Below are 56,774 nucleotides of genomic sequence, written 5' to 3'. Positions count from 1 at the left end.
GAAGTGGAAATCCGTGGCAAGTGGTACCCGGTCCGAGTGGTCAAACCGACCTTCGTACGCCATGGCAAAACCTTGATCTAACCTTTTCCGGCGGACTTTGACCGCTAACAAAATCTTGAGGACACAGAACATGAGCGATATTCCTGCCGACCTGCGTTTTGCCGAAAGTCACGAATGGGCACGTCTGGAAGCCGATGGCACCGTCACCGTGGGCATCAGCGATCACGCGCAGGAAGCGCTGGGTGATGTGGTGTTCGTTGAGCTGACTGAAGTGGGCAAAGTGTTTGCCGCTGAAGATCAGGCCGGTGTCGTTGAATCGGTCAAGGCCGCTTCCGACATCTACGCCCCGATTGCCGGTGAAGTGATTGCGATCAACGAAGAGGTGGGCGAAAACCCGGAGCTTCTGAACACTGATCCGTACGGCGCGTGGATCTTCAAACTCAAGCCAAGCAATACGGCTGACCTGGACAAGCTGCTCGATGCAGAGGCTTACAAGGCCGCCATCGGCGAGTAAGCCTTCAAGCGTGATCCTCAAAGCCCCGACTCGTCGGGGCTTTGTTATTTGCGCTGAAGATCCCTTGTGGGAGCAGGCTCGCTCCCACAAGGGGAAGTGTGCATCGGCTGCTATGCTGGTTTGACCGTGTTGCATCGACGCTGAGCGCCAGTCAAGAGAGAGCCCGTCATGTCCCAGTTGCCGTCCCTGAGCCAGTTACGCGACCCCAATGCCTTTCTCCGCCGTCACCTAGGGCCGGATGCCGCCGAGCAACAGGCGATGCTCGACAGCCTCGGTCTTGGCAGCCGGGTCGAACTGATCGAACAGACCGTGCCGCCGGGAATTCGCCTGAACCAGCCGCTCGATCTGCCACCGGCACTGGACGAAGAAGCGGCACTGGCCAAGCTGCGCGGCTATGCCGAGCAGAATCAGGTCTGGACCAGCCTGATCGGCATGGGCTATCACGGCACGCTCACGCCGCCCGTCATCCTGCGCAACGTGCTGGAAAATCCCGGCTGGTACACCGCTTACACGCCTTATCAACCGGAGATCGCCCAGGGTCGGCTCGAAGCGTTATTGAATTTCCAGCAATTGACCATCGACCTCACGGGGCTGGAGCTGGCCAACGCCTCACTGCTGGACGAAGCGACCGCCGCGGCGGAAGCGATGGCCCTGGCCAAGCGCGTTGCCAAATCGAAAAGCAATCTGTTCTTCGTCGATGAAAACTGCCATCCACAAACCATTTCCGTGGTGCAGACTCGCGCCGAAGGCTTCGGCTTCGAGTTGATCATCGATGCTGTGGATAACTTGAAACAGCACCAGGTGTTCGGTGCGCTGCTGCAGTATCCCGACACCCATGGCGAGATCCGCGACCTGCGTCCGTTGATCGATCACCTGCATGCCCAACACGCGCTGGCTTGTGTCGCCACGGATTTGCTGAGCCTGCTGTTGTTGACCCCGCCGGGCGAGTTGGGAGCGGACGTGGTGTTCGGTTCATCCCAGCGGTTCGGCGTGCCGATGGGTTACGGCGGGCCGCACGCGGCGTTTTTTGCCAGCCGCGACGAATACAAGCGGGCGATTCCCGGGCGGATCATCGGCGTGTCGAAAGATGCCCGAGGTAACGTCGCCTTGCGCATGGCCCTGCAAACCCGCGAACAACATATCCGTCGTGAGAAGGCCAACTCCAACATCTGCACGGCCCAGGTGCTGCTGGCCAACATCGCCAGTTTCTACGCGGTCTACCACGGGCCGGAAGGGCTCAAGCGCATTGCCCAGCGTGTGCACCGGCTGACCTGCATCCTCGCCGAGGGGCTTGAGCGCAAGGGCATCAAGCGCCTGAACCAGCAGTTCTTCGACACCCTGACGCTGGAAGTCGGGGGCACCCAGACCGCGATCATTGAAAGTGCGGTGGCTGCGCAGATCAATCTGCGCATCCTGGGGCGTGGACGATTGGGCTTGAGCCTCGACGAAAGCTGTAACGAATCCACTGTGGCAAAACTGTTCGATGTGTTCCTGGGTGCCGATCATGGGCTCAACGTCGACGAACTGGACGGGCAAACGCTGGCCTGCGGCATTCCCGCCGGTCTGGCACGCACCACGCCCTATCTGCGTCATCCGGTGTTCAGCGCCCATCACAGCGAAACTGAAATGTTGCGCTACCTCAAACAACTGGAAAACAAGGATCTGGCACTCAATCAATCGATGATCCCGCTGGGCTCGTGCACCATGAAGCTCAACGCTACCAGCGAGATGATCCCGATCACCTGGCCGCAGTTCGCCAATCTGCACCCGTTTGCGCCGAAGGATCAGGCCGTCGGCTATTCATTGATGATCGAAGAGCTGGAGCGCTGGCTCTGCGCGATCACCGGTTTCGATGCGATCTGCATGCAACCCAACTCCGGTGCCCAGGGCGAATACGCCGGGTTGCTGGCGATCCGCAAATACCACGAGAGCCGCCAGCAGGGTGGGCGGGATATCTGCCTGATCCCGTCATCGGCCCATGGCACCAACCCGGCGTCAGCGCAGATGGCCGGGATGCGCGTGGTGATCGTTGAGTGCGATGAGGCCGGTAACGTCGATCTGGATGACTTGAAGGAAAAGGCTGCGCAGGCAGGGGAAAAACTGGCCTGCCTGATGGCGACTTATCCTTCGACCCATGGCGTTTACGAGGAAGGCATTAGCGAGATTTGCGAAGTTATCCACAGCCACGGTGGGCAGGTTTACATGGACGGCGCCAACCTCAATGCCCAGGTCGGACTGGCGCGACCGGCGGACATCGGCGCCGACGTGTCCCACATGAACCTGCACAAAACCTTCTGCATTCCCCACGGTGGCGGCGGGCCGGGCATGGGGCCGATTGGCGTGCGTGCGCATCTGGCGCCGTTCGTGGCCAACCACCCGGTGGTGCCCATCGACGGGCCATTGGCGCAGAACGGCGCGGTCAGCGCGGCGCCCTGGGGCAGCGCCAGTATCCTGCCGATCAGCTGGATGTACATCGCCATGATGGGGCCGCAACTGGCGGACGCCAGCGAAGTGGCGATCCTGGCGGCCAATTACCTGGCACAACATTTGTCCGGCGCGTTCCCGGTCCTCTACACCGGGCGTAACGAGCGGGTGGCCCATGAGTGCATTCTTGATCTTCGGCCATTGAAAGCGCTGACCGGGATCACCGAAGAGGATGTGGCCAAGCGCCTGATGGACTATGGCTTCCATGCTCCGACCATGTCGTTCCCGGTGCCGGGGACGTTGATGGTCGAGCCTACGGAAAGTGAATCGAAGGCGGAACTGGACCGGTTCATCGGGGCCATGCTGAGCATCCGCGCAGAGATTACCGAAGTGCAAAATGGCAACTGGCCGGCCGAGGACAATCCCTTGAAACGTGCGCCGCATACACTGGCTGATATCACCGGGATCTGGGAGCGTCCCTACAGCATCGAGCAAGCGGTGACACCGGATGCGCACACCAAGGCCCACAAGTATTGGCCGGTGGTGAACCGCGTGGATAACGTCTACGGGGACCGGAATCTGTTTTGTGCGTGTGTGCCGCTGGATGAGTACCGCTGAAAAAAGACACGCCCCTGTAGGAGCAGGCTTGCCGGCGATGAGGCCGGCACATCCAACATCTCCGGTGACGGGTACGCCGCCATCGCTGGCAAGCCAGCTCCTACAAGGGGTTTTGTACGGTGCAAAAAAATGCCGCTCAGATGAGCGGCATTTCTGTTCAGCAACCGGGCTTATTCGGCAGCCACGGCATTCTTCGCCAGAATCGCGTTCGCCAGTTCCATATCCGTAGCCTGCAGGCCCGGATTGTCGGCGCGGACTTTCTGCATGGCCGCTTCCAGATATGGGCCGCGGATGCCTCCGTCGCTGGCAACGAAGCTGCCGGCGTCGTCCTGGGCCGCAACGATCAGTTTGTGATCCTTGAAGGTCAGGTAGGTCGAACCGGTGGTCGCACCGGACGAAATGACGTTACGCCAAAAGGTGTCAGCCATCGCCGAACCGACTGGCAGGGACAACAAGGCCATGGTGGCGACAGCAAGTTTGAAACGCATAGGGGTGACTCCACAGGGTTTTTTAACTACGGCGTTGGATTGCCATTTCCCCAATCGAGTTCCGTCACCGCCCAGCTACTTCTGCTCGCTCTGCGGCGTCACGCGCAGGACTTCTTCGACGGTGGTCAAACCGGCGGCCACTTTTTGCGCCCCGGACAATCGCAAGCTGCGCATCCCTTCCTTGAACGCCTGGCGCCGCACCGCCAGCAAGTCGGTGTCCGGGTTGATCAGGGTTTTGATGCCGTCGGTGAGCTGCATGATTTCGTAGACGCCCGCCCGTCCGTGATAACCGGTGTCGCGGCATTCCAGACAACCGATGGCGCGTTGCGCGTTGGTCGGCAGCGGCGCTTGCCAGGGCCGGGTCAGGGTTTGCCAGTCCTCTTCATTCAAGGCTTGCGGCGCCTTGCAGTGCGGGCACAAGGTGCGCACCAGGCGTTGGGCCATGACGCCGAGTACCGTGGCTTTGATCAGGTAATGTGGCACGCCGAGTTCCAGCAGGCGACTGATGGCGCTGGGCGCATCGTTGGTGTGCAGCGTCGACAGCACCAGGTGTCCGGTGAGGGCGGCCTGGATTGCCATCTCGGCGGTTTCCAGGTCGCGGATCTCGCCGATCATGATGATGTCCGGGTCTTGCCGCATCAATGCGCGCACGCCGGCGGCGAACGTCAGGTCGATGTTGTGCTGGACCTGCATTTGGTTGAACGCCGGCTCGACCATTTCGATCGGGTCTTCGATGGTGCAGAGGTTGACCTCCGGCGTCGCCAGCTTCTTCAGCGTGGTGTAGAGCGTGGTGGTCTTGCCCGAACCGGTCGGGCCGGTGACCAGAATGATGCCGTTGGGCTGGCGGGTCATGTCCTGCCAGCGTCGCAGGTCGTCGGCGGAGAATCCCAGTTGGTCGAAGTCCTTGAGCAGCACCTCGGGGTCGAAGATCCGCATGACCATTTTTTCGCCAAAGGCCGTTGGCAGCGTCGATAGCCGCAGTTCGACTTCACCGCCATCCGGGGTCTTGGTTTTCACCCGGCCGTCCTGGGGTTTACGCTTCTCCGCGACGTTCATCCGGCCCAGGCTTTTCAAGCGGCTGACGATGGCCATGGTTACTTGCGGCGGGAATTGGTAGACGTTGTGCAACACGCCATCGATGCGGAAACGCACCGTGCCCTGCTCGCGCCGGGGCTCGATGTGGATATCGCTGGCGCGCTGCTGGAAGGCGTACTGGAACAGCCAGTCGACGATGTTGACGATGTGCGCGTCGTTGGCGTCCGGCTCCTGATCGCTGGCGCCGAGGTTGAGCAACTGTTCGAAGTTGCCCAGGGTGTTGACCTGCTGGTCGGCGTTGTTCGCTCCGGTAACCGACTTGGCCAGGCGAAAGAACTCCACGCTGAAGCGCTGGATATCCACGGGGTTGGCGACCACGCGTTTGATCGGCAGCTTCAGTACGTGGGTCAGGTCGGCTTCCCAGCCGTTGACGTAAGGCTGGGCGCTGGCGACAGTCACGGCGTCGCGGTCGATGGACACCGCGAGGATCTTGTGGCGCTGGGCGAAGGCGTAAGACATCAGCGGTGTCACGGCCGCGACGTTGATCTTCAGCGGGTCGATACGCAGGTAAGGCTGGCCGGCCTGCTGGGACAGCCACAGGGTCAGGTTTTCCAGGTCGAGGTGTTTGCCCGGCCGGCTGAGGTCGTCCAGCTGCTGGCTGGCGATGAACTCCAACGGGTGCATCTGACCCTGGGCAGCATGCCGGCGTCGGGCGTTGAGCGCCTGCTCAGCTGCGTCCTGGTTGATAAACCCTTGGGCGACCAGCTCACGCAGCACATCATTGAGATCCAGCCAGCGGTCCTGAATGGCGAATTGAACGGACATGCGGGCTCCTTTTGAACAACAGTCCGCAAAGGATAGCCGCCACCCCACGGACCGTTGGGCCACTACCCGACGAAGCCGTATCCAGTCTTTTCAACCCGCCGCCTGAGCCGCTTCAACCCAGGCCGAATCGGCGGTTTGCAGCTCGACCGAGCACACGCTGATCAGGTTACGAAGTTTTTCCGCAATCACCTGGGCTCGGTGCCAGCTCAATCCGTCCATGACGATCTCGATAGCCAGCAGGTCGTCCTGGCGCTGCACGTTTACCTGGTCCGGCGTGAGAAATTGCAGGGCGAACAGGTTGAGCGCGCGGCACAGCACGTCCGGCTCGGCTTCGGCCAGCAATTGGTATTGCACACGGCAGTGGGCATTGCCGGCATTCCAGACGTCGGCGCGGGTGGGCGAGGTGTTTACGGCTTGCAGCTGCGGCATGATCGGTCTCCAGACTGAGTGGAGAAATTTTTACATTCGGTGCGGGGTATTTCTTATCTATGATTGGGCGTATTCGAGGTTTAATGGATCATGTAATCCAAAAATCTATCAGTTAAAGGTTTTTTTATGCACAGCGAGCTGGACAGCTACGACCGTAAAATTCTCGCGTTGCTGCAGGAAGACGCTTCGCTCTCCAGTGCGCAGATCGCCGAACAGGTCGGGCTATCGCAGTCGCCGTGCTGGCGGCGGATTCAGCGAATGAAGGAGGAGGGGATCATTCGCGGGCAGGTGACGTTGCTCGACCGCAAGAAAATCGGCCTCAACACGCAGATATTCGCCCAAGTGAAACTCAATGCCCACGGGCGTTCGAACTTCACCGAATTTACCGAAGCGATTCGCGGGTTTCCCGAGGTGCTGGAGTGTTATGTGCTGATGGGGGCGGTGGACTTCATGCTGCGGATCGTCGCGGCGGACATCGAGGCCTATGAGCGCTTCTTTTTCGAGAAGCTGTCGCTGGTGCCGGGGATTCAGGAGGTGAATTCGGTTGTGGCGTTGTCGGAGATCAAGTCGACTACCAGTTTGCCGGTGGTGCGGTAATTGCCTTTGTGGCGAGGGAGCTTGCTCCCGTTGGGTTGCGAAGCGACCCCAAAACCGGCGTTTGTCGGAATTGGGAGTCCTTCGGCCTCCAGCGGGAGCAAGCTCCCTCGCCACAGGGTTACATGCGCAGAAGCATCTTCCAGGCACGGTTCTGATAGACCGCAATCGCCTGCTGCTTACGCGCATCAAGCAGTTCGTCAGTGATCGTCGGTTCGTTGGCCAGTTGCGCCAGTTTGTTCAGCTCACCGTACAGGCGATCCATTTCCGGGACTTCCAGCACGTTGCGCGCATGGTGCAGCCAGACCTGGATGCGCTCGATGCGCGGCAACTGTTCCGCCAGATCTTCCGGTTGTTGCTGATAACGCTGCAATTGCAGCGAAGTGGCTTCTTCGCCCAGCAAACGTGGCAACCAGCTACCCAATTGCGCAGCGCCCTGGCGATTGCCACGGGTGTTGCGCTCGGCGGTCCAGGTGCGGGCCAGCAACCAGCGTGAGGTGGTCAGGGAGAACAGGCCCCAACGCGGGTCTTCCAGTTCCTCGAGGAATTGCTCCGGCGCGGCTTTGCGCACGTCTTCATCGTCAAGGCCGGCTTGCACCAGCGGACGCCAGTCTTCCAGCAAGGCATCGAGCGCAACGCGCAGGTCGTGGGTCGACTGACGCGGTGCGGCTTGACCGAGGCTGCTGATCAGCGCGCGCAATTCCGCCAGGCTTTCGACCCAGTCCTGCAGCAGGCGCCAGTGGCCATTGAAGCGATACTGCTCGGCCAGCCGCTGGCTGCTGCCCAGCAAGTGCCAGCTCAGCGCGGCGAACGCGTCGTCCAGCGGCGTTTCGGCGGTGATCTGCGGCGCCGGCAGGCTCAACGAATAGCTGTGGGCGTCGTACAGGCGATAACCGCGCTCGGCCTTGCTGATATCGCAGGGCATCAGCGCCAGTTTTTCCGCCAGCTCGGCGGCCAGTTCCAGCAGCGCGGCCGGCTCGCCTTCGCGCAGTTCCAGTTCCAGCTCGCAGATTTCTTCTTTCTGCTTGCCGACCACGACGTGGCCCAGGTCCAGAGCGGCTTCGATGACCACTTTGGTCTTGCCGCGGCCCCAGGCGATTTCCGCGCGTTCGCGGACGAAATCGGTGGTGAAGATCGGCTTCAAGGTTTTCTTGTCCAGTTCGGCCAGTTCTTCGGGCCAGCATTCGCCGTCGAGTTTCTTCAGGTCGAGCTTGGCTTTGGGCAGGTTCCAGTCGTATTCGTTACGCACCGACAGACCGGCGACGCTCTGCCCGCGGGTCTTGAGGGTCTGGATCACTTCTTCGCCATCCTTGCGCAGGCGCAGGGCAACTTTGGCCTGGGCCAGATCGCGCTCTGGGGTGTCAAAGTATTGATTCATCAACTCACGGCGTTCCCAGCCACTTTTGTTGCGTTTTTTAAGAAGAGGGTGCTCGCGCAGGGCGGCGAGGGTTTCGCGGCTGACGCGGAGTTTGATTTCGGTTTCTTTCTGCATGGCCGGAAAATCCAGGATCGGGAGCGCAGCCGGGGGAATAGGTGGCTGCCAAGGTCGTGCAGTGTACAGGACTCGACCTTGCTCCGCCGCGCGACGGTTTATTCCTGTCGCCGGATGGTTCTATGATGGTCTTCAATTCGGGAGTTGGAGTCAGCGATGCCTTTGCCGTCCATGAAAGATCAATTCGCTGCGCTGATTGCTGCACCGTCCGTCAGCTGCACCCAGGCAAGCCTCGATCAGTCCAATCGCCCGGTGATCGATCTGCTGGCAGCGTGGCTCGGTGACCTGGGTTTCGCCTGCGATATCCAGCAGGTCAGCCCGGGCAAATTCAATCTGCTGGCCAGTTTTGGTTCCGGTCCTGGCGGGCTGGTGCTGGCCGGTCACAGCGACACCGTGCCGTTCGATGGCGCGTTGTGGCAGACCGATCCACTGAAGTTGACCGAGGTCGATGGGCGTTGGATCGGGTTGGGCAGTTGCGACATGAAGGGTTTTTTCGCCCTGGCCATCGAAGCGGTCAAACCGCTGCTCGATCAACCGTTCAAGCAACCGCTGCTGATCCTTGCTACGTGTGATGAAGAAAGCTCGATGTCCGGTGCCCGGGCGCTGGCTGCAGCGGGGCGACCGCTGGGGCGTGCCGCCGTGATCGGCGAGCCGACCGGGCTCAAGCCGATCCGCATGCACAAAGGCATCATGATGGAGCGCATCGACATTCTCGGGCAAAGCGGCCATTCCTCCGACCCGCGCCTGGGCCATAGCGCGCTCGAAGCCATGCACGATGCCATGGGTGAACTGCGCGGCCTGCGCCTGTTGTGGCAGCGTGAATTCCGCAATCCACAGTTCAGCGTGCCGACGCCGACCCTGAATTTCGGCTGCATTCATGGCGGCGACAATCCCAATCGCATCTGTGGGCAGTGTTCGCTGGAGTTCGACTTGCGACCGTTGCCAGGTATGGACCCCAAATTCCTGCGGGCCGAGATCCAGCGCAAGCTCAATCCGATTGCCGAGCGGCATCAGGTCAAGATCGATTACGCGCCGCTATTCCCCGAAGTGCCGCCCTTCGAGCAGGCTGAAGATGCCGAGTTGGTGCGCATTGCCGAAAAGCTGACCGGCCATGGTGCCGAAGCAGTGGCGTTCGCCACAGAAGCGTCTTATCTTCAGCACCTTGGCTGCGAGACACTGGTGCTCGGCCCGGGCGATATCGCCTGCGCCCACCAGCCGGGGGAATACCTTGAAATGTCACGTTTGCAGCCTACGGTGCATCTATTACGACAGTTGATTGAACATTACTGCCTGACACCGGCCCAAACCCGACACGACGTGTAGGAGCCGGCTTGCTGGCGATGAAGGATGACGCGGTTCATCTGACAGACCGCAGCGCTTGCATCGCCAGCAAGCCGGCTCCTGCAGGTTTCATGTATAAATTGCCGATGTTCAAACCCGTATTCATGAGGAGAGCGCGCGTGTCGCCAAGCCTGTTCCGACGATAACCATCAGCCCGCTGTGCGTTTTCTGTTCCGCCCTTTTATCGGCTGCTATTTATTACAGGCCCAGGTTCATGCCCGAATACGTTAATTGGCTTCGTCACGCTTCGCCTTACATCAACGCTCACCGCGATTGCACCTTTGTCGTCATGCTGCCCGGCGACGGCGTTGAACACCCGAACTTCGGCAATATCGTCCACGACCTGGTGCTGTTGCACAGCCTGGGCGTGCGACTGGTGCTGGTGCACGGGTCCCGTCCGCAAATTGAAACGCGCCTCGCCGCTCGCGGCCTGACCCCGCATTATCACCACGGCATGCGCATCACCGATGCTGCAACGCTGGAGTGCGTGATCGATGCGGTGGGCCAGTTGCGCATCGCCATTGAAGCGCGGCTGTCCATGGACATGGCGTCCTCGCCGATGCAGGGCTCGCGCCTGCGGGTGGCCAGCGGCAATCTGGTGACCGCACGGCCGATCGGCGTGCTCGAGGGCGTCGACTATCACCACACCGGCGAAGTGCGCCGGGTTGACCGCAAAGGCATCAACCGCTTGCTGGACGAGCGTTCCATCGTGCTGCTGTCGCCGCTGGGTTACTCGCCGACCGGTGAAATTTTCAACCTCGCCTGTGAAGACGTTGCCACCCGCGCGGCCATCGACCTGGGCGCAGACAAGTTGCTGCTGTTCGGCGCCGATCTGGGTTTGATCGACGAAAACGGCCGTCTGGTGCGCGAACTGCGTCCGCAGCAGGTGCCGGCGCATTTGCAGCGCCTGGGCAGTAACTATCAGGCGGAGCTGCTGGATGCCGCCGCTGAAGCCTGCCGTGGCGGCGTGGCCCGCAGCCATATCGTCAGTTATGCCGAAGACGGCGCGCTGCTGACTGAGCTGTTCACCCGCGACGGTGGCGGTACGCTGGTCGCGCAAGAGCAGTTCGAAGTGGTGCGCGAAGCGGCCATCGAGGACGTCGGCGGTTTGCTGGATTTGATCAGCCCGCTGGAAGAGCAGGGCATCCTGGTGCGCCGTTCCCGCGAGGTGCTGGAGCGCGAGATCGAGCAGTTCAGCGTGGTCGAGCGCGAAGGCATGATCATCGCGTGTGCGGCGCTCTATCAGATTGCCGATTCGGATGCCGGAGAGCTGGCGTGCCTGGCGGTAAACCCGGAGTACCGTCACGGCGGTCGCGGCGATGAGCTGTTGGAGCGCATTGAAACCCGCGCCCGCGCCCAAGGCTTGAAGACGCTGTTCGTGCTCACCACCCGCACCGCGCACTGGTTCCGTGAGCGTGGTTTCGTGCCGAGCAGCGTCGACCGCCTGCCATCGGCACGGGCGTCGCTGTACAACTATCAGCGTAATTCGAAGATCTTCGAAAAAGCGCTGTAAATCGCGGTGCTTTTGTGGCGAGGGAGCAAGCTCCCTCGCCACAGGGGCTGCATACGCCTGCACAATTTTCGCGCTGACAGATGGCGAATAGTCCGGCAGCACTGTTTCGACCCTCCCCTGTCCCTTCAAACACTTCGCCTCGCGCCCGTACCCGCCGTCCTGGCCGCCACGGTGCATCCGGGCGTAAACCCCACGCGCGGTAAAAGAAATTCACAGCGATACACAAACTGTAATAAATGGTTTGGATAGTGCGCGCTTGGTCGTGATGGCGGGGGCTTGTTCGACCGGTTTTGTTTCGGATTTATGACCCAAGCTGGTCGATCTGAAAAACAACCTTTCAATACCCTTTAGGAATTAGCTTAAGAGCCATCCGCTCTAGTCCGGGGGGACGATTGGAGTGAGCTAAATTCCTAAACGGTATGAGAAAAGAATCCATCCATTCTTTTCAGGTTCATGACGAACTCATGGACCTGCATGGACCAAAAAACCGGGGATTAGACCATGGTCGTAGACACACATAGTTACGATTGACTTGTGGGTCACGGTACGGCGCTAATCGCGCATCTTAGGATTTCGGGCAATGACCCGAGACCAGGAATACAAGAATTAGAATCGAGAGGAGCTTCACAATGAACAAGTCCACCCTGGCTTTGGCCGTGGCCGTAGGGGTATTGGCGCAGCAGGCAGGCGCCGCCGGTTTTATCGAAGATAGCAAGGCTTCGGTTAGTTCGCGCACCATGTATTACAACGACGATAACCGTGACTCAGGCGGCTCGGATCAGCGTGAGACCGCAGAAGGTCTTAAGTTTGATTACCTGTCGGGGTTCACCCAAGGCACTGTAGGCTTCGGTATAGATGCCCAGGCACTGGTTGGCATCCATTTGGACGGTGGCAAAGGTCATCATCCAGCCAACAACAATACATTCTTCCCTAGCGACACCGACGGTTCTGCCGTAGACCAGTGGAGTCGTGCGGCGGCCAACGTCAAAGCCCGCTTCTCTAAGACTGAGGCTCACTTGGGCGGCGCTTTGCAGCCAAACATGCCGATTCTGGTAGCGAACGACAGCCGTCTGTTACCACAGACCTTTGACGGTGGGACTATCACCTCGAAGGAAATCGACAATGTGACCCTCAACGTAGGCCAGCTGGAACACTCGGCTGGTCGCGCCTCGTCTAACTCCACTGGACTGGCAGTTGCTGGCGGTACTCAAGACAGTAATCAGTTCCGGTATGCCGGTGCGGACTGGAAAGTCACTAAAGACTTGATGCTGCAGTACTATCACTCGAATCTGAAGGATTACTACAAACAGGATTTCCTCGGTCTTGTGCACGTTTTCCAGATTGCTCCGAACCAGTCCTTCAAGAGTGATCTGCGTTATTTTGACAGCAGCTCTGACGGCAAGAACGGTGACGCCGGTTATCGTTTCAACAACAACGGTGGTTTCGCCAAGACCCCGGGTGAGGTCGATAACAAGACCTGGAGCGCCATGTTCACCTACACCCTGGGTGGCAACGCTTTCCTCCTCGGTCATCAGCGTGTCAATGATGATGGTGGTTTCGTTTACCTGAACCAAGGCAACGTAGTTGACGGCAACGGTCGTCCAGAAGCTAATGGTGGCGCCAGTTTCTACCTCTTCACTGACGCCATGATCAACGGCTTCGTTCGTGCCGGTGAGAACACTACCTTTGGTCAATACTCGTACGACTTTGCTGCTGCGGGTGTGCCTGGTCTGAAAGCGTCCGTGGCTTACTTGAAAGGTGAAAATATCAAGTCCGCAACAGGCGGCAGCGATGCCTCCGAGTGGGAGCGTGATATGCGCGTGGACTACACCATTCAGCAGGGTACGCTCAAAGGTTTGGGCGCAACTGTGCGGCATGGCGTTTACCGCGGCGATGCAGCCGGCATTGCAGACAAAGACCAGACCCGTCTGATCTTCAACTACACCTACAGCTTCATGTAATAGCGGTTCCCATCAAAAAACCTCACCTCTTGGTGAGGTTTTTTTTAGCTGCAGTTCAATATTCCATAATGTTTGCTGATAATCATTTTTTATTCTTTTTAGCTTTTTTCTCCAGCGCTTACAGTAAGCCCATCCGACACGCACCGTAAGCTTCGGATCGAGCTGAAAATCCCTTCGCGATAAAACAATTCAGGAATCGGCGTTCGTGCCGATACCCAGAATCTGTGTTGTCGTGGCTTATATCTCAATGCGATTAAAAAATCATCATCAATTCTTTTAAGGATTATGAAGAGGTATCCTGCGCGCCCGAAAAAAGAGGCGCGAATGACGCGTCTGCGGATCCAGGGCATTCGACCCAGGACCGGCAACACAAGAATTGAAAACGATAGGAGCGAAACAATGAACAAGTCCACCTTGGCCCTGGCAGTGGCCGTAGGGGTTTTGGCGCAGCAAGCAAGCGCCGCCGGTTTCATCGAGGACAGCAAGGCAACATTGGGGCTGCGCAACTTCTACATCAACCAGGACTTCCGTGACGGGAGTGCCGAACCGAACAAGAACGAAGAATGGGGCCAAGGCTTCGATCTGCGTTTCATCTCCGGTTACACCCAGGGCACCGTCGGTTTCGGTGTTGATGCGATCGGCCTGCTGGGCGTGCGCCTGGATTCGGGTGGCGGTACCAACGGCGCCACGTCGACTTCTTACGGCGGAACTGTTTTCCCAAGCAAATCCAACGGCGAAGCGGTTGATAACTTTTCCAGCCTGGGCCTGACCGCCAAGGCCAAGGTTTCCCAGACCGAGCTGAAGCTGGGCACCCTGCAGCCGAAGCTGCCGGTTATCGTTACCAACGACGGTCGTCTGTTGCCACAGACCTGGCAGGGTGGCCAGATCACTTCCGGCGAGATCAAGGACCTGACGCTGACAGGCGGCCAGATCGAACACGTCAAGGGTCGTAACTCCAGCAACAATGAACAGTTGTCGATTGGTGGCGCAAATGCGCGTGTCGCCAACAGCAACAAATTCATCTATGCCGGTGGTGACTACAAAATCACCAAAGACCTCTTGGCCCAGTACTACTACGGCAATCTGGAAGACTTCTACAAGCAGCACTTCCTGGGTCTGGTGCACAACTGGGCTATTGGCCCGGGCGTACTGAAGTCGGATTTCCGTTACTTCAACAGCTCTGATGATGGTGCCAACAGCAATACATCGGCGTACTTCAGCAGCGGCAACTACAGCGGTGTGCAAAGCGGCAGAGGTCAGGTCGACAACAACCTGTACAGCGCCCTGTTCCTGTATACCGTTGCCGGCCATACCTTTGGCGGCGGTTACCAGGTCAGCAACGGCAGCAGCGACTTCCCATGGCTGAACCAGGGCGACGGTTCGTCGAACTACACCATCACCGACGCACAAATCCAGAAGTTCGGTCGTGCCGGCGAGAAAACCTGGCAAGCACGCTACTCCTATGACTTCGCCAAGGTCGGCGTACCTGGCCTGACGGCGGGTGTGGTTTACCTGCACGGCGACGACATCGACACGGTGAACTCTTCCGGTCGTCAACTCGCAAACGGCGCTTCCGAGTGGGAACGCGACCTGACCGTGGGTTACGTTGTACAGTCCGGCGCGTTGAAGAACCTCGGCCTGATGTGGAAAAACGCCATGTGGCGCACCGACCTGCCGAACACTCGTTCCCAGGACGAAAACCGCCTGATCGTCAGCTACTCGATCCCGCTGTTGTAACAGCGTCCGCAGGTGACAAAAAAAGCCCCGCCCGGCATTACGCCGGGCGGGGCTTTTGCGTTTCAAGGCGGGGTCACCCCCGTAATCCCGCCTTGAAATTCCCTCTTTTTGCAGCAACTCAAGGCCTTCTCGAACCTTGTGGTCGATGTTCGGCGGGTTGCGCTCGCGCGTCCAGTGAATAGATCTTTAATATTCCCATAGTGAATAAACAAATGAATAAATATGATTTATGGATATATAAATCACCTGTTAAGGTCATTCCATCAAAGCGAGATCGCAAACCGCGAATCGTCTGTAACCATCAAGGAATTGTCTGAATGCTGGTCGTCTCACTCGGTGGCAGTCCCAGTCAACGCTCCCGATCCGGGGTCCTGCTGGATCGCTCGCAACGTTGGCTGCAAGAGCAGGGCGTGGAAGTGGTGAGTTACCAGATACGGGACTTTCCGGCCGAAGACTTGCTGCACGCACGTTTCGACAGCCCCAAGGTGGTCGACCTGCTGCAACAGATTGAAAACGCCGATGGCCTGCTGATTGCGACGCCGGTGTACAAGGCTTCGTTTTCCGGTGCACTGAAAACCGTGCTGGACCTGCTGCCCGAGCGTGCACTGGCGCACAAAGTGGTTTTGCCCATGGCCACTGGCGGCAGCATCGCTCACATGCTGGCGGTGGATTACGCGCTCAAGCCAGTGTTGTCGGCGTTGAAAGCCCAGGAACTGCTGCAGGGGATTTTCGCGGTCGACAGCCAGATAGCCTACGGCGAAGGCAGTGCCCTGGCGCAGCTGGCACCCGAACTGGAACAACGACTGAATGAATCACTGGCGCTGTTTTTCAGCGCCATGGCGCGACGGCCCAAACCGCTCGATCCGAACCTGTTGAATGAACGTTTGTTGAGTGCTCGCTGGAGCATTTAAACGCCTACCCGGCATTGATGTACTGGCCTTACTCGCCCGCTAACGGGCAAGCAGGTGCAGCCAAAAACCCAACTGCAAAAAGGAGAGCGCCATGCGCCCTGTCATTTTGCGTCGTGGTCTGGTCGCTCTGTTTGCAGCGGCTGTAGCCTTCGGCGCCATTACTCAAGCTCAAGCCGAAACATTGCGAATCGGCTATCAGAAATACGGCACTCTGGTGCTGCTCAAAGCCAAAGGCACTCTGGAAAAACGCCTCGCCGCCCAAGGTGTGGACGTGCAATGGACTGAATTTCCCGGCGGCCCGCAATTGCTTGAAGGCCTGAACGTCGGCTCCATCGACTTCGGTGTGACCGGCGAAACCCCTCCGGTGTTTGCCCAGGCGGCGGGCGCTGATCTGCTCTACGTCGCCTACGAACCACCAGCGCCTCATAGCGAAGCGATCCTGGTGCCGAAGGACTCGCCGATCAAATCGGTGGCCGAACTCAAGGGCAAGAAAGTCGTCCTCAACAAAGGCTCCAACGTGCACTACCTGCTGGTGCGTGCGCTGGAAGATGCCGGCCTCAAATACACCGACATCCAGACCGTATTCCTGCCGCCGGCCGATGCCCGCGCCGCGTTCGAACGTGGCAGCGTCGATGCCTGGGTGATCTGGGACCCGTACCAGGCGGCCGCCGAACAGCAACTGCAAGCACGCACCCTGCGTGATGGCAAAGGCATCGTCGACAACCATCAGTTCTATCTGGCGACCAAGCCTTATGCGCAGAAAAATCCTGAGGTGATCAAAACCCTGGTGGAAGAAGTGCGCGCCGTCGGCGAGTGGTCCAAGGCCAATCCACAAGAGGTGACCCAACAAGTGTCGCCACTGCTCGGCCTGCCAGCGGACATCACGTTGACCTCGGTGAAACGTCAGGGCTACGGCGCCTTGTTCCTGACCCCGGAGGTGGTCGCCGCGCAACAGAAAATCGCCGACAGCTTCTACCAGCTCAAGCTGATTCCCAAGCCACTGAGCATCAAAGACGTGATCTGGACGCCACCGGCCGCTGTTGCCAAAGCTCAGTAACCAACGCTCAGAAACTCAAGCCGATTCCCCAAGGAGACCACTCCATGAGCCTCAACATCTTCTGGTTCCTGCCTACCCACGGCGACGGCCATTACCTTGGCACCGCCGAAGGCGCTCGCGCCGTCGACCACGGTTACTTGCAACAAGTCGCACAAGCGGCGGATCGCCTGGGCTTCGGCGGCGTGCTGATTCCTACCGGCCGTTCCTGCGAAGACTCGTGGCTGGTGGCGGCGTCGCTGATTCCGGTGACCCAGCGTTTGAAGTTTCTTGTCGCCCTGCGCCCCGGGATCATTTCCCCGACGGTGGCGGCGCGTCAGGCGGCCACGCTGGATCGTTTGTCCGGCGGACGTGCGCTGTTCAACCTGGTCACCGGTGGTGATCCGGAAGAACTGGCCGGTGACGGTCTGTTCCTCAGCCACGAAGAACGCTATCAGGCTTCGGTGGAGTTCACACGCATCTGGCGCCGCGTGCTGGAAGGCGAGACCGTCGATTACGACGGCCAGCACATCAGCGTGAAGGGCGCCAAATTGCTCTATCCACCGATCCAGCAACCGCGTCCGCCGCTGTACTTCGGTGGCTCGTCGGAAGCGGCGCAGGACCTTGCGGCAGAACAGGTCGAAATGGTATTGACCTGGGGCGAACCACCGGCCGCGGTGGCCGAGAAGATCGAGCAGGTTCGGGCCAAGGCGGCGAAGCTCGGCCGTACCGTGCGCTTCGGAATTCGCCTGCATGTCATCGTGCGTGAAACCAGTGCCGAAGCCTGGCAAGCGGCGGACCGTCTGATCTCCCACCTGGACGACGAGACCATTGCCCGTGCCCAGGCGTCCCTGGCGCGTTTCGATTCCGTCGGCCAGCAACGCATGGCCGCGCTGCACGGTGGCAGCCGCGACAATCTGGAAGTCAGCCCTGACCTTTGGGCTGGTGTCGGCCTGGTGCGCGGCGGTGCCGGTACGGCGCTGGTGGGCGATGGACCGACCGTGGCGGCACGCGTGAAGGAGTACGCGGACCTGGGAATCGACACCTTTATCTTCTCCGGTTATCCACACCTGGAAGAGTCGTATCGGGTGGCCGAGCTGCTGTTCCCGCACCTCGATATCGAACGTCCCGAGTTGCCGAAAAGCGCCGGCTACGTCAGCCCGTTCGGCGAGATGGTCGCCAACGACATTCTTCCCAAAGCCGCGTCGCAGAGCTGAGGCGCGCCATGAAGAAAATCATCCACAGTCTCGCGCCTTGGGCGTTGCCGGTGTTGTTGCTGGCGGTGTGGCAGTTGTCGGTATCGGCGGGCTGGTTGTCGACACGGATTCTGCCGGCACCGATCGCGGTGATCGAAGCCGGGGTGAGCCTGGTACGAAGTGGCGAAATCTGGACACACCTGGCGATCAGCGGCTGGCGTGCCGCGCTGGGCTTCGCCATCGGTGGCGGCATCGGCCTGGCCCTGGGCTTCATCACCGGTCTGTCGAAATGGGGCGAACGCCTGCTCGACAGCTCGGTGCAGATGATCCGCAACGTGCCGCACCTGGCGCTGATTCCACTGGTGATCCTGTGGTTCGGCATCGACGAATCAGCAAAGATTTTCCTGGTGGCGTTGGGCACGTTGTTCCCGATCTACCTCAACACCTACCACGGCATCCGCAACGTCGATCCGGCGTTGGTGGAGATGTCGCGCAGTTATGGATTGTCCGGTTTCAGCCTGTTCCGTCAGGTGATTTTGCCGGGGGCGCTGCCTTCGATTCTGGTGGGTGTGCGCTTCGCCCTGGGCTTCATGTGGCTGACGTTGATCGTCGCGGAAACCATTTCCGCCAGCGCCGGCATTGGTTACCTGGCGATGAATGCCCGGGAATTCTTGCAGACCGACGTGGTGGTGCTGGCGATTCTGTTGTACGCGGTGCTCGGCAAACTGGCCGACCTCGCCGCCCGTGGACTTGAACGGGTGTGGCTGCGCTGGCACCCGGCTTATCAGGTTGTCAAAGGAGGTGCAGCATGACCGCTCAACAACCTCCACGCCTGCTGCGCGGCATTCCGCTGGCGGTGCGCAACCTGCAAAAAACCTTCGGCACGCGGCAGGTGCTGCGCGGGATCGATCTGCATATTCCGGCGGGGCAATTCGTCGCCGTGGTCGGTCGCAGCGGCTGTGGCAAAAGTACCTTGCTGCGTTTGCTGGCCGGTCTTGATCAGCCTACCGGCGGTGAGCTGCTGGCCGGTTCGGCGGCGCTGAACGAAGCACGTGAGGACACTCGCCTGATGTTCCAGGAAGCGCGTTTGCTGCCGTGGAAAAAGATCATCGACAACGTCGGTCTGGGTCTCAAGGGCAATTGGCGTCCCAAGGCCCTGGAAGCGCTCGAAGCGGTCGGTCTGGCGGATCGCGCCAATGACTGGCCGGCCGCGTTGTCCGGTGGACAGAAGCAACGCGTGGCCCTGGCCCGCGCGCTGATTCATCAACCGCGCCTGCTGTTGCTTGATGAGCCGTTGGGCGCGCTGGATGCCCTGACCCGAATCGAGATGCAACAACTGATCGAACGACTCTGGCAGCAGCACGGCTTTACCGTGTTGCTGGTAACCCACGACGTCAGCGAAGCGGTGGCGATTGCCGACCGGGTGATTCTCATCGAAGACGGCGAAGTCGGTCTCGACCTGCCTGTGGAGCTGCCGCGCCCTCGGGTTCGCGGCTCTCATCGGCTGGCGGCGCTGGAGACCGAAGTCCTCAATCGCGTGCTGTCACTGCCCGGTCAACCGCCGGAGCCGGAACCCGTTTCACCCTTGCCTACGCAGTTGCGTTGGGCTCAATAACTCAAGCCTCATCCATCGACAGGAATCAACATCATGACTATCAAGGCCATCAACGTTCGCAACCAGTTCAAAGGCTCCATCAAGGAAATCGTCCTGGGAGACGTGCTTTCGGAAATCGACGTGCAAACCGCTTCCGGCATCGTTACTTCGGTAATCACTACACGTTCGGTGAAAGAGCTGGAGCTGGCCGTAGGCAGTGAAGTGATCGCGTTCGTGAAATCCACCGAGGTGTCGATCGCCAAGTTGTAAGGGCGTGGACAGTCAGTGAGATCGGCGGTGCGGCCAGTGAGGCGGATAAAGATCAGCCAGGTACAGCGCGCTTGGGCAAGTAAGGCGGCAAATACAACCCCAGGTAAGCATCAAACACCCGCATCCCTTCCTCGGCCATGCGCGGCGTGATCTGCCCGTGCTGCTGCACCGAGCGCGCGTAAACCCGGTCACCGAGTTCCATCGCCAACGCAAACACATCGACATCATTGGGCAGCGTCGGCAGTTCGAAATGGTGGTCGAACAGTTTGTGCATCAGGTCGCCCAGTTCGATGTCGTGCTGGCGGTCGGCCTGGGTGACTTCGGTCAGGCCGTGCTGTGCCAGGATCAATTGGCGCGCGGCGGCATCCTCGCCGTAGATGTCGAGCATGCGTTGTTCCACCAGACGCGACAGGTCACGCCAGCCGCTGAGCGCGGTGTGGTCGATGGGCGCTTGCAGGCAGGCGCGGAAGGCGGCGTGGACGTCGGCCGTCAATGCTTCGAGCAGGGCCGGTACGCTGGCGAAAAAGTGGTAGACGGAGGAGGGCGGGATCTCGGCGCGTTCGGCAACGCTGTAGATCGACAGGCTGGCCACGCCCTCGGCGGCCAGCAAAGTGCGAGCGGCATCGAGGATCGAATCGATTCGCGCCTGGCTGCGGGCGCGGGGTTTGCGGGGAGTGGCTACGCGTGTCATTGAAGTCTCCTGCGGGGCAGCGGGCATTGTACGAGCAGGGTTGTGTGTTGTCTGCCTGGACGCCATCGCTAGCAGGCTAGCTCCCACAGGTTATGTGTCGCCCACAAGATCTGTATTCGCTAAATATCCACTGTGGGAGCTGGCTTGCCAGCGATCCGCCGCAGGCGGCCATAAAAAAACGCCGCAGGCTGTGAGGCCGGCGGCGTTTTTTCTACTGCAACCGCTTACACGGTATGCAGATACCAGTTGTACTCAAGGTCGGAGATGGAGTGTTCGAACTCCTCCAGCTCGCTCTCTTTGCACGCGACGAAGATATCGATGTATTTCGGATCGATGTACTTGGCCATGACTTCGCTGTCGTCCAGCTCGCGCAGGGCATCACGCAGGTTGTTCGGCAGGCTTTGCTCGTTCTGCTCGTAGCTGTTGCCTTCCACGGGTGCGTTCGGCTCGATCTTGTTGACCAGGCCGTGGTGCACGCCTGCCAGGACCGAAGCCATCAGCAGGTACGGGTTGGCGTCGGCACCGGCAACACGATGCTCGATGCGCACGGCGTCGGAAGAACCGGTCGGCACGCGAATCGCGACGGTACGGTTGTCCAGGCCCCAGCACGGCGAGTTCGGCACGTAGAACTGTGCGCCGAAACGACGGTACGAGTTGACGTTCGGGCAGAGGAAAGCCATCTGCGCCGGTAGGGTCTCGAGCACACCGCCGATCGCGTGACGCAGTGCGGCGTTCTGCTCGGGATCCTCACTGGCAAAAATATTCTTGCCATCTTTGTCGAGAATCGAAATGTGCACGTGCAACCCGTTGCCTGCCTGGCCCGGGTAAGGCTTGGCCATGAAGGTGGTGTCCATCTCATGGTCGTAGGCAATGTTCTTGATCAGGCGCTTGAGCAGTACCGCGTAGTCGCAGGCCTTGATCGGGTCGGCCACGTGGTGCAGGTTCACTTCGAACTGCGCCGGGGCACTTTCCTTGACGATGGCGTCGGCCGGGATGCCTTGCTCTTTGGCACCTTCCAGAATGTCCTGGAGGCAGTCGACGTATTCGTCGAGGTCGTCGATCAGGTAGACCTGTGTCGAGTGCGGGCGCTTACCGGAGATCGGCGAGCGAGGCGGTTGTGGGCGACCGTTCACGTTCTCCTGGTCGATCAGGTAGAACTCCAGTTCGAACGCGGCGCAGATAGTCAGGCCCAGCTCATCGAACTTGGTAACAACTTGTCGTAGAACTTCGCGCGGGTCGGCGAAGAAAGGATCACCTTCGAGTTCGTGCATGGTCATCAGCAGTTGCGCGGTCGGGCGCTTTTGCCATGGCTCGTTGCACAGGGTATCGGGGATTGGATAGCAGATTCGGTCAGCATCACCGATGTCCAGGCCCAGACCGGTGCTTTCCACCGTAGAGCCATTGATATCCAGAGCAAATAGAGAGGCCGGCAGGTTGATGCCTTTCTCGTAAACCTTGTGGAGGCTGGTGCGTTCGATGCGCTTGCCGCGCACCACACCATTCATATCCGCAATCAGAAGGTCAACGTACAGAACCTCAGGATGTTCCTTAAGGAACGCGTTCGCTTCGTTAAGCTGAACGGCACGCGGGGGTACCGACATGATGCAACACCTTTGTTGTTAAAAATATCAATCATTGATCTTTTCGGTTTCCAGTCAACCCGAACGGCATGCCGAAGTCAAGCGAGGCCTTTTTTGCCCTAAAAAAGCGCTCGCATGGCTTTTTTGAGGCACTTTGGGGCGTTTTTTTGCCCTTGGCCCTGATGCCGCCCGCAGGCTTGAGCGGGCCGTGTTGTATTTTTTACGGGGGTGTTGTGTAAAAAAATGAACAAGGCTAAGCTCGAATCAAACCCATAACAGCAATAATACCGGGGTGCTTCATGTCTCGCCTGCCGATAATCGGCGTCACCGACTGCTCAAGACAGATCGGTTTGCATGCTTATCACATGAGTGGCGACACTTGCGTGCGCACCGCGGTCCGGGCAGCTTCGGCGCTGCCGGCGAGTCTCACGTCGATGACGGTTGCGCTGTTGCCGTCCGATATTCTGGACGGCCTCGATGGCACCCCCATTACGGTTACTCCATTCAATATAGAACCGATTCACAATAGCGGCACAGCCATCGCTCTGGGCACCGCTCGCGATTCTGCACGCCTGGCATTTGCCTTGCGGAGCGCGAAGAACACGATAGCCTGTCGCAAACCCGTATTTCAACGCGACGCCGATGCGTCAAATATCGCCTGACTCCCAAGAGTCAGGAAACTCAAAGCCTAGAGGCATTTATGAGTAACAACCTCGACCAGCTCACCGATTGGTTGAAAGACCACAAGATCACAGAAGTCGAATGCATGATCGCCGACTTGACCGGGATCACCCGGGGCAAGATCTCGCCGACCAATAAATTCATCGCCGAAAAAGGCATGCGCCTGCCAGAGAGTGTGCTGTTGCAGACCGTGACCGGCGATTACGTCGAAGACGACATCTATTACGAGCTGCTCGACCCGGCCGACATCGACATGATCTGCCGTCCCGACCAGAGCGCGGTATACGTGGTGCCATGGGCCATCGAGCCCACCGCCATCGTCATCCACGACACCTACGACAAACAAGGCAACCCGATTGAGCTGTCACCGCGCAACGTGCTCAAGAAGGTCCTGAAACTCTATGCCGAAAAGGGCTGGCAGCCGATCGTGGCGCCGGAAATGGAGTTTTACCTGACCAAGCGCAGTGACGACCCGGACTATCCGTTGCAGCCGCCGATCGGCCGCTCCGGTCGCCCGGAAACCGGTCGTCAGTCGTTCTCCATCGAAGCGGCGAACGAATTCGATCCGCTGTTCGAAGACGTCTACGACTGGTGCGAATTGCAGGAGCTGGATCTCGACACGCTGATCCACGAGGACGGCACGGCGCAGATGGAAATCAACTTCCGTCACGGCGATGCCCTGTCCCTGGCCGATCAGATCCTGGTGTTCAAGCGCACCATGCGCGAAGCCGCACTCAAGCACGACGTGGCCGCGACCTTCATGGCCAAACCGATGACGGGAGAGCCGGGCAGTGCCATGCACTTGCACCAGAGCATCATCGACATCGAGACCGGCAAGAACATCTTCTCCAATGAAGACGGGACCATGAGCTCGTTGTTCCTGCACCACATCGGTGGCTTGCAGAAACTGATTCCCGAGTTATTGCCGCTGTTCGCACCCAACGTCAACTCGTTCCGCCGCTTCCTGCCGGACACTTCGGCGCCGGTGAACGTGGAGTGGGGCGAAGAGAACCGCACCGTGGGCCTGCGCGTTCCGGACGCCGGGCCGCAAAGCCGTCGGGTGGAAAACCGCCTGCCGGGCGCCGATGCCAACCCGTACCTGGCGATTGCCGCGAGCCTGCTCTGCGGCTACATCGGCATGGTCGAAGGCATGAACCCGAGTGCACCGGTGGTGGGCCGTGGTTATGAACGCCGCAACCTGCGTTTGCCGCTGACCATCGAAGACGCGCTGGAACGCATGGAAAACAGCAAGACCGTCGAGAAGTACCTGGGCAAGAATTTCATCACTGGCTACGTAGCGGTCAAGCGGGCCGAGCATGAAAACTTCAAGCGCGTGATCAGTTCGTGGGAACGGGAATTCCTGCTTTTTGCCGTCTGATGCGCAGGGCGCCGCCGCTGCACAGCGGCGCGCCTTCACCTGGATTTTTTAGGAGAGTCACATGACCAGCAACAACCCGCAAACCCGCGAATGGCAAACCCTGAGCAATGATCACCACCTGGCCCCGTTCAGCGATTACAAGCAGCTGAAAGAGAAAGGCCCGCGGATCATCACCAACGCCAAGGGCGTGTACCTGTGGGATAGCGAAGGCAACCAGATCCTCGACGGCATGGCCGGCCTGTGGTGCGTGGCGATCGGTTACGGTCGTGATGAACTGGCGGACGCCGCCAGCAAACAAATGCGCGAACTGCCTTACTACAACCTGTTCTTCCAGACCGCGCACCCACCGGTACTGGAGCTGGCCAAGGCCATCGCCGACATCGCGCCGCAAGGCATGAACCACGTGTTCTTCACCGGTTCCGGCTCCGAAGGCAACGACACCATGCTGCGCATGGTTCGCCACTACTGGGCGATCAAGGGCCAGCCGAACAAGAAAGTCATCATCAGCCGCAAGAACGGCTATCACGGTTCGACCGTGGCCGGCGCCAGCCTGGGCGGCATGACCTACATGCACGAACAGGGCGACTTGCCGATCCCGGGCATCGTCCACATTGCGCAGCCGTACTGGTTCACCGAAGGCGGTGACATGACCCCGGAAGCGTTCGGGATCTGGGCCGCCAATCAGCTGGAAGAGAAGATTCTGGAAGTTGGCGTCGACAACGTCGGTGCCTTTATTGCCGAGCCGATCCAGGGTGCCGGCGGCGTGATCATTCCGCCAGACAGCTACTGGCCGCGCATCAAGGAAATCCTTGCCAAGTACGACATTCTGTTCGTGGCCGATGAAGTGATTTGTGGTTTCGGCCGCACCGGTGAGTGGTTCGGTTCCGATTTCTACGACCTCAAGCCCGACATGATGACCATCGCCAAGGGCCTGACCTCCGGCTACATCCCGATGGGTGGCCTCATCGTGCGTGACGAAGTGGTGGCGGTCCTCAACGAGGGCGGCGATTTCAACCACGGGTTCACCTATTCCGGTCACCCGGTGGCTGCCGCAGTGGCGCTGGAAAACATCCGCATCATGCGCGACGAAAAAATTGTCGAGCGGGTGAAGACAGAAACGGCACCGTATTTGCAGAAACGTCTGCGGGAACTGAACGATCATCCACTGGTGGGTGAAGTTCGCGGAGTGGGTCTGTTGGGGGCCATCGAACTGGTTCAGGACAAGGCCACGCGCAAGCGCTACGAAGGCAAGGGTGTGGGCATGATCTGCCGGCAGTTCTGCTTCGATAATGGCCTGATCATGCGTGCAGTCGGGGACACCATGATCATCGCACCGCCGTTGGTGATTACACCGGCGGAAATCGATGAGCTGGTGGCAAAGGCACGCAAGTGCCTGGACCTCACCCTGAGTGCGTTGCAGGGCTAAGTGCTAGGCTCTGAGCGAAGGCGCCGCGGCACCTTCGCTTGGGGCATAGAAAGGTTGGCCTTTTCTTGAAAGACCGCCTCGGATCTTGCCAGACTAGCCGCGGTTCCAGTTGTCGGGGTTCGACCGCTGAACAAAGTGGTTCAAAAAAGAAAAATTTGGAGCATTAACGCATGAAGGCATTAGGCAAAAAACTTGCTGGCAAGACGCTTCTCGCCATGTCCCTGATGGGCATTATGGCGGGTGCGGTTCAGGCGGACGACAAGGTGTTGCACGTCTATAACTGGTCCGATTACATCGCTCCGGACACCATCAAAAAATTTGAAGACGAGTCGGGCATCAAAGTTGTCTACGACGTTTTCGACAGCAACGAAACCCTCGAAGCGAAGTTACTGGCAGGCAAGTCCGGCTACGACATCGTCGTACCGTCGAACAACTTCCTGGCCAAGCAGATCAAGGCTGGCGTTTACCAGAAGCTGGACAAGTCCAAGCTGCCTAACTGGAAGAACCTGAACACCGACCTGCTCAAAGCGGTATCGGTCAGCGACCCGGGCAACGAACACGCCTTCCCGTACATGTGGGGCTCGATCGGTATTGGTTTCAACGCCGAGAAGGTCAAGGCTGCACTGGGTGCCGACGCACCGACCAACTCCTGGGACCTGCTGTTCAAACCTGAGAACGCCGCGAAGTTGAAATCCTGCGGTATCAGTTTCCTCGACTCGCCAACCGAGATGATTCCGGTGGCGTTGCACTACCTGGGCTATCCAACCGACAGCCAGGACAAGAAACAACTGGCCGAAGCCGAAGCGCTGTTCCTGAAAATCCGTCCTTCGGTAGGTTACTTCCACTCGTCCAAGTACATCTCCGACCTGGCCAACGGCAACATCTGCGTGGCCGTGGGTTACTCGGGTGACATCTACCAGGCCAAGTCCCGCGCGGAAGAAGCCGGTGACAAGGTCAAAGTCAGCTACAACATTCCCAAAGAAGGTGCCGGCAGCTTCTACGACATGGTCGCCATCCCTAAAGATGCCGAAAACGTCGAAGGCGCCTACAAGTTCATGACCTTCCTGCAGAAGCCGGAAATCATGGCTGAAATCACCAACGCCGTCCGCTTCCCGAACGGTAACGCGGCTGCCACGCCGCTGGTTGAGAAAGAAATCACCGCCGACCCAGGCATCTATCCGCCAGCGGACGTTCTGGCCAAGCTGTACGCGATCGCCGACTTGCCGGCCGCGACCCAGCGGATCCTGACTCGCAGCTGGACCAAGATCAAATCGGGTAAGTAAGCCGGTTTGATGCAATAACCTGTTGTCGTCATCAAGGCGATAGCGGCAACAGGTTGAATTAAATGACAAAAATTTTGCTGGAACGGTTTTTCGAGGGTAAGTTGCGCGCCGGTTTTGTTGCCAGGCAGCCATGCCTGTCATGTAACGCGGGGCAACTTGGGCCCAACTAATTTTAGAGGACCTCCACGTGCCTATTTTTTCTTTGTTGCGCAATGCCCTGCTGGTCGGCGCCGGGTTGACGCTTGCCGTCAGTGTCCAGGCCGCCGGTACTGTGCATATTTATAACTGGTCGGATTACATCGGTGAGAACACGCTGGCCGACTTCGAGAAAGAGACCGGCATCAAACCGGTTTACGACGTGTTCGATTCCAACGAGACCCTGGAAGGCAAGTTGCTCGCCGGGCGTACCGGGTACGACGTCGTCGTGCCGTCGAACCACTTCCTCGGCAAACAGATCAAGGCCGGGGCATTCCAGAAGCTCGACAAGTCGCAGCTGCCGAACTACTCGAACCTTGATCCGGTGCTGCTCAAGCGCCTGGAGCAAAACGATCCGGGCAACGTGTACGCCGTGCCGTACCTGTGGGGCACCAACGGCATCGGTTACAACGTCGACAAGATCAAGGCTGTGCTGGGGGTCGACACGATCGATTCGTGGGCCGCGGTCTTCGAGCCTGAAAACATCAAGAAGCTGCAGAGCTGCGGCGTGGCGTTCCTCGACTCCGCCGATGAAATGATGCCGACGGTCCTCAACTACATGGGCCTCGATGCGAACAGCACCAACCCTGAAGACTACAAGAAGGCTGAAGCCAAGTTACTGGCGGTACGGCCTTACGTGACCTACTTCCACTCTTCCAAATACATCGCGGATCTGGCCAACGGCGATATCTGCATCGCGATCGGTTTCTCCGGCGACATGTTCCAGGCGCGCAACCGTGCGGCTGAAGCCAAGAAAGGCGTGAACATCGCTTACTCGATTCCCAAGGAAGGTGGTGCGCTGTGGTTCGACATGCTGGCGATCCCCAAGGACGCGGCCAACGTCAAGCAAGCGCACGCGTTCATCAACTATTTGCTGAAACCTGAAGTTATCGCTCAGGTCAGTGATTACGTCGGCTACGCCAACCCTAACCCGGGTTCGGACAAACTGATGGACGAGTCCATTCGCACCGACGAAGCGGTTTACCCACCGCAGGCAGTGCTCGACAAGACGTACGTGTCCATCGAGTTGCCACCCAATATTCAACGTTTGATGACCCGCAGCTGGACCAAGGTCAAGTCGGGCAAATAGCTTCAAGGCTCAAACTATCCAAAGTTGGCTCACCTTGAGCGAACTGCACTCTTTTGTTCTGGGAGTTTCGTAAATGGCAGTTGCCTCCGGCGCCTATAAGAAAGCCCTCGAGGGCGACCAGTCACCTAAACAGGTACTGGTCAAAATCGACCGGGTCACGAAGAAGTTCGACGAGACGATTGCCGTGGACGATGTGTCCCTGGAAATCAAAAAGGGCGAGATTTTCGCCCTGCTCGGCGGTTCGGGATCGGGCAAATCCACTTTGCTGCGCATGCTTGCAGGTTTTGAACGGCCCACGGAGGGGCGCATTTTCCTCGATGGCGTAGACATCACTGACATGCCGCCGTACGAACGGCCGATCAACATGATGTTCCAGTCCTATGCCCTGTTCCCGCACATGACCGTGGCCCAGAACATCGCCTTCGGCCTCAAGCAGGACAAGCTGCCTGCCGCTGAAATCGATGCCCGCGTGGCCGACATGCTCAAGCTGGTGCAGATGAGCCAGTACGCCAAGCGCAAGCCGCATCAGTTGTCCGGTGGCCAGCGTCAGCGCGTGGCACTGGCCCGCTCGCTGGCCAAGCGTCCGAAGCTGCTGTTGCTCGACGAGCCGATGGGGGCGCTGGATAAAAAACTGCGTTCGCAAATGCAGCTGGAACTGGTCGAGATCATCGAGCGCGTCGGCGTAACCTGCGTCATGGTGACCCACGATCAGGAAGAGGCCATGACCATGGCCGAGCGCATCGCGATCATGCACCTGGGCTGGATCGCCCAGATCGGCAGCCCGATCGACATCTACGAAACCCCGACCAGCCGCCTGGTCTGCGAATTCATCGGTAACGTGAACATCTTCGAGGGCGAAGTGATCGACGACGCCGAAGGCCACGCGATCATCACCTGCAAAGACCTGGATCGTCAGATCTACGTCGGCCATGGCATCAGCACTTCGGTGCAGGACAAGTCGGTCACCTACGCGATCCGTCCGGAAAAACTGCTGGTCACCGCCGACATGCCGACCTGCCAGTACAACTGGTCCAGCGGCAAGGTTCACGACATCGCCTACCTGGGCGGGCACTCGGTGTTCTACGTCGAGTTGCCAAGCGGCAAGCTGGTGCAGTCGTTCGTGGCCAACGCCGAGCGTCGTGGTGCTCGTCCGACCTGGGGTGATCAGGTCTACGTCTATTGGGAAGACGACAGCGGCGTGGTGCTTCGCTCATGAACATGCGCAAATTCAAACGCCGCCTCAATCGAATAATTCCCGGTGGCCGGCAGTTGGTCATCGGGGTTCCTTTCATCTGGCTGTTTCTGTTTTTCATGTTGCCGTTCTTCATCGTCCTGAAGATCAGCTTCGCCGAAGCCGACGTCGCCATCCCTCCGTACACCGAGATTTACAGCTACGCCGAGCAGAAGCTGCAATTGCTGCTGAACCTGGGCAACTACGCGCTGCTGGGCGACGACGAGTTGTACATCGCCGCGTACCTCGGCTCGCTGAAAATGGCGCTGATCAGCACCATCCTCTGCCTCGCGATTGGCTACCCGATGGCCTACGCCATCGCCAGCGCCCGCAAAGAGCTGCAAACGGTGCTGGTGCTGCTGATCATGATGCCGACCTGGACCGCGATCCTGATCCGCGTGTACGCGTGGATGGGCATCCTCAGCAACAACGGCCTGCTCAACGGCTTCCTGATGAGCATGGGTTTGATCGATGAGCCGCTGCAGATCCTCAACACCAACCTGGCGGTGTACATCGGCGTCGTTTATTCGTACCTGCCGTTCATGATCCTGCCGCTCTACGCCAACCTGGTGAAGCACGATACGAGTTTGCTGGAAGCCGCTTCCGACCTGGGTTCGAGCACCTTCAACAGTTTCTGGAAAATCACCGTGCCGCTGTCGAAAAACGGCATCATCGCCGGCTGCATGCTGGTGTTCATCCCGGTGGTGGGTGAGTTCGTGATCCCGGAACTGCTCGGCGGTCCGGAAACCCTGATGATCGGTAAAGTGCTCTGGCAAGAGTTCTTCAACAACCGTGACTGGCCGGTGGCGTCTGCCCTGGCGGTGGTGATGCTGGCGATCCTGATTGTGCCGATCATTCTGTTCAACCGCAGTCAGGCCAAGGAAATGGAGGGTAAAGAATGAAGCGCTTCCGTTTCTCCAGCCTGATGCTGGTCGTGGGTCTGTTGTTTATTTATCTGCCGATGCTGATCCTGGTGATCTACTCGTTCAACGCCTCGAAACTGGTGACGGTATGGGGCGGCTGGTCGATCAAGTGGTACGTCGGCCTGATGGACAACTCGCAACTGATGGGCTCGGTGTTGCGCTCGCTGGAAATCGCCTGCTACACGGCGATTGCAGCGGTGGCGCTGGGTACATTGGCGGCGTTCGTTCTGACCCGCATCACCCACTTCAAGGGCCGCACGCTGTTCGGCGGCCTGGTCACCGCGCCACTGGTAATGCCTGAAGTGATCACCGGTCTGTCGTTGTTGCTGCTGTTCGTGGCCATGGCGCAGATGATCGGCTGGCCGCAGGAGCGTGGCATCGTCACCATCTGGATCGCCCACACGACATTCTGTGCGGCGTATGTGGCGGTGGTGGTATCGGCGCGCTTGCGTGAGCTGGACCTGTCCATCGAAGAAGCGGCCATGGACCTCGGTGCACGGCCATGGAAGGTGTTCTTCCTGATCACCATCCCGATGATCGCGCCATCGTTGGCGGCCGGCGGCATGATGTCGTTTGCCCTGTCGCTGGATGACCTGGTGTTGGCGAGCTTCGTCTCCGGCCCGGGTTCCACGACCCTGCCGATGGAAGTGTTCTCGGCGGTACGTCTGGGCGTGAAGCCCGAGATCAACGCCGTGGCCAGTCTGATCCTGCTGGCCGTTTCGATCGTGACCTTCCTGGTCTGGTTCTTCAGCCGTCGCGCCGAAGAAAACCGCAAGCGGGCAATCCAGCAGGCCATCGAAGAAAGCGCTGCCGACTCGTGGAAGCAACCGGACGTGCGTCGCGCGCAGCCGGAAGCGGTGTAAGCCTGACGTCGGGTTGGCCACAACGCTGTGGCCAGCCCGTATCTCTGTAGGAGCCAACAAGCCGGCTCTTACAGGGACTTACGCAACCCAAGGGGATGTGCGGATGACGTCGACGAAATTCATCGGCTTGAACCCCGGTTCCTGATCCACCAGCACATCGGTTTTCACGTTGCCAAACGTGGTCTGCGGACGATGGCGCAAGCCGTCGGCAAAGGCGCAGATGATGCACTCCTTGAACCCTTCACCCCGTGGATGCGCATGCACCACCGCTTCACGCTGCACGGTGGAAAAGGCTGCGTAGTCCATCCCCAGCACATCCATTTCGACGCCAGCGGTCACCAGTGCCACCGTCGGGCGCAGGTGCTGCGGTACCCCTGGCGTGGTGTGCAGGGCAATCGATAACCAAACCTGCTCGATATCGTCATCGCTGAACCCGTAAGGTTTGAGGAACGCTGCCGCCGCGTTGGCGCCATCGACCTCGAAGCGTTCGTTGTCGCTGCGATACCCTTCCACCAGGCCGAGGTCATGAAACATCGCACCGACGTAAAGCAGCTCCGGGTTGTAGGCCAGTTGCTGACGTTCGCCGCTCAGCGCACCGAACAGAAATACCCGCCGCGAGTGGTGGTAGAGCAGGTCGGATTCGATGTCGCGGATGTATTCGGTGGTGGCCTTGGCCAGTGCGCTGTCGGGGATTTTGATACCGGCGATGGTGGTGCTCATGGAAGATTCCTCACAGTGAGCGCCGTGGTGGCGCTGAGGAATCAAGTCTGTTCGTGCCCCCTGAAACGGACAATCGATCCATGGCTGCGATCCCTGCCAATGAACATGCATATCGCGCCAGCCTCGCTTGTTGGACCCGGATTGGCTAGGGTTGCTCGCGGCAGCTTTGCTTTCGTGGCGAGGGAGCTTGCTCCCGCTGGGCTGCGAAGCGGCCCAGGAATCTGCAATCAGAGAACTTCAGGTGCAGCGCGTTCGGAGGTTTTGCGACTGCTGCGCAGTCGAGCGGGAGCAAGCTCCCTCGCCACAGGTACGCGTGATTCCATAGAGGCCTTCTTAACCATGCAAAAAACCGTCGCCATCGTGGTATTCGCCGGCGTTCAGGCGCTGGATGTCACCGGGCCCATGGATGTATTTTCCGAGGCCAATCGTTTCCTCGCGCCCGAGGATCAGTATCGTCTGGAGGTGATCGGCGTGGCGCGTGGGGTGATGGCCTGTTCCAACGGCCTGGCGCTGAACGCCCACCGGCATTTCAGCGAAGCGTTGCAGGCCTACGATTTGCTGTTGGTGGCCGGTGGTCCGCAATTGCCGTTCATGGACTTTGGCGCTGCGTTCGATGCCTGGCTGCGGGATGCCTGCGCGCGGGCGCAGCGCTTTGGTTCGATCTGCAACGGCGCGTTCATGCTCGCCCGGGCCGGGTTGCTGGGCGGGCGGACGGTGACAACGCACTGGGGTGATGCAGCGGCGCTGGCGGCATTGTGTCCGTCGACCCAGGTCGAGGCCGATCGTTTGTACGTGCAGGACGCCGAGCTCTATACCTCGGCCGGGGTGACGGCGGGGATCGATCTGTCGCTGTATTTGCTCGGGCGCGATCACGGGCCGGAAGTGGCACTGAGCGTGGCCAAGCGATTGGTGGTGTTTACCCAGCGTTCGGGTGGGCAATCACAATTCAGCCCGTTCCTGACGCCCCACGCCGAGCCGACGTCGGCGGTAGCGGTGGTCCAGCATTATGTGTTGGCCAACCTGACGGGCGACCTGGCCATCGCTGACCTGGCCAATGCCGCCAACATGAGCGCTCGCAACTTTTCCCGGGTGTTCGCCAAGGAGGCGAAAATCACCCCCGCCGAGTTCGTTGAGCGGGCAAGGGTGGATGCGGCGCGGGTGATGCTGGAAAGCACCCGCGTACCGCTCAAGACCGTGGCCTATCAGTGCGGCTTTCGCGATGCCCAGCATATGCGCAGCGTGTTCAACCGCAGGCTGGGGGTGACACCGCAGCAGTTCAGGTTGAATTTTGCGGCGATGGTCTGAGCCGGGATTTGCGTTGGTCTTGCGGGCCTATCGCTAGCAGGCTAGCTCCCACAGGGGTCCGGTGCATGCAGATCCATTGTGGGGCTAGCCTGCTAGCGATAGCGTCAGTCCATCCAATACAAATCTACTGAGCACCCCGCGCCGGCAACAGCTTCAACGTACTGCGAGTATTGGCCGTCACTTCTTCATCATTGAGATACGCCTGGTAGTAAATCCCTTCGACATACGCTTCGGCCTGATCCTGGTAGTGACTGTCAAACGGCACGCCACTCTGGCCCACCGGGTTGATGGTCAGGCTGTGGGTCGGGTCGGCGAAGTCGATCAAGCGACGTGTCGACGGGCCATAGGTGACCGGCCAGGGTGCCGGGCCGATCTTGGCCGACAGATTGTTCGGCACTTCATGGCTGCCGGGTGCCGCGAACGGGCCGACGTTGAAGATCCGGTCCAGCGGCTTTTGCTGTCCGAGTGGATGACCATGGGTCAGCGTATGCGCCTTGCCCCACTGCCATTGCGCAAAATCCGCACCGAGGGTGGTCTTGAGGTGGGCGATGCTGGCCTGCCAGGCAGCCTTGACCGTGTCGGCCCGGGTTTCCTTGCCGAGGGTGTTGCGGTTGTCCCACCACGGCGACTCCAGGTTGGCCGCCAGGCGCGGGAGTGCTGCGTCGATCACCCGGGTCGAAAGCAGCGTCTCAAAAAAATTTTTGCCCAGCTCATCGTGCATCGCCGCATCGGCAAGGTTGAACAGGAACTGGTTGAACACAGTGGCGCTGGTGGATTCCAGCGGATAATCGCCTTTCCACTGCGCCAGTTGCTCTACCAGTTTGAGTTCAGCCGGATCGCTCACCACTTCTCGCAACACCGGTAGCAGCGGTGCCAGCAGGCGTGGGCCATAACCGGTGGCGGTGCCCAGTTGCAGCTTCTGGCTGGACTCCAGATCCCACTTGATGGCCTTGTCGCCGAGCTGTTGATTGAGCTGTTGGCCACGGTCGGCCAGGTTGTAGTAACCGGGAATCTCCATGCCTGTGGCCGACACTGGCTGGAAGTTGGCGGAGACGATATAGCCCCGCGCGGGATTCTCTTCCTGCGGGTTGGCGCTGAACGGGTAGAAACCATCCTTGTCCGCCTCGGCACTGCTGCCGTCGAGGATGAACCACGGCTTCACGCCGGCAGGACGCTTGGGCAACTGCGCCGCCGCCCACCAAGCGATGTCGCCCTTGGCGTTGCCCCAGACAACGTTCAGCCCGGGTGCCTGGATTTTGGCCGCAGCACTGCGGGCCTTGGCCAGGGTATCGGCGCGGTTGAGCTGATAGAAGCCTTCGAGGATCGGGTTCTGGCTTTCGAGAAAGCCCCACCACATGGCGATCGGTGTTTTGCCGACGCTGTTGCCCAGCGCATCGTTGACGATTGGACCGTGGGGTGATTGACGCAGTACCAGGGTGACCGGTGCCTGGCCCTTGACCGCGATCTGCTGTTCGCTGCGGACCATGTCGACCCACTTGCCGCGATACCAGACCTGGTTGGGGTTGTCCGGATTGACCTTCTCGGCGATCAGGTCGAGGTCATCGTTCTGGAACATGGTGATGCTCCAGCCGAAATCGCGGTTCATGCCCAGCGAGGCGAACGGCATCAGGGCCTGATAGTGGCCGTACAGTTCGAAACCCGGCGAGGAAAGTTGTGCTTCGTACCACACCGACGGCGCGGAGAACCTGATGTGCGGGTCGCCCGCCAGCAGTGGCTTGCCGCTTTTGGTGCGATTACCGGCGACGACCCAGGCATTGCTGCCCTCGAACTGTGGCAGGCCGTTGTCGGCCAGGGCTTGCTCACTGAGACGGGCGAGGGCGTTAAGGTCTTTCCAGTCCGCGCTGGCGAGGGGCGGCGCGGTGCCGTCGTGCTGCTTCGCGAGCACGCCTTTGGGCTGCCAGTCGAGATCGAACACGTTCAGGTATTGGCTGCCGAGCTGGTCACGCACGTAGGTCAGCAGCGGTTCGGTACGGAACGCCGCGGCAAAACTGTAGGCCATGTAACCGGCAATGCTGATGGTGTCCTGGGCCGTGAACGGGCGCTTCTGAATGCCCAGTACATCGAATTCCACGGGTTTGGCGTGGGTGTCCTGATACTGGTTGATGCCGTCCAGATAGGCTTGCATGGCGATGAAGGCCGGTGATTGTTTGTCCAGGTTGGCCAGGTAGGTTTCGGCACGCTCGCGAATGCGCAGGCTGCGCATCAACTTGTCGGTGTCGAGCAGTTTTGGTCCCAGCACTTCGGCCAGTTCACCGCGGGCAAGGCGACGCAGGACTTCCATCTGGAACAGTCGATCCTGGGCATGAACGTAGCCGAGGGCGCGGTACAGGTCGGTTTCGTTTTCGGCGCGGATGTGCGGGATGCCACGCTCGTCGTAGCGCACCGTGACCGACCCTTGCAGGTGTTGCAGTTCCACCATGCCCTGGCGTGTCGGCTGCTTGCTGTAGACGTACCAGCCGCCGGCGGCAGCGATTGCGACGACCAGCAAACCGAGTACGGTTAGGCTACGTTTCATGGTGACTCCTTGTTGTTATGGTGGCAGCAGATCCCTGGTGCCATTGTTTAACACGGCTCGCCGCGAACAAGCATCGCCCGTAGGAGGGATTCGTATTGCGGCGTTTGTCGCTACTTGCTCGTCTCGGCAGGCCACGGGCAGTAACAGCCCACGGCCAGTGTGTGCGTGGCACTCACTGCACGGCCTTCGTCCAGCGCTTGCAGAATGGGTTCGATAAAACTGTTACTGGCGTTGCAGGTCAGGCCTTCGCTGTAGGGGCCGAAGTACGCCAGTGTGCCGCTGCGGTCCCAGATCGCCACGGCGGGGCTGGCGGGGATTTGTTCGGAACCGGGCAGGACCGTGAGGGTTTTCAGGTGGCTCAGGGTGCTCGGCAACTGGCCGTGGCTGCCGGCTTTTTGCACCGCATAGAACTCGACGCCTTTGGGGCCGTAGTGCTCGACCAGATCGCTAAGGTGTTGTTGATTGCCGACGTTGCACGGGCAGGCCGGATCCCAGAAGTGCACGAGACGGATGGCGCCCGGGCCGGCAAGTGTGTCGGGCAGGCGCAGCGGGTCGCCGGAGAACACCGCGGTGTGTTCGCTGAATGCGCGCAGGTAGCGTCCCTGAAACCAGTCGTATGCCGCCCACAGCACACCGGCACACAGCAGGGCGAGCAGGCTGACAAACAGGGTGGCGCGAAGGGGCGAGCGCATCGGTTCAATCCTCGAAGGTCGGCTAGCTTGCCATGCTTGTCGCGACAGATGAATATCGCAGGTCCATAAAGTCCGCTTCGTGCAATGGAATCGTTCATGCCCGCCACCTTCGACCCCAATGATCTACGCGCCAGCCTGCGGCCACTGGCCGAGGAGCAGCCGTTGTCAGCGCAGGCGCAGGCGTATCAGCGTTTTTACGGACTGGATTTTTCCGCGCGTAACGTGCGCAGCGGGCTGGGGCGTTTTCAAGTCGATGGCTATGAGGTGGTCAGCCAGGTCTGGTGGCCGGAACGGGCGAAAGCGACCTTGTTTGTCTTTCACGGTTTTTATGATCACACCGGGCTCTATCGACATGTCATTGACTGGGCGCTGGACCAGGGTTTCGCGGTGATTGCCTGCGACCTGCCAGGCCATGGGCTGTCCAGTGGCGAGCGGGCGAGCATCAAGGACTTCGCCGAGTACCAGGACACCTTGCAAGGGCTGTTTGCCGAGGCGCGATCCCTTGACCTGCCGCAACCCTGGCACTTGTGTGGGCAGAGCACCGGCGGGGCGATCGTGATCGATCATGTGTTGAATGCCGGGGCGAGCAGTCCGGCGCAGGGTCAGGTGATTCTCCTGGCGCCGCTGGTGCGGCCGCGGGCCTGGGGCTGGTCGCATTTGAGTTATTACCTGCTCAGGCCGTTCGTCAAAGCGATCGCGCGGCGCTTCAGCGAGAACTCCAACGATCCGGATTTTCTAGCGTTCCTGCAGGCCGATCCTTTGCAACCGCTACGACTGCCGACTGCCTGGGTCGGAGCGCTGGCGCAGTGGATCAAACGCATCGAAGCGGCGCCGGGCAGCCCCCGTCGGCCATTGATTGTGCAGGGGCAGGCAGACATGACGGTGGATTGGCAGCACAACCTCGAGGTGTTGCGTGCGAAGTTCGATCGGCCTCAGGTGTTGATGTTGCCGCAGGCGCGGCATCATCTGGCGAATGAGGCGCTGGTATTGCGCGGGGAGTATTTCGGGTTTTTGAGCAAGCGGATCAAGGGCAGGAATCCCCAGTGACGCTTGCGGCCCCATCGCGGGCAGCCCGCTCCCACAATGGGCTGAGTGAACTTACAAATCTGCAACTGGCCGAAAACCTGTGGGAGCGGGCTTGCCCGCGATGGCGATCTTGCAGGCACTAAATTTCACTGAGCCAGACTCGAAGAACTCTGCCCCACCGCCAACCCTGCCTTGATGGCCGCCAGCGCCGCCTGGTAATACGCCTTGCCTTCCGCCGACTCGGCAAATGTGGCGAACTCTTCCAGCTCTTCATCCGACAGGTCGCGATAGACATACAGCAGCGTGTTGTTCAGGTCGTTGCCTATCTGGTCCATCAAGCGCTGACGTTGCCCGTTCAACATGCCTTGCGCCTGACCGGCACCGAGCAGGCCGGGGATCATCGAACTCAGGCTGTCGGCGGCGACACCGGCAATCGCGAGGCTGACCTCGGCGCCGGCCTCGCGGGCGGGCAGGGCCTGGGCCAGATGACCGATGATCAACAGGCGATTGTCGCTGGCCTGCATCTTCGGCAGACCCTTGGCATTTTTTGCCAACTGGTCACGGCGGGTGGCGAGTAGTTCGGCGGCGACGATTTTCTTGCCCAGCGGCGATTGAAAGAACGCCAGAGCCGGTTTCGGATCGGCGAGGTTTTTGCGCAGCTGCGCTTGGGCACGCTGGTCCACGGCGTTGGGGGAGAAACGTTGATTGCTGTTGTTGACCAGTGCCTGGAACACCGCCGGTGGCAGGCTGCTTTCGTAGCGTTTTTGCGCGGCCGAAAGGGCGTCGTTGAAATGCGCGCGTTGTTCTGGCCAGCCGGCGACCTTGTATAACTGGTCGAGGCCGTCTGCCCAGGCGGGCAATACGCAGAACATCAGCAGTGAGAAAAGCAAACGGCGCATAGGGACTCCTGTCGGCAGGCGACTATTCTCCGTGTGGCATCAGGACTTGTCGAGAATTCGTATCAACCCGCTGCGTGGCTCTGTCGGATTTTCAGGCGCAGGAATACTATGCGCGCCATGCAAATACCTTCTGATCACCCGCTGCTGTTACGTATCGTCGACGACCTGGCTGTTAATGGCTGGTCGCAGCAGAATATTTTCCTGCCTCTGGATCTGACCCGAGCACTGGCGGCCGAGTGCCGTAAACGTGCGGCCGAGGGTGAGCTGGCCCCGGCGGCGGTAGGGCGTGGGCTGACATCGGAGGTCCGCGAGGGCATTCGCGGCGATCACATCCAATGGATCGAGCCCGGCCAGGCCGAGGCGTGCGACAGTTATCTGGGGTTGATGGACAGCCTGCGCGAGGCGATGAATCGCGGTCTGTTTCTGGGGCTCGAAGACTTCGAAAGCCATTTCGCACTGTACCCGCCCGGCGCGTTTTACCTGAGGCACGTCGACCGGTTTCGCGATGACGATCGGCGCATGGTATCGGCGGTGGTCTATCTCAATGACGCGTGGTTGCCTGAGCATGGCGGCCAGTTGCGCATGTACCTGGACGAAAGCGCACAATACGATGTAGTCCCCGTCGGTGGCTGCCTTGTGGTGTTCCTGTCGGGTGAAGTCCCCCATGAAGTCCTGCCGGCGACCCGGGAACGCCTGTCATTGACCGGTTGGTTCCGGCGTCGGGGCAACGAGCCATTCTGATCATGCAGAAGATATTGGTAAGCCGCTGTCTGCTGGGGCACCGCGTTCGCTACGACGGCGGCGCCAGCGGCCCGTTCGATCAGCTTCAACAATGGCTCGACGAGGGACGGGTGGTGCCGTTGTGCCCGGAAGTCGCTGGAGGGCTGCCGACGCCACGGGCGGCTGCGGAGATTCCGGGCGGGCAGGGTGGTGAAGTGCTCGAGGGGCATGCCGCGGTGATTACCACCGATGGCCAAGACGTCAGTTCGCAGTTCCTGTCCGGGGCCTATCAGGCGCTGGAACTGGTACAAAAACACGGCATCCGCATAGCCGTGCTCAAGGCCAACAGCCCGTCATGCGGCAATCTGCTGACCTATGACGGCACGTTCAGTGGTGTGAAAGTCAGTGGCGAAGGCGTGACGGCGGCGTTGCTCAAGCGTCATGGCGTGTTGGTGTTCAGTGAGCATGAGTTGGCCGAAGCGGTCGCCGCCCTGCACCTCTAACATCCTTCGCATCACTCTGTAGGAGCCAGCAAGCCGGCTCCTACGATTAGTCGTGGCGGTTTCAAGGTTTTGGCTGAGACGCCGACTCCGCACCAAACCATTTCTCCACCAGCGTTTCCATTCGGCCATCGGTCTTGATCCGTTGCAGCGCATTTTTCAGGCTGGCATGAAACGCCGGATTACCCTTCTGAAACGGAATCGCCAGGTCAACGGCCGGGTTGGCCTTGGGCTTTTCTTCCGTCAGCGACTGCACCAGCAGAATGGATTGCGGCTCATCTTTCTGCGCGATCACTTGCGCATTGGTCTTGATGTAAGGCTCGCTGAAGTCGAAACGATCTGTCAGCGCCGGGGTCTGTGTAATGTGATTGATGGCGACGTCGTATTTGCCGCTTTCCACGCCATTGAGCAGATCGCTGGCGTCGGTGACGACAAAGTCGGCCCGCACATCCAGTTCCTGGGCGAGCATTTGACCCAATTCGACTTCGAATCCCGTGAGTTTGTCGCCCTCCTTGAAATTGAAAGGGGGTGTATTAGCCTCAACGGCGATGCGTAATTCGCCGCGGTCGTTCACGTCGTCAATCAGTTCGGCATGAGCCAATGGGCTCAAAAGGGGTAGCAGGCAGATCAGGCCAGGCAGAAAGCGCATGGTCACTCCTTTGAATTTTTTATAGCGACCCTCTGATTCAGGCTCGCTTTGCTATGGTTGTCGAGTGCCTTCGACAACGATTGACCATGAAGTTGTCATGGTCACGCGGATTTTACGGAAAAACTGGAGAAGAGAATGAAAACCTTTATGTCACGTGCTGCTTTGGCTGGCCTGCTGATGGGCGTTTCGGTACTGGCCAGTGCGGCTACACCGGCGCCCAAGGGCGCTGAAGTGTCCATTGTTTCTCCTGCGGACGGCGCCACGGTCCCGAAGACGTTCGTCGTCAAGTTCGCGGTCAAGAATATTGCGCTGGCACCCGCCGGTGATGTGACCAAGAACACCGGCCACCACCATTTGCTGATCGACGTCGACAAGCTGCCGGTCGCCAACCAGCCGATTCCGACCGATGCCAACCACGTGCATTTTGGTAAGGCACAGACCCAGGCTGAAGTGACACTGACACCGGGCGAGCACACGTTGCAACTGATACTGGGCGACAGCGGCCACATGCCGTTCGATCCACCGATCGTCTCCGAGAAAATCACCGTCAACGTCAAATAAAAAAAGGGAGCCCCGAGGGGCTCCCTTTTTTGTCGCTCAAGTCGCTTTTAGAACAGCACGCGGCTACGGATGGTGCCGTTGACGTGTTGCAGCTTCTCTTGCGCCAGGTCCGAGTACTCGGCGTCGACGTCGATGACCACGTAGCCGACCTTCTCGTTGGTCTGCAGGAACTGACCGGAGATGTTGATGCCGTTTTCGGCGAAGACCTTGTTGATCTCGCTGAGCACGCCCGGAATGTTCTCGTGGATGTGCAGCAGGCGGTGCTTGCCAGGGTGAGCCGGCAGGGCCACTTCCGGGAAGTTCACGGACGATACCGAAGTACCGTTGTCGCTGTACTTGACCAGTTTTTCTGCTACTTCCAGACCGATGTTGGCCTGGGCTTCAGCAGTGGAACCACCGATGTGCGGGGTCAGGATCACGTTGTCCAGGCCACGCAGCGGGCTTTCGAACTCTTCGTCGTTGGAGCGTGGCTCCACCGGGAATACGTCGATGGCCGCGCCGATCAGGTGCTTGTCCTTGATGGCGGCAGCCAGGTGGTCCAGCTCGACCACGGTGCCACGGGCGGCGTTGATCAGGATGCCGCCTTTCTTGATGGCACGGATTTCCTTCTCGCCCATCATCCACTGGGTGGCGGCGGTTTCCGGTACGTGCAGCGAAACGATGTCGGACATCGCCAGCAGCTCGTGCAGGTTGCCTACCTGAGTGGCGTTACCCAGCGGCAGCTTGGTGATGGTGTCGTAGAAGTACACCTGCATGCCCAGGCTTTCCGCCAGGACCGACAGTTGAGTACCGATCGAGCCGTAGCCGACGATGCCCAGCTTCTTGCCACGGATTTCGAAGGAGTTGGCCGCGCTCTTGATCCAGCCGCCACGGTGGCAGGAAGCGTTCTTCTCAGGGATGCCGCGCAGCAACAGGATCGCTTCGGCCAGCACCAGCTCGGCTACGGAGCGGGTGTTGGAGTACGGGGCGTTGAACACGGCGATGCCGCGCTCGCGAGCCGCGTCGAGGTCGACCTGGTTGGTGCCGATGCAGAAACATCCGACCGCCACGAGCTTCTTCGCGTGATCGAAGATCTCTTCGGTCAGCTGCGTGCGGGAGCGAATGCCGATGAAGTGAGCATCAGCGATCTTTTCCTTGAGCTGGGCTTCCGGCAGAGACCCTGTGAGGTACTCGATGCTGGTGTAGCCCGCCGCCTTGAGGACGTCGACAGCCGATTGGTGGACGCCTTCGAGAAGAAGGAACTTGATCTTGCTCTTATCGAGAGAAGTCTTGCTCATCTGCGTAAACCTGTATCCCGGAGAAAAATGGCAGGAAATGGTCAACAGACGCTGACCCGGACGACAAGAATGCCGTCGCCGCAGAACAGCCGTTGGGCACTATGCTGCGGGGTCGGTATGCTAGCATATGCACCCCGCTAAACACTCATTCCTGCGACGTGAAGCGTTCTCAGGATGACCATGAATTGTTCGAGAGTTCTGTCGATGACCAATCCTGCCCTGATTGATGAGCTGAAGACCCTGGTTGAGCCTGGCAAGGTGCTGACCGATGCCGACTCCCTGAATGCTTACGGTAAGGATTGGACCAAGCATTTCGCCCCGGCCCCGACTGCCATCGTGTTTCCCAAAACCACCGAGCAGGTGCAGGCCATTGTCCTGTGGGCCAACAAACACAAAGTGGCGCTGGTGCCTTCCGGCGGTCGTACCGGTTTGTCGGCCGCTGCCGTGGCAGCCAATGGCGAAGTGGTCGTGTCGTTCGACTACATGAACCAGATTCTTGACGTGAACCTCACCGACCGCACCGCTGTTTGTCAGCCGGGCGTGGTCACCAAGCAATTGCAGAACGTCGCTGAAGAAAAAGGCCTGTACTACCCGGTGGACTTCGCCTCGTCCGGTTCGAGCCAGATTGGCGGCAATATCGGCACCAATGCCGGCGGGATCAAGGTGATTCGCTACGGCATGACCCGTAACTGGGTCGCCGGCATGAAAGTGGTTACTGGCAAGGGCGATGTGCTTGAGCTGAACCGCGATTTGATCAAGAACGCCACCGGCTACGACATGCGTCAGCTGTTCATCGGCGCCGAGGGCACCCTCGGTTTCGTCGTGGAAGCGACCATGCGCCTGGATCGTGCGCCGAAAAACCTCACCGCCATGGTCCTCGGCACTGCCGATTTCGACTCGATCATGCCGGTGCTGCACGCCTTCCAGAGCAAGCTCGACCTGACGGCCTTCGAATTTTTCTCCGACAAAGCCCTGGCCAAAGTCATGGACCGCGGCGACGTACCGGCGCCGTTCGAAACCGATTGCCCGTTCTACGCACTGCTGGAATTCGAAGCGACCACCGAAGAAGTGGCCAACCACGCCCTGGAAACCTTCGAGCACTGCGTCGAGCAGGGCTGGGTGCTGGACGGCGTGATGAGCCAGAGCGAAACCCAGCTGCAAAACCTGTGGAAGCTGCGCGAATACATCTCCGAAACCATTTCCCACTGGACGCCGTACAAGAACGACATTTCGGTCACCGTGTCGAAAGTCCCGGCGTTCCTGAAAGAAATCGACGCGATCGTCGGCGAACACTACCCGGACTTCGAAATCGTCTGGTTCGGCCATATCGGCGACGGCAACCTGCACTTGAACATCCTCAAGCCGGATAACCTGAGCAAGGATGAGTTCTTCGCCAAATGCGCGACCGTTAACAAGTGGGTGTTCGAAACCGTCGAGAAGTACAACGGTTCGATTTCCGCCGAACACGGCGTGGGCATGACCAAGCGGGATTACTTGACCTACAGCCGTTCCCCGGTTGAGATCGAGTACATGAAAGCGGTCAAGGCGGTGTTCGACCCGAACGGCATCATGAACCCGGGCAAGATTTTCGCTGTTTGATCTTTGAACTTTAAGAGCCAACGAAGCAGGAGTCGGTAATGAGCTATCAGCACCAGTATGTCGACGGTACGCGCATTCACTTCCCGCTGGGGAAAGTGGTGTGCATCGGCCGTAACTACGCCGAACACGCCAAGGAACTGGACAACCCGGTACCGACCGAGCCGCTGCTGTTCATCAAGCCGGGCAGTTGTGTGGTGCCGCTGGAAGGCGGTTTCAGCATTCCGACCGAGCGCGGTTCGGTGCATTACGAAGCGGAAATCGCGGTGTTGATCGGCAAGCCCTTGTCGACCAAACCGAGTGTTGAAGAAGTGCTCGATGCCATCTCCGGCTTCGCACCGGCCCTGGACCTGACGCTGCGCGACAAGCAGGCCGAGCTGAAATCCAAGGGCCTGCCGTGGGAAATTGCCAAGTCCTTCGACGGCGCGGCGGTGATCGCCCCGTTCGTGTCCGGCAGCACGTTTGCTGACCTGACCGACATCGGCATCCGCCTGACCATCAACGGCGAAGTGCGCCAGGACGGTAACAGCAGCGCGATGCTCAACCCGATCGTGCCGATGATCCAGCACATGGCCGGCTGCTTCTCGTTGCAGGCCGGGGACGTGATCCTCACCGGCACGCCAGTGGGCGTTGGTCCGCTGAACGTCGGCGACGAAATCGTTCTGGAACTGCCGGGCGCCAGCCGCTTCACCAGCAGCGTTCGTTAATCCAGCGGCAAACCCCGTAGGCGCTGGCAAGCCAGCTCCTACGGGGGTGTTTTTACGCCCGCATAGGGCTATCCCGCCATTTCCCGTTTTTTTCACATCTTGTCTGGATAATTCCAGGGCTTTCGGCGTCTGAGCCGATCCCAATTGTGCTATTACCCTTAGCCTGAATTTCTGGATGCATTCACTCGATGGCCACCCCACCGCTACCCACGCTGAAAACCGCTCGCCGCTCGCGCTTTGCCTTGCGATGGTATTCCTGGCTCTTGTTGGTGGTCGCTGCCGCCTATGGCCTTGCGTTCGCCATGCATTGGGACGACCGAGGGGTGCTTTGGCTGCAGGAGCGTTTTGAAAGCCCGGCCGAGCGCCAGGAGAGTATCTGGCTGCCGGATTACCAGGCGATCATCGATGCCAAGCCGCTGCCCGGCATGGAAAAGGACGAGGCTTCGGACCTGGCCTACGACCCACAGACCAAAACCCTGTTTTCGGTGATGGGTAAAAACCCGTTCCTGGTCGAGCTGACATTGCAGGGGGACGTGCTGCGTAAAATTCCGCTGGTGGGCTGGAGCAATCCTGAGGGCGTGACGGTGATGGGCAACGGCCAATTGGCCATCGTCGATGAGCGCAATCATGTGATTACGATCGTCAAGGTCGATGCCGATACCCGCGAGCTGAACATCGCCGATTTCCCGAAATACGACCTCGGGCCGTCGAAAGACCAGAACAAAGCGTTCGAAGCCATCACCTGGGATGCGCGCAATCAGCAGTTGTTGCTCGGCGAAGAGCGTCCTCCGGCGCTATTCACCTGGAAAAGTGATGGCCAGAAACTGATCGGCGACAAGCAGGCACTGGCCAGTGAAGAACTGGACATCCGCAATCTGTCAGCCCTCGCCATCGACCCGCGGACCGGCCACACCCTGGTGTTGTCTGCGGACTCGCACCTTTTGCTCGAACTTGACGAAAAAGGCGAGCAGGTCAGTTTCATGACGCTGTTGCGCGGTTTCAATGGCCTGAAAAAGACCATCCCCCGTGCCGAAGGCGTGACCATGGACGAGGCCGGCAACCTGTACTTCGTGAGCGAGCCGAACCTGTTTTACCGTTTCGAAAAACAGCGTTGAACATTTTATGTAGGAAATTAGAGAGGCGATTGTAGGAACGGGCAAGTGGCCATTAAGCTTTAATTCAGACAGCCGTGATATTTCATCCGCCTGATCTAATTCCGAGCCTGCCTCCAATGCGTCGATTTGCCCGTCCCAAACCCCTGATTCTCATGCTGTCGGTGATTGCGTTGATCGTGTTGATTGCGGTCGGCCAGTACCTGCGTCTGTTTGAACGTACCTGGTTCAACCTGCATTCGCTGTGGCAGCCGTTGAGTGCGCAGTCCATTGCGCTTGATCAGTACCAGGTGGTCCTGGAAGCGCAGGTCATCGAGGGGCTCGATGATGACGTCTCTGCATTGACCTACGATCCGGTGCGCAAAAGCCTGTTCACCGTCACCAATAAAAATTCGGAGCTGATCGAGCTGTCCCTCGACGGCAAGATCTTGCGCCGCATTGCGCTGATCGGCTTTGGCGATCCGGAAGCCGTTGAGTACATCAGTGCCGACACTTACGTGATCACCGACGAGCGTGAGCAGCGTCTGATCAAGATCCGGCTGGAGCCTGACACCACCTTCCTTGACTCAGCAGATGCGGAACAGATGACCCTGGGTGTGCACATGAGCGGCAACAAGGGATTTGAGGGCCTGGCTTACGATTCGGTGGGCAAGCGTCTGTTCGTTGCCAAGGAGCGCGACCCGATGCTGATCTATGAAGTGCACGGGTTTCCCCACTTCAATCCGGAAAAATCCTACGCGGTGCACGTAATCAACAATCCCAAGCGCGATGCCGGGATGTTCGTGCGTGATCTGTCGAGCCTGCAATACGACGAGCGCAGCGGCCACTTGATGGCGCTGTCCGACGAGTCACGGTTGATTCTGGAGCTGGATGTGGACGGTCGACCTTTGAGCACCATGTCGCTGAGCAAGGGGCGCCAGGGGCTGCAAAAGACTGTGCCGCAAGCGGAAGGGATCGCCATGGACGACGACGGTACGATGTACCTGGTGAGCGAGCCGAACCTGTTTTACGTTTTCAAAAAACCAGCGCAGCCCTAAGTCAGAATCACGACCCTGTAGGAGCTGGCTTGCCAGCGATGGGGCCATAACATTCAACATCTTCGTTGACTGTTACGCGGTCATCGCTGGCAAGCCAGCTCCTACAAGGGTTGTGCGTGTTCTTACTGAGCGCGCAGGGTCTTCACGCCTTCGCTGGTCCCCAGTAACAGCAGGTCCGCAGGACGCGCCGCGAACAAACCATTGGTCACCACGCCGACGATCGCATTGATCTGCGTCTCCAGCTCCACCGGATTGGTGATCTGCAGGTTGTACACGTCGAGGATGATGTTGCCGTTGTCAGTCAGTACGCCTTCGCGGTAGACCGGATCGCCGCCCAGTTTCACCAGTTGGCGCGCTACGTGGCTGCGGGCCATCGGGATCACTTCGACCGGCAGCGGGAATGCGCCGAGGACAGGCACCAGCTTACTGGCGTCAGCGATGCAGATGAAAGTCTTGGCCACGGCCGCGACGATCTTCTCGCGGGTCAGGGCTGCGCCGCCGCCCTTGATCAGGTTCAGGTGTTCGTCGCTTTCATCGGCGCCGTCGACATAGAACTCCAGGTCGCTGACGGTGTTCAGTTCGTACACCGCAATCCCGTGGCCCTTGAGGCGCGCGGCGGTGGCTTCGGAACTGGCTACCGCGCCATCGAAAGCACCCTTGTGTTGGGCCAGGGCGTCGATGAAACAGTTGGCGGTGGAGCCGGTGCCGACACCGACGATGCTCTTGTCGTCGAGTTTCGGAAGGATGAAGTCGACGGCGGCCTGAGCCACTGCCTGTTTGAGTTGATCCTGGGTCATGCGGGCTCCGAGGTGCCGAAGAGGAGGGAACGAAAGGCCGGCATTATAGGCTTCGCGGTGGTGGAGGGGGAAACACTCCCTCGCCACAGGGCTAAAACCTCTGCATTCGTGTGGTCGTGTGCCCAAAAGCCGGGTTAGACTCCGTGGTCCTGCCCAACTCGCTCAGTGATGCTTTCCGATGCTTGAACAGTACGTCAAAAAGATCCTCACCTCGCGCGTTTATGACGTCGCCGTTGAAACCCCATTGCAGTCTGCCCGCCAACTCTCTGAGCGGTTGGGCAACGATATCTGGCTCAAGCGTGAAGACTTGCAGCCGGTGTTCTCGTTCAAGATTCGCGGCGCCTATAACAAGCTGACCCAACTGAGCGATGAAGAGCGTGCTCGCGGCGTGGTCACGGCTTCGGCCGGCAACCATGCGCAAGGCCTGGCCCTGGCGGCCAAGGTATTGGGCGTGAAAGCGACCATCGTCATGCCCAAGACCACCCCCGAGATCAAGGTTGAAGGCGTCCGTTCGCGCGGTGGCAAAGTGGTGCTGCATGGGGATTCGTTCCCCGAAGCCCTGGCCTACTCGCTGAAACTGGTCGACGAAAAAGGCTACGTCTACATTCACCCCTATGACGATCCCCACACCATTGCCGGGCAGGGCACGGTGGCCATGGAGATTTTGCGCCAGCACCCGCAGCCGCTGGATGCGATTTTCGTCCCGGTCGGCGGTGGCGGCCTGATCGCCGGCATCGCGGCGTACGTGAAGTATCTGCGCCCGGACATCAAAATCATCGGCGTCGAGCCGGACGACTCCAACTGCCTGCAAGCGGCCATGGCGGCGGGCGAGCGCGTGGTGCTGCCGACTGTGGGCATCTTCGCCGATGGCGTGGCAGTGGCGCAGATCGGCCAGCACACCTTCGAGATCTGCAAAGACCATGTCGATGAAGTCATCACCGTCAGCACCGATGAAATCTGCGCGGCGATCAAGGATATCTACGACGATACCCGCTCGATCACCGAACCTGCCGGCGCGTTGGGCGTGGCCGGGATCAAGAAGTACGTCGAGCAGCGTGGTGTGACCGGGCAGACCTTCGTGGCCATCGACTCCGGCGCGAACGTCAACTTCGACCGCCTGCGTCATGTCGCCGAACGCGCCGAGTTGGGCGAGGGCCGTGAAGCGATCATCGCGGTGACCATTCCCGAGAAACCGGGCAGTTTCAAGGCGTTCTGCGAAGCCGTTGGCAAGCGCCAGATCACTGAATTCAACTATCGCTACAACACCGGAAGCGAAGCGCACATCTTTGTTGGCGTGCAGACGCACCCGGAAACCGACCCACGCAGTGCGCTGATCGCCAGCCTGAGCGAGCAGGGCTTCCCGGTGGTCGACCTGACCGACAACGAACTGGCCAAGTTGCACATCCGTCACATGGTCGGTGGCCGCGCAGCGCATGTAGTCGACGAAGTGATCCTGCGTTTCGAATTCCCGGAACGTCCGGGGGCGTTGTTCAACTTCCTTAATAAGCTCGGCGGACGCTGGAACATTTCGATGTTCCACTACCGCAACCATGGCGCGGCGGACGGTCGGGTAGTCGCGGGCCTGCAAGTGCCTCACGACGAGCGTCACCTGGTGCCGGCAGCGCTGGAAGAAATCGGTTACCCGTACTGGGATGAAAGCGACAACCCGGCCTATCAGCTGTTTCTTGGCTGAGCGGCTACGCTGATGGGCAAGGCATAAGGAAATCGAACCATGGAAACGTTAACGGCCCTGAAAATGGCGCACACCGCGGCGACGGCAATACTGTTGGGCTGTGCGCTGGGGCTGGGCATATGGGTCTGGCAAGCGCGGCGCACTGGCGATGCGACTGCCGGGGCACGTACGCTGCAGCGGCCAAGGGTGTTCGTTTGGCTGCTGATGGGCATTGCGTTGCTGAGTATGCCGTTCACCGGTTGGTGGATGGTGCACCTGGTGGGCTGGCCGCTGGGGCAGAACTGGTTGCTGGCGTCGAGCGTGCTGTACACCGTGGCGGCACTGGCGTGGTTCTGGCTGCTGGTGCGGCTGAACAAACTGCGCAAGGCGCCGGGCGCCGTGGGCAAATTTACCTTTGCCTTGGCGTTGTTCAGTTTTGTCTGCTTTATCGCGATTGCCGGGTTGATGGGCGCCAAGCCTGTCTAGGCTTAAGACCGAGTCGCCCCAATCGCTGGCAAGCCAGCTCCTACAGGATCTTCAGTGAACACATAATTTGTGGACGCTTGAAAACCTGTAGGAGCCGGCTTGCTGGCGATGGCGTAATCAGTCGCGCAGGCTAATCACCGGCCACCCACGCTTCTCGGCTTCGGCCCGCAGATTCGGATCAGGATCGACGGCAACTGGATTCGTCACCTCCTCCAGCAACGCCAAATCATTCATCGAGTCGCTATAGAAGTAGCTGTCTTCCAGCGAGTGCCCGGTCTCCTCCAGCCAGCGATTCAGGCGTGTCACCTTGCCTTCGCGGAAGCACGGCACGTCGGTGCTGCGTCCGGTATAACGGCCGTCAAGCATTTCGCACTCGGTGGCGATCAGGGTTTCGACGCCCAGGCGCTCGGCAATCGGCCCGGTGACGAAGCGGTTGGTGGCGGTGATGATCACCAGCTTGTCGCCAGCTTCGCGGTGCCTGGCCAGCAGCTCGATGGCCTTGGGCAACATGATCGGCTCGATGCAATCGCGCATGTAGTCGCTGTGCCAGAGCTCCAGCGTCGCCATTTCGGTGCGGCCGAGGACTTCCAGGCAGAAGTTCAGGTACGCGGCGTTGTCCAGCTTGCCCGCCAGGTAGTCCTGATAGAACTCGTCGTTTCGAGTCTTGTAGGCGATGGGATCGAGGAAGCCTCGCTCACACAGGTAATCGCCCCAGGCATGGTCGCTGTCGCCGCCCAGAAGCGTGTTGTCCAAGTCGAATAAAGCCAGCCGCATTGCAGTTACTCGCTGAAAAGTCTGTAGAAAGGTCTCCAGAATACGTACTTTTCACAAGAGTGCACATAAGGTAGGCCGGCGCGTTGCTGCCTTCACAACCTTTGTGGAACAATGCGGCGACATGCGTTTGCGAGGTTGTTGCCGTGATCGACCCCGATGGTTTCCGTCCTAATGTCGGGATCATTCTCACGAATGATGCCGGCCAGGTGCTATGGGCTCGCCGAATCAATCAGGATGCCTGGCAGTTTCCTCAAGGTGGGATCAACCCCCAGGAGACGCCGGAAGACGCCTTGTACCGCGAGCTGAACGAAGAAGTGGGGCTGGAGCGCGAAGATGTTGAAATACTCGCCTGCACCCGGGGCTGGTTGCGCTATCGTTTGCCGCAACGTCTGGTCCGCACGCACAGCCAACCGCTGTGCATCGGCCAGAAACAGAAATGGTTTCTCCTGCGCCTGATCTCCAATGAGCAGCGGGTGCGGATGGATTTGACCGGTAAACCGGAGTTCGATGGCTGGCGCTGGGTCAGCTATTGGTATCCGTTGGGCCAGGTGGTGACATTCAAGCGCGAGGTGTATCGACGCGCTCTCAAAGAGCTTGCCCCGCGCCTTTTATCGCGCGACTGACGACGGAGTTCGACCCCGAGCCATGCTCAATACGCTGCGCAAGATCGTCCAGGAAGTTAACTCCGCCAAGGATCTCAAGGCGGCGTTGGGGATTATTGTGTTGCGCGTCAAAGAGGCCATGGGCAGCCAGGTCTGCTCGGTCTACCTGCTTGATCCAGAGACCAACCGTTTCGTGCTGATGGCCACCGAGGGCTTGAACAAGCGCTCGATCGGCAAGGTCAGCATGGCGCCCAATGAAGGTCTGGTCGGTCTGGTCGGCACGCGTGAAGAACCCCTGAACCTCGAAAACGCCGCGGATCACCCGCGCTACCGCTACTTCGCCGAGACCGGTGAAGAGCGTTACGCCTCGTTCCTCGGGGCGCCGATCATTCACCACCGCCGCGTCGTCGGCGTGTTGGTCATCCAGCAAAAAGAACGTCGCCAGTTCGACGAAGGTGAAGAAGCCTTCCTCGTGACCATGAGCGCGCAGCTCGCCGGCGTTATCGCCCACGCCGAGGCGACGGGGTCGATCCGTGGCCTGGGCCGTCAGGGCAAAGGCATCCAGGAAGCCAAGTTCGTCGGCGTCCCGGGGTCACCGGGGGCGGCGGTCGGTACGGCGGTGGTCATGCTGCCACCGGCCGATCTGGACGTGGTCCCCGACAAGACCATCACCGATATCGACGCTGAACTCGGGCTGTTCAAAACCGCCATCGAAGGCGTGCGCGCCGACATGCGTACGTTGTCGGCCAAGCTCGCCACCCAGTTGCGCCCGGAAGAGCGGGCGTTGTTCGACGTCTACCTGATGATGCTCGACGATGCCGCGCTGGGCAACGAAGTCACCACCGTGATCAAGACCGGCCAGTGGGCGCAGGGCGCATTGCGTCAGGTGGTCACCGATCACGTCAACCGTTTCGAACTGATGGACGATGCCTACCTGCGTGAGCGTGCGTCCGACGTCAAAGACCTCGGTCGCCGGTTGCTCGCCTACTTGCAGGAAGAGCGCCAGCAAACCCTGGTCTACCCCGACAACACCATTCTGGTCAGCGAGGAACTGACGCCGGCCATGCTCGGCGAGGTGCCGGAAGACAAGTTGGTGGGCCTGGTGTCGGTACTGGGTTCGGGTAACTCCCACGTCGCGATCCTTGCCCGGGCCATGGGCATTCCGACGGTGATGGGCCTGGTCGACCTGCCGTATTCCAAGGTCGACGGCATCGGCATGATCGTCGACGGTCACCGCGGCGAGGTCTACACCAACCCCAGCGACGTGCTGCGCAAGCAGTTCGCCGAAGTGGTGGAAGAAGAGAAACAACTGGCCCTGGGCCTTGATGCGCTGCGTGATCTGCCGTGTATCACGGTCGATGGCCACCGCATGCCGCTGTGGGTCAACACCGGCCTGCTGGCGGACGTGGCGCGCGCGCAGAAGCGCGGTGCCGAAGGCGTTGGTCTGTACCGCACCGAAGTGCCGTTCATGATCAACCAGCGATTCCCGAGCGAAAAAGAACAACTGGCGATCTACCGCGAGCAGTTGGCCGCGTTCCACCCGCAACCGGTGACCATGCGCAGCCTGGACATTGGCGGTGACAAGGCGCTGTCGTACTTCCCGATCAAGGAAGACAACCCGTTCCTCGGCTGGCGCGGGATTCGCGTCACCCTCGACCACCCGGAAATCTTCCTGGTGCAGACCCGCGCCATGCTCAAGGCCAGTGAAGGCTTGAACAACTTGCGGATTCTGCTGCCGATGATCTCCGGCACACACGAACTCGAAGAAGCCCTGCACCTGATCCACCGGGCCTGGGGTGAAGTGCGCGACGAAGGCACCGATGTGCCGATGCCGCCGATTGGCGTGATGATCGAAATTCCGGCGGCGGTGTACCAGACCAAGGAACTGGCGCGGCAGGTGGACTTCCTGTCGGTCGGCTCCAACGACCTGACTCAATACCTGCTGGCCGTGGACCGCAACAACCCGCGGGTCGCCGATCTCTACGACTACCTGCACCCGGCGGTGCTGCAAGCCTTGCAGAATGTGGTGCGCGACGCCCATGCCGAAGGCAAGCCAGTGAGTATCTGTGGCGAGATGGCCGGTGATCCGGCGGCGGCGGTGCTGTTGATGGCGATGGGTTTCGACAGCCTGTCGATGAACGCCACCAACCTGCCGAAGGTGAAGTGGATGCTGCGTCAGATCAACCTGAGCAAGGCCAAGGAACTGCTCGCCGAACTGATGACCATCGACAACCCGCAAGTTATCCACAGCTCGCTGCAATTGGCGCTGAAGAACCTCGGGTTGGCGCGGATGATCAATCCGGCGGCAGTCAAAGCCGTCTGAAAGGCTGAGGGCCCCATCGCTGGCAAGCCAGCTCCTACAGGGTTTGGGTCGGCTCACAGGTTTGTGAACGACCCCTGGTTTGTGGGCGCTGGCTTGCCAGCGATGAGGGCAGTCCAGTCAGCAAAAAATCAAATCCTGATCTCAACTTCCCCAAGATGCCCGCCATACGGCCCGAAACTCCTTTCGACCAAATGCCGCGTCCCATCCGCCTGGACAATCAACGCCGTGCTCGCCCGCGTCCCGTAACTCTGGCTGGCAATGAACACACTCGATAACAACGTCTCGGTGGCCAACCCCACCCCGGTATCCGGCAACTCGGCAAACGGCGCGGTTTGCGCGTCACTCAATAATGCCAGCAGTGCCTGAGGCTGTGGGTCATCCAGCACCTCGCTCAACGCTGCCTTGGCCCGGAGCAATTTCGGCCATGGTGTGTCCAGCCCGGCGTTCGACAGCCCATATAGCCCAGGTGGCAGCATCACCGCTTCCGTTTCCCGGGCATTGAAATGCCACAGCTCATTTTTGTTGCCAACCAGCAGGTTAAACCCGCCATATTCCGGCGAACGGGTGACAACGTCGGCTAAATAGTCGTCAGTCGACAAGTCGCCGGTGAGAAAACGCGCCACCAACTCGCCCCGGGACTTGCGCCCCGGCGGCTGATGCGGATCTCGAATATTGGTCAGCGCAGCAAAGCGGCCGTTGACGCCCACACCGAGCCATGTGCCGCCGGCCTCCAGGTCGCGACCGGCGTAGACATGGGGTGCTTCAGGCCATTGCGCCAGCGGCAGGCTGGGGCGGGCGTAGAATTCGTCGCGGTTGGCCGCCACGATCAGCGGCTGGGCACGGTCCGGTTGCCAGGCAAGAACAATCAGGCACATAAGGTGATCCTTGTGTGTTTTTTTGCCCACTCTACGCAGTCGAGGTGCGGGTATCCATCGCCATCCAGTGGAGCCCGATGCCATGCATCCGTTACCATGCCGCTCCGGTTTTGGGGTTGGGTGGGGAAGCGGCATGGAATTTCTGCTCTATCTGGCGCTCGGCGCTTGTGCCGGGGTGCTGGCCGGGTTGTTCGGCGTCGGCGGCGGCATCATCATTGTGCCGGTGCTGGTGTTCAGCTTTACCTTGCAGGGTTTCGATGCGTCGATCCTCACCCACCTCGCCGTGGGTACATCGCTGGCGACGATCATTTTCACCTCGGTGAATGCGGTGCGTGAACATCACCGTCGCGGCGCCGTGCGCTGGCCGATTTTCGTCTGGATGACCGTCGGTATCCTGATCGGCGCCGGTTTTGGCGCGCTGACCGCCGAAGCGATCACCGGGCCGAACCTGCAGAAAATCATCGGTGTGTTTGCCCTGGTGATTGCCGTGCAACTGGCGCTGGACGTCAAACCCAAGGCCAGCCGAACGGTGCCGGGTAAACTCGGTCTGAGCGTGGCTGGCAGTGTGATCGGCTGGGCTTCGGCGATTTTCGGAATTGGCGGCGGGTCGTTGACCGTGCCGTTTTTGACCTGGCGCAGCGTGCCAATGCAGCAAGCCGTCGCCACGTCATCGGCCTGCGGCCTGCCGATCGCTTTGGCAAGTGCATTAAGTTTCATGATTCTGGGCTGGCACGATCCGCTGTTACCGGCCCATAGTCTCGGTTTTATTTATTTGCCGGCGCTGCTGGGCATTGCCCTGACCAGCATGGTTTTTGCCCGTCTCGGCGCGAAGCTGGCCCATCGGTTGTCGCCAAAGTTGCTGAAAAGACTGTTTGCCGCTTTGCTGTTCTGCGTTGGCCTGAGTTTCCTGCTCTGACGCACGGCACAATCCTGGCTTAATCCTGAGGTGACAGCGTCACCCGGGAATTGATTTGAACTCATGAGGAGTCGCAATGCTGCCTTACCCGCAGATCGACCCGGTGGCCCTGGCCATCGGTCCGCTGAAAATCCACTGGTACGGTCTTATGTACTTGATCGGCATCGGCGGCGCCTGGCTGCTGGCCTCCCGCCGGTTGAACCGCTTCGACCCGACCTGGACCAAGGAGAAACTCTCCGACATGGTGTTCTGGATGTCGATGGGGGTGATTGTTGGCGGGCGCCTGGGCTACGTGTTGTTCTACGATCTGAGTGCCTATATCGCCAACCCGCTGTTGATCTTTGAGGTGTGGAAGGGCGGCATGTCGTTCCATGGCGGCTTCATCGGCGTGATGCTGGCGGCCTTGTGGTTCGGCAAGAAGAACAACAAGTCGTTCTTCCAGCTGATGGACTTTGTTGCGCCGATGGTGCCGATCGGCCTGGGTGCGGGGCGCATCGGCAACTTCATCAACGCCGAATTGTGGGGCAAGGCCACCGACGTGCCGTGGGCGATGGTCTTCCCGACCGACCCGGCGCAACTGGCGCGTCATCCATCTCAGCTGTATCAGTTCGCCCTCGAAGGCGTGGCGCTGTTCCTGATCCTCTGGCTGTTCTCGCGCAAGCCGCGGCCAACCATGGCGGTATCGGGGATGTTCGCGCTGTTCTACGGCATCTTCCGTTTCATCGTCGAGTTCGTCCGCGTACCGGACGCGCAACTCGGCTACTTGGCCTGGAACTGGCTGACCATGGGCCAGGTGCTGTGCGTGCCGATGATCCTCGGCGGGCTGTTCCTGATCTGGCTGGCGTATCACCGCGCCCCGGCGACTCCAGCGGCAGCGGTATAAAATTCGAATCCCGCAGCGACGGCTGCGGGTTCAAGGACACAGGTAATTCATGAAGCAATATCTCGAACTGGTCGCCCACGTCATCAAGAACGGCACCAAGCAGGCCAACCGCACCGGCGTGAACACCATCAGTTTTCCCGGCGCGATGCTGCGTTACGACTTGCAGGAAGGTTTTCCGGCGATCACCACCCGCAAAATGGCGTTCAAATCGGCCATTGGCGAGATGTGCGGTTTCCTGCGTGGCGTGAACAACGCCGCCGAATTCCGTGCCTTGGGCTGCAAGGTCTGGGACCAGAACGCCAACGAAAACGCCCAGTGGCTGGCCAACCCGTTCCGCCAGGGCGCAGACGACCTGGGTGAAATCTACGGCGTGCAATGGCGCAAATGGCCGGCGTACAAGCAGATCCCGGTCAGCAACCCGGCCGCCATCGAGCAGACCCTGAGCCAGGGTTACCGCCAGATCGCTGAAGGTGAAGAAGACGGCCAGGCCTACGTGGTGCTGTACAAAGCCATCGACCAGGTTCGCCAGTGCGTCGACACCATTATCAAGGACCCGGGCAGCCGCCGCATTCTGTTCCACGGCTGGAACTGCGCGCAGCTTGATGAAATGGCCCTGCCGCCGTGCCACTTGCTGTACCAGTTCCACCCGAATGTCGAGACCAGGGAGATTTCCCTGACCCTCTACATCCGCTCCAACGACCTGGGCCTGGGCACGCCGTTCAACCTCACCGAAGGCGCCGCGCTGTTGAGCCTGATCGGTCGCCTGACCGGCTACACGCCGCGCTGGTTCACC

53 protein-coding genes (2 of these 53 cut by a window edge) are annotated in these 56,774 nt (G+C 59.8%); 38 read left to right on the top strand and 15 right to left on the bottom strand.

Annotated features, from left to right (window positions below; translation table 11 throughout):
• The 3 genes from gcvT to gcvP all read left to right on the top strand — a co-directional run.
• Positions 1-81, top strand: partial view of a glycine cleavage system aminomethyltransferase GcvT gene (gene gcvT / locus M5G20_RS09855; RefSeq protein WP_273918990.1) — the final stretch only. It extends 1,002 nt beyond the left edge of the window; only the last 81 of its 1,083 coding nucleotides appear in the window; its start codon lies beyond the left edge, outside the window; the stop codon is at positions 79-81.
• Between the two features lie 49 nt (positions 82-130).
• A complete protein-coding gene (gcvH, locus tag M5G20_RS09850; RefSeq protein WP_273918989.1) occupies positions 131-514 on the top strand; it encodes a glycine cleavage system protein GcvH in 384 nt (127 codons plus the stop codon).
• Between the two features lie 168 nt (positions 515-682).
• Positions 683-3,556, top strand: coding sequence for an aminomethyl-transferring glycine dehydrogenase (gcvP, locus tag M5G20_RS09845; protein WP_273918988.1), 2,874 nt, complete (start codon positions 683-685; stop codon positions 3,554-3,556).
• Between the two features lie 170 nt (positions 3,557-3,726).
• Here the strand turns inward: gcvP and M5G20_RS09840 are convergent, their stop codons facing one another.
• The 3 genes from M5G20_RS09840 to M5G20_RS09830 form a co-directional block, all read right to left on the bottom strand.
• Positions 3,727-4,044 carry a DUF2388 domain-containing protein gene (locus M5G20_RS09840; protein ID WP_150734084.1) on the bottom strand — a complete coding sequence of 106 codons (318 nt, stop codon included), beginning with the start codon at positions 4,042-4,044 and terminating at the stop codon, positions 3,727-3,729.
• 75 nt (positions 4,045-4,119) lie between these two features.
• Positions 4,120-5,904, bottom strand: coding sequence for a GspE/PulE family protein (locus M5G20_RS09835; protein ID WP_273918987.1), 1,785 nt, complete (start codon positions 5,902-5,904; stop codon positions 4,120-4,122).
• A gap of 90 nt (positions 5,905-5,994) precedes the next feature.
• Positions 5,995-6,333 (bottom strand): hypothetical protein, encoded by a 339-nt coding sequence (locus tag M5G20_RS09830; protein ID WP_273918986.1) that lies wholly within the window; start codon positions 6,331-6,333, stop codon positions 5,995-5,997.
• A 126-nt stretch (positions 6,334-6,459) separates the two neighbouring features.
• Between M5G20_RS09830 and M5G20_RS09825 the strand changes: the two genes are divergently transcribed.
• The gene (locus M5G20_RS09825) at positions 6,460-6,930 is read left to right on the top strand and encodes an Lrp/AsnC family transcriptional regulator (protein ID WP_273918985.1); all 471 of its coding nucleotides are present in this window, start codon (positions 6,460-6,462) and stop codon (positions 6,928-6,930) included.
• Positions 6,931-7,048: 118 nt separating this feature from the next.
• Here the strand turns inward: M5G20_RS09825 and M5G20_RS09820 are convergent, their stop codons facing one another.
• A complete protein-coding gene (locus M5G20_RS09820; RefSeq protein WP_273918984.1) occupies positions 7,049-8,419 on the bottom strand; it encodes a CYTH domain-containing protein in 1,371 nt (456 codons plus the stop codon).
• A 156-nt stretch (positions 8,420-8,575) separates the two neighbouring features.
• On the opposite strand from M5G20_RS09820, the gene argE reads away from it, so the two are divergent.
• The 10 genes from argE to M5G20_RS09770 all read left to right on the top strand — a co-directional run bounded on the left by argE (position 8,576) and on the right by M5G20_RS09770 (position 19,975).
• Positions 8,576-9,742, top strand: a complete 1,167-nt coding sequence (gene argE / locus M5G20_RS09815; RefSeq protein ID WP_273918983.1) for an acetylornithine deacetylase — start codon at positions 8,576-8,578, stop codon at positions 9,740-9,742.
• Between the two features lie 232 nt (positions 9,743-9,974).
• The gene (gene argA, locus M5G20_RS09810; RefSeq protein WP_075946396.1) at positions 9,975-11,273 is read left to right on the top strand and encodes an amino-acid N-acetyltransferase; all 1,299 of its coding nucleotides are present in this window, start codon (positions 9,975-9,977) and stop codon (positions 11,271-11,273) included.
• Positions 11,274-11,902: 629 nt separating this feature from the next.
• Positions 11,903-13,234, top strand: coding sequence for an OprD family outer membrane porin (locus M5G20_RS09805; RefSeq protein ID WP_273918982.1), 1,332 nt, complete (start codon positions 11,903-11,905; stop codon positions 13,232-13,234).
• A 399-nt stretch (positions 13,235-13,633) separates the two neighbouring features.
• Complete coding sequence (locus M5G20_RS09800) at positions 13,634-14,971, top strand: OprD family porin (protein WP_273918981.1); 1,338 nt, start codon at positions 13,634-13,636, stop codon at positions 14,969-14,971.
• Between the two features lie 317 nt (positions 14,972-15,288).
• The gene (gene ssuE, locus M5G20_RS09795; protein ID WP_273918980.1) at positions 15,289-15,882 is read left to right on the top strand and encodes an NADPH-dependent FMN reductase; all 594 of its coding nucleotides are present in this window, start codon (positions 15,289-15,291) and stop codon (positions 15,880-15,882) included.
• A gap of 91 nt (positions 15,883-15,973) precedes the next feature.
• A complete protein-coding gene (locus tag M5G20_RS09790) occupies positions 15,974-16,939 on the top strand; it encodes a sulfonate ABC transporter substrate-binding protein (RefSeq protein ID WP_273918979.1) in 966 nt (321 codons plus the stop codon).
• Positions 16,940-16,983: 44 nt separating this feature from the next.
• Complete coding sequence (gene ssuD, locus M5G20_RS09785; protein ID WP_273918978.1) at positions 16,984-18,132, top strand: FMNH2-dependent alkanesulfonate monooxygenase; 1,149 nt, start codon at positions 16,984-16,986, stop codon at positions 18,130-18,132.
• 8 nt (positions 18,133-18,140) lie between these two features.
• On the top strand, positions 18,141-18,923 hold the full coding sequence (gene ssuC, locus M5G20_RS09780) for an aliphatic sulfonate ABC transporter permease SsuC (protein WP_273918977.1): 783 nt from the start codon (positions 18,141-18,143) through the stop codon (positions 18,921-18,923).
• Positions 18,920-19,726, top strand: a complete 807-nt coding sequence (gene ssuB / locus M5G20_RS09775) for an aliphatic sulfonates ABC transporter ATP-binding protein (RefSeq protein ID WP_273918976.1) — start codon at positions 18,920-18,922, stop codon at positions 19,724-19,726. Before ssuC ends, ssuB begins: the two co-directional genes overlap by 4 nt.
• A 33-nt stretch (positions 19,727-19,759) precedes the next feature.
• Positions 19,760-19,975 carry a TOBE domain-containing protein gene (locus tag M5G20_RS09770; RefSeq protein WP_007967989.1) on the top strand — a complete coding sequence of 72 codons (216 nt, stop codon included), beginning with the start codon at positions 19,760-19,762 and terminating at the stop codon, positions 19,973-19,975.
• A gap of 52 nt (positions 19,976-20,027) precedes the next feature.
• Here M5G20_RS09770 and M5G20_RS09765 read toward each other — a convergent pair whose 3' ends face one another.
• Both M5G20_RS09765 and M5G20_RS09760 read right to left on the bottom strand, forming a co-directional pair.
• Entirely contained in the window at positions 20,028-20,666 is a 639-nt protein-coding gene (locus tag M5G20_RS09765) for a TetR/AcrR family transcriptional regulator (protein WP_273918975.1), read from the bottom strand.
• A 224-nt stretch (positions 20,667-20,890) separates the two neighbouring features.
• Positions 20,891-22,267, bottom strand: coding sequence for a glutamine synthetase family protein (locus M5G20_RS09760; RefSeq protein WP_075946387.1), 1,377 nt, complete (start codon positions 22,265-22,267; stop codon positions 20,891-20,893).
• 278 nt (positions 22,268-22,545) lie between these two features.
• Between M5G20_RS09760 and M5G20_RS09755 the strand changes: the two genes are divergently transcribed.
• From M5G20_RS09755 to M5G20_RS09720, 8 genes are all read left to right on the top strand, one after another.
• Complete coding sequence (locus M5G20_RS09755) at positions 22,546-22,908, top strand: gamma-glutamyl-gamma-aminobutyrate hydrolase family protein (RefSeq protein WP_273918974.1); 363 nt, start codon at positions 22,546-22,548, stop codon at positions 22,906-22,908.
• A 38-nt stretch (positions 22,909-22,946) separates the two neighbouring features.
• Positions 22,947-24,305, top strand: coding sequence for a glutamine synthetase family protein (locus M5G20_RS09750; RefSeq protein ID WP_273918973.1), 1,359 nt, complete (start codon positions 22,947-22,949; stop codon positions 24,303-24,305).
• A gap of 61 nt (positions 24,306-24,366) precedes the next feature.
• Positions 24,367-25,731, top strand: coding sequence for an aspartate aminotransferase family protein (locus M5G20_RS09745; protein ID WP_273918972.1), 1,365 nt, complete (start codon positions 24,367-24,369; stop codon positions 25,729-25,731).
• A 170-nt stretch (positions 25,732-25,901) separates the two neighbouring features.
• Complete coding sequence (locus M5G20_RS09740; protein ID WP_273918971.1) at positions 25,902-27,014, top strand: polyamine ABC transporter substrate-binding protein; 1,113 nt, start codon at positions 25,902-25,904, stop codon at positions 27,012-27,014.
• A 187-nt stretch (positions 27,015-27,201) separates the two neighbouring features.
• Positions 27,202-28,299: a polyamine ABC transporter substrate-binding protein gene (locus M5G20_RS09735; RefSeq protein WP_273918970.1), complete on the top strand. Its 1,098-nt coding sequence runs from the start codon at positions 27,202-27,204 to the stop codon at positions 28,297-28,299.
• Positions 28,300-28,372: 73 nt separating this feature from the next.
• Complete coding sequence (locus M5G20_RS09730) at positions 28,373-29,515, top strand: ABC transporter ATP-binding protein (protein WP_075946381.1); 1,143 nt, start codon at positions 28,373-28,375, stop codon at positions 29,513-29,515.
• The gene (locus M5G20_RS09725) at positions 29,512-30,432 is read left to right on the top strand and encodes an ABC transporter permease subunit (protein ID WP_337994293.1); all 921 of its coding nucleotides are present in this window, start codon (positions 29,512-29,514) and stop codon (positions 30,430-30,432) included. The genes M5G20_RS09730 and M5G20_RS09725 overlap by 4 nt, the downstream gene beginning before the upstream one ends.
• Complete coding sequence (locus tag M5G20_RS09720) at positions 30,429-31,316, top strand: ABC transporter permease subunit (RefSeq protein ID WP_273918969.1); 888 nt, start codon at positions 30,429-30,431, stop codon at positions 31,314-31,316. The genes M5G20_RS09725 and M5G20_RS09720 overlap by 4 nt, the downstream gene beginning before the upstream one ends.
• Positions 31,317-31,394: 78 nt before the next feature.
• Here the strand turns inward: M5G20_RS09720 and M5G20_RS09715 are convergent, their stop codons facing one another.
• Positions 31,395-32,036 (bottom strand): HD domain-containing protein, encoded by a 642-nt coding sequence (locus M5G20_RS09715; protein WP_273918968.1) that lies wholly within the window; start codon positions 32,034-32,036, stop codon positions 31,395-31,397.
• 339 nt (positions 32,037-32,375) lie between these two features.
• On the opposite strand from M5G20_RS09715, the gene M5G20_RS09710 reads away from it, so the two are divergent.
• Positions 32,376-33,341: a GlxA family transcriptional regulator gene (locus M5G20_RS09710; protein ID WP_273918967.1), complete on the top strand. Its 966-nt coding sequence runs from the start codon at positions 32,376-32,378 to the stop codon at positions 33,339-33,341.
• A gap of 124 nt (positions 33,342-33,465) precedes the next feature.
• Here the strand turns inward: M5G20_RS09710 and M5G20_RS09705 are convergent, their stop codons facing one another.
• Together M5G20_RS09705 and M5G20_RS09700 are read right to left on the bottom strand one after the other, a co-directional pair.
• The gene (locus M5G20_RS09705) at positions 33,466-35,877 is read right to left on the bottom strand and encodes a penicillin acylase family protein (protein ID WP_273918966.1); all 2,412 of its coding nucleotides are present in this window, start codon (positions 35,875-35,877) and stop codon (positions 33,466-33,468) included.
• A 110-nt stretch (positions 35,878-35,987) separates the two neighbouring features.
• Positions 35,988-36,569, bottom strand: coding sequence for a DUF6436 domain-containing protein (locus M5G20_RS09700; RefSeq protein WP_273918965.1), 582 nt, complete (start codon positions 36,567-36,569; stop codon positions 35,988-35,990).
• A 96-nt stretch (positions 36,570-36,665) separates the two neighbouring features.
• Between M5G20_RS09700 and M5G20_RS09695 the strand changes: the two genes are divergently transcribed.
• Positions 36,666-37,616, top strand: a complete 951-nt coding sequence (locus tag M5G20_RS09695; protein WP_273918964.1) for an alpha/beta hydrolase — start codon at positions 36,666-36,668, stop codon at positions 37,614-37,616.
• A gap of 125 nt (positions 37,617-37,741) precedes the next feature.
• Here the strand turns inward: M5G20_RS09695 and M5G20_RS09690 are convergent, their stop codons facing one another.
• Positions 37,742-38,494 carry a DUF2059 domain-containing protein gene (locus tag M5G20_RS09690; RefSeq protein ID WP_273918963.1) on the bottom strand — a complete coding sequence of 251 codons (753 nt, stop codon included), beginning with the start codon at positions 38,492-38,494 and terminating at the stop codon, positions 37,742-37,744.
• Between the two features lie 108 nt (positions 38,495-38,602).
• Between M5G20_RS09690 and M5G20_RS09685 the strand changes: the two genes are divergently transcribed.
• Entirely contained in the window at positions 38,603-39,235 is a 633-nt protein-coding gene (locus tag M5G20_RS09685) for a 2OG-Fe(II) oxygenase (RefSeq protein ID WP_150734110.1), read from the top strand.
• 2 nt (positions 39,236-39,237) lie between these two features.
• On the top strand, positions 39,238-39,717 hold the full coding sequence (locus tag M5G20_RS09680) for a DUF523 domain-containing protein (RefSeq protein WP_273918962.1): 480 nt from the start codon (positions 39,238-39,240) through the stop codon (positions 39,715-39,717).
• A 61-nt stretch (positions 39,718-39,778) separates the two neighbouring features.
• On the opposite strand, the gene M5G20_RS09675 is transcribed toward M5G20_RS09680, so the two are convergent.
• On the bottom strand, positions 39,779-40,363 hold the full coding sequence (locus tag M5G20_RS09675; protein ID WP_273918961.1) for a transporter substrate-binding domain-containing protein: 585 nt from the start codon (positions 40,361-40,363) through the stop codon (positions 39,779-39,781).
• Positions 40,364-40,498: 135 nt separating this feature from the next.
• Between M5G20_RS09675 and M5G20_RS09670 the strand changes: the two genes are divergently transcribed.
• Positions 40,499-40,924: a DUF4399 domain-containing protein gene (locus M5G20_RS09670; RefSeq protein WP_273918960.1), complete on the top strand. Its 426-nt coding sequence runs from the start codon at positions 40,499-40,501 to the stop codon at positions 40,922-40,924.
• A gap of 47 nt (positions 40,925-40,971) precedes the next feature.
• Here the strand turns inward: M5G20_RS09670 and serA are convergent, their stop codons facing one another.
• A complete protein-coding gene (gene serA, locus M5G20_RS09665) occupies positions 40,972-42,201 on the bottom strand; it encodes a phosphoglycerate dehydrogenase (RefSeq protein WP_273918959.1) in 1,230 nt (409 codons plus the stop codon).
• Positions 42,202-42,405: 204 nt separating this feature from the next.
• On the opposite strand from serA, the gene M5G20_RS09660 reads away from it, so the two are divergent.
• The 4 genes from M5G20_RS09660 to M5G20_RS09645 all read left to right on the top strand — a co-directional run bounded on the left by M5G20_RS09660 (position 42,406) and on the right by M5G20_RS09645 (position 46,653).
• A complete protein-coding gene (locus tag M5G20_RS09660) occupies positions 42,406-43,800 on the top strand; it encodes an FAD-binding oxidoreductase (protein ID WP_273918958.1) in 1,395 nt (464 codons plus the stop codon).
• A 38-nt stretch (positions 43,801-43,838) separates the two neighbouring features.
• Complete coding sequence (locus M5G20_RS09655; protein ID WP_110747904.1) at positions 43,839-44,504, top strand: fumarylacetoacetate hydrolase family protein; 666 nt, start codon at positions 43,839-43,841, stop codon at positions 44,502-44,504.
• Positions 44,505-44,692: 188 nt separating this feature from the next.
• Positions 44,693-45,619 carry an SdiA-regulated domain-containing protein gene (locus M5G20_RS09650; protein WP_273918957.1) on the top strand — a complete coding sequence of 309 codons (927 nt, stop codon included), beginning with the start codon at positions 44,693-44,695 and terminating at the stop codon, positions 45,617-45,619.
• A gap of 116 nt (positions 45,620-45,735) precedes the next feature.
• Positions 45,736-46,653 carry an SdiA-regulated domain-containing protein gene (locus M5G20_RS09645; protein ID WP_273918956.1) on the top strand — a complete coding sequence of 306 codons (918 nt, stop codon included), beginning with the start codon at positions 45,736-45,738 and terminating at the stop codon, positions 46,651-46,653.
• 122 nt (positions 46,654-46,775) lie between these two features.
• Here M5G20_RS09645 and rpiA read toward each other — a convergent pair whose 3' ends face one another.
• Entirely contained in the window at positions 46,776-47,450 is a 675-nt protein-coding gene (gene rpiA / locus M5G20_RS09640; protein WP_273918955.1) for a ribose-5-phosphate isomerase RpiA, read from the bottom strand.
• A 178-nt stretch (positions 47,451-47,628) separates the two neighbouring features.
• Here rpiA and ilvA point away from each other — a divergent pair, with 178 nt between their 5' ends.
• The gene (gene ilvA, locus M5G20_RS09635; RefSeq protein ID WP_273918954.1) at positions 47,629-49,143 is read left to right on the top strand and encodes a threonine ammonia-lyase, biosynthetic; all 1,515 of its coding nucleotides are present in this window, start codon (positions 47,629-47,631) and stop codon (positions 49,141-49,143) included.
• A 39-nt stretch (positions 49,144-49,182) separates the two neighbouring features.
• Complete coding sequence (locus M5G20_RS09630; protein ID WP_273918953.1) at positions 49,183-49,608, top strand: DUF2269 domain-containing protein; 426 nt, start codon at positions 49,183-49,185, stop codon at positions 49,606-49,608.
• 117 nt (positions 49,609-49,725) lie between these two features.
• On the opposite strand, the gene M5G20_RS09625 is transcribed toward M5G20_RS09630, so the two are convergent.
• Positions 49,726-50,382 carry an HAD family hydrolase gene (locus tag M5G20_RS09625; RefSeq protein WP_273918952.1) on the bottom strand — a complete coding sequence of 219 codons (657 nt, stop codon included), beginning with the start codon at positions 50,380-50,382 and terminating at the stop codon, positions 49,726-49,728.
• Positions 50,383-50,525: 143 nt separating this feature from the next.
• On the opposite strand from M5G20_RS09625, the gene M5G20_RS09620 reads away from it, so the two are divergent.
• Both M5G20_RS09620 and ptsP read left to right on the top strand, forming a co-directional pair.
• Positions 50,526-51,005, top strand: coding sequence for an RNA pyrophosphohydrolase (locus tag M5G20_RS09620; protein WP_028623697.1), 480 nt, complete (start codon positions 50,526-50,528; stop codon positions 51,003-51,005).
• A 22-nt stretch (positions 51,006-51,027) separates the two neighbouring features.
• A complete protein-coding gene (gene ptsP / locus M5G20_RS09615; RefSeq protein ID WP_150734120.1) occupies positions 51,028-53,307 on the top strand; it encodes a phosphoenolpyruvate--protein phosphotransferase in 2,280 nt (759 codons plus the stop codon).
• 128 nt (positions 53,308-53,435) lie between these two features.
• Here ptsP and M5G20_RS09610 read toward each other — a convergent pair whose 3' ends face one another.
• A complete protein-coding gene (locus M5G20_RS09610; protein WP_273918951.1) occupies positions 53,436-54,182 on the bottom strand; it encodes an NRDE family protein in 747 nt (248 codons plus the stop codon).
• A gap of 133 nt (positions 54,183-54,315) precedes the next feature.
• Between M5G20_RS09610 and M5G20_RS09605 the strand changes: the two genes are divergently transcribed.
• The 3 genes from M5G20_RS09605 to M5G20_RS09595 form a co-directional block, all read left to right on the top strand.
• Positions 54,316-55,098, top strand: a complete 783-nt coding sequence (locus M5G20_RS09605; RefSeq protein WP_273918950.1) for a sulfite exporter TauE/SafE family protein — start codon at positions 54,316-54,318, stop codon at positions 55,096-55,098.
• Between the two features lie 76 nt (positions 55,099-55,174).
• Entirely contained in the window at positions 55,175-55,981 is an 807-nt protein-coding gene (lgt, locus tag M5G20_RS09600) for a prolipoprotein diacylglyceryl transferase (protein ID WP_150701796.1), read from the top strand.
• Positions 55,982-56,030: 49 nt separating this feature from the next.
• Positions 56,031-56,774, top strand: partial view of a thymidylate synthase gene (locus M5G20_RS09595; RefSeq protein WP_273918949.1) — the 5' portion only. It continues 228 nt past the right edge of the window; only the first 744 of its 972 coding nucleotides appear in the window; the start codon lies at positions 56,031-56,033; its stop codon lies beyond the right edge, outside the window.

Source organism: Pseudomonas sp. TNT2022 ID1044 (assembly GCF_028656895.1).
Classification (GTDB): domain Bacteria; phylum Pseudomonadota; class Gammaproteobacteria; order Pseudomonadales; family Pseudomonadaceae; genus Aquipseudomonas; species Aquipseudomonas reinekei.
Note: the sequence above shows the minus strand (reverse complement) of the source record. Positions and strands in the feature narration are given on the sequence as shown.

Bases quoted from the DNA above. Each gene is read 5' to 3' on its own strand.
- gcvH (WP_273918989.1), top strand. From the start codon at position 131: ATGAGCGATATTCCTGCCGACCTGCGTTTTGCCGAAAGTCACGAATGG.
- gcvP (WP_273918988.1), top strand. From the start codon at position 683: ATGTCCCAGTTGCCGTCCCTGAGCCAGTTACGCGACCCCAATGCCTTT.
- M5G20_RS09840 (WP_150734084.1), bottom strand. From the start codon at position 4,044: ATGCGTTTCAAACTTGCTGTCGCCACCATGGCCTTGTTGTCCCTGCCA.
- M5G20_RS09835 (WP_273918987.1), bottom strand. From the start codon at position 5,904: ATGTCCGTTCAATTCGCCATTCAGGACCGCTGGCTGGATCTCAATGAT.
- M5G20_RS09830 (WP_273918986.1), bottom strand. From the start codon at position 6,333: ATGCCGCAGCTGCAAGCCGTAAACACCTCGCCCACCCGCGCCGACGTC.
- M5G20_RS09825 (WP_273918985.1), top strand. From the start codon at position 6,460: ATGCACAGCGAGCTGGACAGCTACGACCGTAAAATTCTCGCGTTGCTG.
- M5G20_RS09820 (WP_273918984.1), bottom strand. From the start codon at position 8,419: ATGCAGAAAGAAACCGAAATCAAACTCCGCGTCAGCCGCGAAACCCTC.
- argE (WP_273918983.1), top strand. From the start codon at position 8,576: ATGCCTTTGCCGTCCATGAAAGATCAATTCGCTGCGCTGATTGCTGCA.
- argA (WP_075946396.1), top strand. From the start codon at position 9,975: ATGCCCGAATACGTTAATTGGCTTCGTCACGCTTCGCCTTACATCAAC.
- M5G20_RS09805 (WP_273918982.1), top strand. From the start codon at position 11,903: ATGAACAAGTCCACCCTGGCTTTGGCCGTGGCCGTAGGGGTATTGGCG.
- M5G20_RS09800 (WP_273918981.1), top strand. From the start codon at position 13,634: ATGAACAAGTCCACCTTGGCCCTGGCAGTGGCCGTAGGGGTTTTGGCG.
- ssuE (WP_273918980.1), top strand. From the start codon at position 15,289: ATGCTGGTCGTCTCACTCGGTGGCAGTCCCAGTCAACGCTCCCGATCC.
- M5G20_RS09790 (WP_273918979.1), top strand. From the start codon at position 15,974: ATGCGCCCTGTCATTTTGCGTCGTGGTCTGGTCGCTCTGTTTGCAGCG.
- ssuD (WP_273918978.1), top strand. From the start codon at position 16,984: ATGAGCCTCAACATCTTCTGGTTCCTGCCTACCCACGGCGACGGCCAT.
- ssuC (WP_273918977.1), top strand. From the start codon at position 18,141: ATGAAGAAAATCATCCACAGTCTCGCGCCTTGGGCGTTGCCGGTGTTG.
- ssuB (WP_273918976.1), top strand. From the start codon at position 18,920: ATGACCGCTCAACAACCTCCACGCCTGCTGCGCGGCATTCCGCTGGCG.
- M5G20_RS09770 (WP_007967989.1), top strand. From the start codon at position 19,760: ATGACTATCAAGGCCATCAACGTTCGCAACCAGTTCAAAGGCTCCATC.
- M5G20_RS09765 (WP_273918975.1), bottom strand. From the start codon at position 20,666: ATGACACGCGTAGCCACTCCCCGCAAACCCCGCGCCCGCAGCCAGGCG.
- M5G20_RS09760 (WP_075946387.1), bottom strand. From the start codon at position 22,267: ATGTCGGTACCCCCGCGTGCCGTTCAGCTTAACGAAGCGAACGCGTTC.
- M5G20_RS09755 (WP_273918974.1), top strand. From the start codon at position 22,546: ATGTCTCGCCTGCCGATAATCGGCGTCACCGACTGCTCAAGACAGATC.
- M5G20_RS09750 (WP_273918973.1), top strand. From the start codon at position 22,947: ATGAGTAACAACCTCGACCAGCTCACCGATTGGTTGAAAGACCACAAG.
- M5G20_RS09745 (WP_273918972.1), top strand. From the start codon at position 24,367: ATGACCAGCAACAACCCGCAAACCCGCGAATGGCAAACCCTGAGCAAT.
- M5G20_RS09740 (WP_273918971.1), top strand. From the start codon at position 25,902: ATGAAGGCATTAGGCAAAAAACTTGCTGGCAAGACGCTTCTCGCCATG.
- M5G20_RS09730 (WP_075946381.1), top strand. From the start codon at position 28,373: ATGGCAGTTGCCTCCGGCGCCTATAAGAAAGCCCTCGAGGGCGACCAG.
- M5G20_RS09725 (WP_337994293.1), top strand. From the start codon at position 29,512: ATGAACATGCGCAAATTCAAACGCCGCCTCAATCGAATAATTCCCGGT.
- M5G20_RS09720 (WP_273918969.1), top strand. From the start codon at position 30,429: ATGAAGCGCTTCCGTTTCTCCAGCCTGATGCTGGTCGTGGGTCTGTTG.
- M5G20_RS09715 (WP_273918968.1), bottom strand. From the start codon at position 32,036: ATGAGCACCACCATCGCCGGTATCAAAATCCCCGACAGCGCACTGGCC.
- M5G20_RS09710 (WP_273918967.1), top strand. From the start codon at position 32,376: ATGCAAAAAACCGTCGCCATCGTGGTATTCGCCGGCGTTCAGGCGCTG.
- M5G20_RS09705 (WP_273918966.1), bottom strand. From the start codon at position 35,877: ATGAAACGTAGCCTAACCGTACTCGGTTTGCTGGTCGTCGCAATCGCT.
- M5G20_RS09700 (WP_273918965.1), bottom strand. From the start codon at position 36,569: ATGCGCTCGCCCCTTCGCGCCACCCTGTTTGTCAGCCTGCTCGCCCTG.
- M5G20_RS09695 (WP_273918964.1), top strand. From the start codon at position 36,666: ATGCCCGCCACCTTCGACCCCAATGATCTACGCGCCAGCCTGCGGCCA.
- M5G20_RS09690 (WP_273918963.1), bottom strand. From the start codon at position 38,494: ATGCGCCGTTTGCTTTTCTCACTGCTGATGTTCTGCGTATTGCCCGCC.
- M5G20_RS09685 (WP_150734110.1), top strand. From the start codon at position 38,603: ATGCGCGCCATGCAAATACCTTCTGATCACCCGCTGCTGTTACGTATC.
- M5G20_RS09680 (WP_273918962.1), top strand. From the start codon at position 39,238: ATGCAGAAGATATTGGTAAGCCGCTGTCTGCTGGGGCACCGCGTTCGC.
- M5G20_RS09675 (WP_273918961.1), bottom strand. From the start codon at position 40,363: ATGCGCTTTCTGCCTGGCCTGATCTGCCTGCTACCCCTTTTGAGCCCA.
- M5G20_RS09670 (WP_273918960.1), top strand. From the start codon at position 40,499: ATGAAAACCTTTATGTCACGTGCTGCTTTGGCTGGCCTGCTGATGGGC.
- serA (WP_273918959.1), bottom strand. From the start codon at position 42,201: ATGAGCAAGACTTCTCTCGATAAGAGCAAGATCAAGTTCCTTCTTCTC.
- M5G20_RS09660 (WP_273918958.1), top strand. From the start codon at position 42,406: ATGACCAATCCTGCCCTGATTGATGAGCTGAAGACCCTGGTTGAGCCT.
- M5G20_RS09655 (WP_110747904.1), top strand. From the start codon at position 43,839: ATGAGCTATCAGCACCAGTATGTCGACGGTACGCGCATTCACTTCCCG.
- M5G20_RS09650 (WP_273918957.1), top strand. From the start codon at position 44,693: ATGGCCACCCCACCGCTACCCACGCTGAAAACCGCTCGCCGCTCGCGC.
- M5G20_RS09645 (WP_273918956.1), top strand. From the start codon at position 45,736: ATGCGTCGATTTGCCCGTCCCAAACCCCTGATTCTCATGCTGTCGGTG.
- rpiA (WP_273918955.1), bottom strand. From the start codon at position 47,450: ATGACCCAGGATCAACTCAAACAGGCAGTGGCTCAGGCCGCCGTCGAC.
- ilvA (WP_273918954.1), top strand. From the start codon at position 47,629: ATGCTTGAACAGTACGTCAAAAAGATCCTCACCTCGCGCGTTTATGAC.
- M5G20_RS09630 (WP_273918953.1), top strand. From the start codon at position 49,183: ATGGAAACGTTAACGGCCCTGAAAATGGCGCACACCGCGGCGACGGCA.
- M5G20_RS09625 (WP_273918952.1), bottom strand. From the start codon at position 50,382: ATGCGGCTGGCTTTATTCGACTTGGACAACACGCTTCTGGGCGGCGAC.
- ptsP (WP_150734120.1), top strand. From the start codon at position 51,028: ATGCTCAATACGCTGCGCAAGATCGTCCAGGAAGTTAACTCCGCCAAG.
- M5G20_RS09610 (WP_273918951.1), bottom strand. From the start codon at position 54,182: ATGTGCCTGATTGTTCTTGCCTGGCAACCGGACCGTGCCCAGCCGCTG.
- M5G20_RS09605 (WP_273918950.1), top strand. From the start codon at position 54,316: ATGGAATTTCTGCTCTATCTGGCGCTCGGCGCTTGTGCCGGGGTGCTG.
- lgt (WP_150701796.1), top strand. From the start codon at position 55,175: ATGCTGCCTTACCCGCAGATCGACCCGGTGGCCCTGGCCATCGGTCCG.